The 57,671-nt window shown below is 62.0% G+C and carries 46 protein-coding genes and 3 pseudogenes (2 of these 49 only partly in view); 26 read left to right on the forward strand and 23 right to left on the reverse strand.

Annotated elements, in window-relative coordinates; all coding sequences use genetic code 11:
• The 4 genes from OIU19_RS07990 to OIU19_RS08005 form a co-directional block, all read right to left on the reverse strand.
• Positions 1-1,943: the 5' portion of a xanthine dehydrogenase family protein molybdopterin-binding subunit gene (locus tag OIU19_RS07990; protein ID WP_264234566.1), read on the reverse strand. It extends 256 nt beyond the left edge of the window; only the first 1,943 of its 2,199 coding nucleotides appear in the window; it begins with the start codon at positions 1,941-1,943; its stop codon lies beyond the left edge, outside the window.
• Entirely contained in the window at positions 1,940-2,941 is a 1,002-nt protein-coding gene (locus tag OIU19_RS07995) for a xanthine dehydrogenase family protein subunit M (RefSeq protein WP_264234567.1), read from the reverse strand. The genes OIU19_RS07990 and OIU19_RS07995 overlap by 4 nt, the downstream gene beginning before the upstream one ends.
• A complete protein-coding gene (locus OIU19_RS08000) occupies positions 2,938-3,465 on the reverse strand; it encodes a (2Fe-2S)-binding protein (protein ID WP_186553321.1) in 528 nt (175 codons plus the stop codon). Before OIU19_RS08000 ends, OIU19_RS07995 begins: the two co-directional genes overlap by 4 nt.
• A 98-nt stretch (positions 3,466-3,563) precedes the next feature.
• A complete protein-coding gene (locus OIU19_RS08005; protein WP_264234568.1) occupies positions 3,564-5,351 on the reverse strand; it encodes a thiamine pyrophosphate-requiring protein in 1,788 nt (595 codons plus the stop codon).
• A gap of 197 nt (positions 5,352-5,548) precedes the next feature.
• Between OIU19_RS08005 and OIU19_RS08010 the strand changes: the two genes are divergently transcribed.
• Complete coding sequence (locus OIU19_RS08010; RefSeq protein ID WP_264234569.1) at positions 5,549-6,175, forward strand: VOC family protein; 627 nt, start codon at positions 5,549-5,551, stop codon at positions 6,173-6,175.
• Between the two features lie 410 nt (positions 6,176-6,585).
• Here the strand turns inward: OIU19_RS08010 and OIU19_RS08015 are convergent, their stop codons facing one another.
• A complete protein-coding gene (locus tag OIU19_RS08015; RefSeq protein ID WP_186553318.1) occupies positions 6,586-6,990 on the reverse strand; it encodes a MerR family transcriptional regulator in 405 nt (134 codons plus the stop codon).
• 72 nt (positions 6,991-7,062) lie between these two features.
• On the opposite strand from OIU19_RS08015, the gene OIU19_RS08020 reads away from it, so the two are divergent.
• On the forward strand, positions 7,063-8,127 hold the full coding sequence (locus OIU19_RS08020) for an SDR family oxidoreductase (RefSeq protein WP_264234570.1): 1,065 nt from the start codon (positions 7,063-7,065) through the stop codon (positions 8,125-8,127).
• Positions 8,128-8,377: 250 nt separating this feature from the next.
• The gene (locus tag OIU19_RS08025) at positions 8,378-9,370 is read left to right on the forward strand and encodes a hypothetical protein (protein ID WP_264234571.1); all 993 of its coding nucleotides are present in this window, start codon (positions 8,378-8,380) and stop codon (positions 9,368-9,370) included.
• A gap of 144 nt (positions 9,371-9,514) precedes the next feature.
• Here the strand turns inward: OIU19_RS08025 and OIU19_RS08030 are convergent, their stop codons facing one another.
• A complete protein-coding gene (locus OIU19_RS08030) occupies positions 9,515-10,309 on the reverse strand; it encodes a substrate-binding domain-containing protein (RefSeq protein ID WP_264234572.1) in 795 nt (264 codons plus the stop codon).
• A gap of 401 nt (positions 10,310-10,710) precedes the next feature.
• Between OIU19_RS08030 and OIU19_RS08035 the strand changes: the two genes are divergently transcribed.
• The 6 genes from OIU19_RS08035 (at position 10,711) to OIU19_RS08060 (ending at position 18,949) form a co-directional block, all read left to right on the forward strand.
• Complete coding sequence (locus OIU19_RS08035; RefSeq protein WP_264234649.1) at positions 10,711-11,325, forward strand: TetR/AcrR family transcriptional regulator; 615 nt, start codon at positions 10,711-10,713, stop codon at positions 11,323-11,325.
• An 80-nt stretch (positions 11,326-11,405) separates the two neighbouring features.
• On the forward strand, positions 11,406-12,512 hold the full coding sequence (locus OIU19_RS08040) for an efflux RND transporter periplasmic adaptor subunit (RefSeq protein ID WP_264234573.1): 1,107 nt from the start codon (positions 11,406-11,408) through the stop codon (positions 12,510-12,512).
• Positions 12,509-15,601 carry an efflux RND transporter permease subunit gene (locus tag OIU19_RS08045; RefSeq protein ID WP_264234574.1) on the forward strand — a complete coding sequence of 1,031 codons (3,093 nt, stop codon included), beginning with the start codon at positions 12,509-12,511 and terminating at the stop codon, positions 15,599-15,601. Before OIU19_RS08040 ends, OIU19_RS08045 begins: the two co-directional genes overlap by 4 nt.
• A gap of 65 nt (positions 15,602-15,666) precedes the next feature.
• Positions 15,667-16,959, forward strand: coding sequence for a beta-ketoacyl-ACP synthase II (gene fabF, locus OIU19_RS08050; RefSeq protein ID WP_264234575.1), 1,293 nt, complete (start codon positions 15,667-15,669; stop codon positions 16,957-16,959).
• 32 nt (positions 16,960-16,991) lie between these two features.
• A complete protein-coding gene (locus OIU19_RS08055; RefSeq protein WP_264234650.1) occupies positions 16,992-18,197 on the forward strand; it encodes a Bcr/CflA family efflux MFS transporter in 1,206 nt (401 codons plus the stop codon).
• A gap of 230 nt (positions 18,198-18,427) precedes the next feature.
• On the forward strand, positions 18,428-18,949 hold the full coding sequence (locus OIU19_RS08060) for an AAA family ATPase (protein ID WP_264234576.1): 522 nt from the start codon (positions 18,428-18,430) through the stop codon (positions 18,947-18,949).
• Positions 18,950-19,081: 132 nt separating this feature from the next.
• Here OIU19_RS08060 and OIU19_RS08065 read toward each other — a convergent pair whose 3' ends face one another.
• Positions 19,082-19,855, reverse strand: a complete 774-nt coding sequence (locus OIU19_RS08065; protein WP_264234577.1) for an SDR family oxidoreductase — start codon at positions 19,853-19,855, stop codon at positions 19,082-19,084.
• On the reverse strand, positions 19,852-20,181 hold the full coding sequence (locus tag OIU19_RS08070; protein ID WP_264234578.1) for a nuclear transport factor 2 family protein: 330 nt from the start codon (positions 20,179-20,181) through the stop codon (positions 19,852-19,854). The genes OIU19_RS08065 and OIU19_RS08070 overlap by 4 nt, the downstream gene beginning before the upstream one ends.
• A gap of 117 nt (positions 20,182-20,298) precedes the next feature.
• Here OIU19_RS08070 and OIU19_RS08075 point away from each other — a divergent pair, with 117 nt between their 5' ends.
• Positions 20,299-21,213, forward strand: a complete 915-nt coding sequence (locus OIU19_RS08075) for a LysR family transcriptional regulator (RefSeq protein WP_264234579.1) — start codon at positions 20,299-20,301, stop codon at positions 21,211-21,213.
• 31 nt (positions 21,214-21,244) lie between these two features.
• Here the strand turns inward: OIU19_RS08075 and OIU19_RS08080 are convergent, their stop codons facing one another.
• Positions 21,245-22,684 carry an HD domain-containing phosphohydrolase gene (locus OIU19_RS08080; RefSeq protein WP_264234580.1) on the reverse strand — a complete coding sequence of 480 codons (1,440 nt, stop codon included), beginning with the start codon at positions 22,682-22,684 and terminating at the stop codon, positions 21,245-21,247.
• A gap of 89 nt (positions 22,685-22,773) precedes the next feature.
• On the opposite strand from OIU19_RS08080, the gene OIU19_RS08085 reads away from it, so the two are divergent.
• Positions 22,774-23,547, forward strand: a complete 774-nt coding sequence (locus OIU19_RS08085; RefSeq protein WP_264234581.1) for an alpha/beta hydrolase — start codon at positions 22,774-22,776, stop codon at positions 23,545-23,547.
• A gap of 68 nt (positions 23,548-23,615) precedes the next feature.
• Here the strand turns inward: OIU19_RS08085 and OIU19_RS08090 are convergent.
• Positions 23,616-23,894 (reverse strand): annotated as a pseudogene (locus OIU19_RS08090) (NAD(P)H-dependent oxidoreductase); the annotation flags it as partial.
• A gap of 510 nt (positions 23,895-24,404) precedes the next feature.
• On the opposite strand from OIU19_RS08090, the pseudogene OIU19_RS08095 reads away from it, so the two are divergent.
• Positions 24,405-25,325: pseudogene (locus tag OIU19_RS08095) on the forward strand (phospholipase D-like domain-containing protein); the annotation flags it as partial.
• A gap of 345 nt (positions 25,326-25,670) precedes the next feature.
• Here OIU19_RS08095 and OIU19_RS08100 read toward each other — a convergent pair.
• Positions 25,671-26,144, reverse strand: coding sequence for an OsmC family protein (locus OIU19_RS08100; protein WP_264234582.1), 474 nt, complete (start codon positions 26,142-26,144; stop codon positions 25,671-25,673).
• Positions 26,145-26,526: 382 nt separating this feature from the next.
• On the opposite strand from OIU19_RS08100, the gene OIU19_RS08105 reads away from it, so the two are divergent.
• Positions 26,527-27,660 (forward strand): aminotransferase class V-fold PLP-dependent enzyme, encoded by a 1,134-nt coding sequence (locus tag OIU19_RS08105; RefSeq protein ID WP_264234583.1) that lies wholly within the window; start codon positions 26,527-26,529, stop codon positions 27,658-27,660.
• Between the two features lie 22 nt (positions 27,661-27,682).
• Positions 27,683-28,234: a YdeI/OmpD-associated family protein gene (locus OIU19_RS08110; RefSeq protein WP_264234584.1), complete on the forward strand. Its 552-nt coding sequence runs from the start codon at positions 27,683-27,685 to the stop codon at positions 28,232-28,234.
• A gap of 111 nt (positions 28,235-28,345) precedes the next feature.
• On the opposite strand, the gene OIU19_RS08115 is transcribed toward OIU19_RS08110, so the two are convergent.
• A complete protein-coding gene (locus OIU19_RS08115) occupies positions 28,346-29,260 on the reverse strand; it encodes a LysR family transcriptional regulator (RefSeq protein ID WP_225915595.1) in 915 nt (304 codons plus the stop codon).
• A 214-nt stretch (positions 29,261-29,474) separates the two neighbouring features.
• Between OIU19_RS08115 and OIU19_RS08120 the strand changes: the two genes are divergently transcribed.
• A complete protein-coding gene (locus OIU19_RS08120; protein WP_264234585.1) occupies positions 29,475-30,497 on the forward strand; it encodes a zinc-dependent alcohol dehydrogenase family protein in 1,023 nt (340 codons plus the stop codon).
• A gap of 406 nt (positions 30,498-30,903) precedes the next feature.
• On the opposite strand, the gene OIU19_RS08125 is transcribed toward OIU19_RS08120, so the two are convergent.
• From OIU19_RS08125 to OIU19_RS08140, 4 genes are all read right to left on the reverse strand, one after another.
• Complete coding sequence (locus OIU19_RS08125; protein WP_186553309.1) at positions 30,904-32,319, reverse strand: efflux transporter outer membrane subunit; 1,416 nt, start codon at positions 32,317-32,319, stop codon at positions 30,904-30,906.
• The gene (locus OIU19_RS08130; protein WP_264234586.1) at positions 32,316-35,495 is read right to left on the reverse strand and encodes an efflux RND transporter permease subunit; all 3,180 of its coding nucleotides are present in this window, start codon (positions 35,493-35,495) and stop codon (positions 32,316-32,318) included. Before OIU19_RS08130 ends, OIU19_RS08125 begins: the two co-directional genes overlap by 4 nt.
• Before the next feature lie 12 nt (positions 35,496-35,507).
• The gene (gene mexE / locus OIU19_RS08135) at positions 35,508-36,749 is read right to left on the reverse strand and encodes a multidrug efflux RND transporter periplasmic adaptor subunit MexE (protein WP_186553307.1); all 1,242 of its coding nucleotides are present in this window, start codon (positions 36,747-36,749) and stop codon (positions 35,508-35,510) included.
• A gap of 181 nt (positions 36,750-36,930) precedes the next feature.
• The gene (locus OIU19_RS08140) at positions 36,931-37,128 is read right to left on the reverse strand and encodes a hypothetical protein (RefSeq protein WP_264234587.1); all 198 of its coding nucleotides are present in this window, start codon (positions 37,126-37,128) and stop codon (positions 36,931-36,933) included.
• On the opposite strand from OIU19_RS08140, the pseudogene OIU19_RS08145 reads away from it, so the two are divergent.
• The 3 genes and pseudogenes from OIU19_RS08145 to OIU19_RS08155 all read left to right on the forward strand — a co-directional run.
• Positions 37,105-37,485, forward strand: a pseudogene (locus tag OIU19_RS08145) (LysR substrate-binding domain-containing protein); the annotation flags it as partial. The gene OIU19_RS08140 and the pseudogene OIU19_RS08145 sit on opposite strands and share 24 nt — an antisense overlap.
• 11 nt (positions 37,486-37,496) lie before the next feature.
• The gene (locus OIU19_RS08150) at positions 37,497-38,711 is read left to right on the forward strand and encodes an MFS transporter (RefSeq protein WP_264234588.1); all 1,215 of its coding nucleotides are present in this window, start codon (positions 37,497-37,499) and stop codon (positions 38,709-38,711) included.
• Positions 38,712-38,950: 239 nt separating this feature from the next.
• Positions 38,951-39,856: a LysR family transcriptional regulator gene (locus OIU19_RS08155; RefSeq protein WP_264234589.1), complete on the forward strand. Its 906-nt coding sequence runs from the start codon at positions 38,951-38,953 to the stop codon at positions 39,854-39,856.
• Positions 39,857-40,017: 161 nt separating this feature from the next.
• Here the strand turns inward: OIU19_RS08155 and OIU19_RS08160 are convergent, their stop codons facing one another.
• Together OIU19_RS08160 and OIU19_RS08165 are read right to left on the reverse strand one after the other, a co-directional pair.
• Complete coding sequence (locus OIU19_RS08160; protein WP_186553300.1) at positions 40,018-40,434, reverse strand: RidA family protein; 417 nt, start codon at positions 40,432-40,434, stop codon at positions 40,018-40,020.
• Entirely contained in the window at positions 40,434-41,753 is a 1,320-nt protein-coding gene (locus OIU19_RS08165; RefSeq protein WP_264234590.1) for an NAD(P)/FAD-dependent oxidoreductase, read from the reverse strand. The genes OIU19_RS08160 and OIU19_RS08165 overlap by 1 nt, the downstream gene beginning before the upstream one ends.
• Before the next feature lie 335 nt (positions 41,754-42,088).
• On the opposite strand from OIU19_RS08165, the gene OIU19_RS08170 reads away from it, so the two are divergent.
• Together OIU19_RS08170 and argE are read left to right on the forward strand one after the other, a co-directional pair.
• Positions 42,089-42,766, forward strand: coding sequence for a DUF1028 domain-containing protein (locus OIU19_RS08170; RefSeq protein ID WP_264234591.1), 678 nt, complete (start codon positions 42,089-42,091; stop codon positions 42,764-42,766).
• On the forward strand, positions 42,759-43,913 hold the full coding sequence (argE, locus tag OIU19_RS08175) for an acetylornithine deacetylase (protein ID WP_264234592.1): 1,155 nt from the start codon (positions 42,759-42,761) through the stop codon (positions 43,911-43,913). The genes OIU19_RS08170 and argE overlap by 8 nt, the downstream gene beginning before the upstream one ends.
• Before the next feature lie 81 nt (positions 43,914-43,994).
• Here argE and OIU19_RS08180 read toward each other — a convergent pair whose 3' ends face one another.
• The 3 genes from OIU19_RS08180 to OIU19_RS08190 form a co-directional block, all read right to left on the reverse strand.
• Positions 43,995-45,275, reverse strand: coding sequence for a carbohydrate porin (locus tag OIU19_RS08180; protein ID WP_264234593.1), 1,281 nt, complete (start codon positions 45,273-45,275; stop codon positions 43,995-43,997).
• Between the two features lie 113 nt (positions 45,276-45,388).
• Positions 45,389-47,806 (reverse strand): glucose/quinate/shikimate family membrane-bound PQQ-dependent dehydrogenase, encoded by a 2,418-nt coding sequence (locus OIU19_RS08185; protein WP_264234594.1) that lies wholly within the window; start codon positions 47,804-47,806, stop codon positions 45,389-45,391.
• 270 nt (positions 47,807-48,076) lie between these two features.
• Positions 48,077-48,418 (reverse strand): cupin domain-containing protein, encoded by a 342-nt coding sequence (locus tag OIU19_RS08190; RefSeq protein ID WP_264234595.1) that lies wholly within the window; start codon positions 48,416-48,418, stop codon positions 48,077-48,079.
• A gap of 74 nt (positions 48,419-48,492) precedes the next feature.
• Here OIU19_RS08190 and OIU19_RS08195 point away from each other — a divergent pair, with 74 nt between their 5' ends.
• Both OIU19_RS08195 and OIU19_RS08200 read left to right on the forward strand, forming a co-directional pair.
• On the forward strand, positions 48,493-49,392 hold the full coding sequence (locus OIU19_RS08195) for a LysR family transcriptional regulator (protein ID WP_264234596.1): 900 nt from the start codon (positions 48,493-48,495) through the stop codon (positions 49,390-49,392).
• Between the two features lie 113 nt (positions 49,393-49,505).
• Positions 49,506-50,708, forward strand: a complete 1,203-nt coding sequence (locus OIU19_RS08200; protein WP_264234597.1) for an MFS transporter — start codon at positions 49,506-49,508, stop codon at positions 50,706-50,708.
• Between the two features lie 98 nt (positions 50,709-50,806).
• On the opposite strand, the gene OIU19_RS08205 is transcribed toward OIU19_RS08200, so the two are convergent.
• On the reverse strand, positions 50,807-51,418 hold the full coding sequence (locus OIU19_RS08205; RefSeq protein WP_264234598.1) for a LysE family translocator: 612 nt from the start codon (positions 51,416-51,418) through the stop codon (positions 50,807-50,809).
• A gap of 99 nt (positions 51,419-51,517) precedes the next feature.
• On the opposite strand from OIU19_RS08205, the gene OIU19_RS08210 reads away from it, so the two are divergent.
• The gene (locus OIU19_RS08210) at positions 51,518-52,474 is read left to right on the forward strand and encodes a GlxA family transcriptional regulator (RefSeq protein WP_264234599.1); all 957 of its coding nucleotides are present in this window, start codon (positions 51,518-51,520) and stop codon (positions 52,472-52,474) included.
• A 91-nt stretch (positions 52,475-52,565) separates the two neighbouring features.
• Here OIU19_RS08210 and OIU19_RS08215 read toward each other — a convergent pair whose 3' ends face one another.
• On the reverse strand, positions 52,566-53,426 hold the full coding sequence (locus OIU19_RS08215) for a CAP domain-containing protein (RefSeq protein ID WP_264234600.1): 861 nt from the start codon (positions 53,424-53,426) through the stop codon (positions 52,566-52,568).
• Between the two features lie 259 nt (positions 53,427-53,685).
• Between OIU19_RS08215 and OIU19_RS08220 the strand changes: the two genes are divergently transcribed.
• From OIU19_RS08220 to OIU19_RS08230, 3 genes are all read left to right on the forward strand, one after another.
• Positions 53,686-55,851 (forward strand): TonB-dependent siderophore receptor, encoded by a 2,166-nt coding sequence (locus OIU19_RS08220; protein WP_264234601.1) that lies wholly within the window; start codon positions 53,686-53,688, stop codon positions 55,849-55,851.
• Positions 55,852-56,067: 216 nt separating this feature from the next.
• Positions 56,068-57,660, forward strand: coding sequence for an ABC transporter substrate-binding protein (locus tag OIU19_RS08225; protein WP_264234652.1), 1,593 nt, complete (start codon positions 56,068-56,070; stop codon positions 57,658-57,660).
• Positions 57,657-57,671, forward strand: the 5' end (the start) of a protein-coding gene (locus OIU19_RS08230) for an ABC transporter permease (RefSeq protein WP_225915596.1). 975 nt of this gene lie beyond the right edge of the window; the window shows 15 of its 990 coding nt (coding positions 1-15); its start codon is at positions 57,657-57,659; its stop codon lies off the right edge, out of view. The genes OIU19_RS08225 and OIU19_RS08230 overlap by 4 nt, the downstream gene beginning before the upstream one ends.

Genomic DNA, 57,671 nt, shown 5'->3' on the forward strand with positions numbered 1-57,671 from the left:
TCTTCGTGCAAGGCCATGCCCAGCCCCCACACCACGCCGCCAAGGATCTGGCTACGTGCGGTCTTTGGATTGACCACACGTCCTGCCGCGATAGCGCTGACCACCCGGGTGACCTTGATCGAACCAAGCTCTTCATCAACCTGAACTTCGACGAACACCGCTGAATGTGTGGCAGTGGCGAACGGCTTGCGCTTGGCGCCTGGCTCGGCATCGACCTGTACTTCGAAAACACCATTGGGGGCGTTGGCGACGATGTCCGCCAGGGCAAAGCGATGATTGCCTGCGTGTAGGTAGCCGTCTGCGAACACGACCTGCTCCAGGGCTGTGCTGGCAACTGCGGGATAGGTCCTGCGCGCGTGTTCCAGCACTTTGCTCCGTAGCTCAAGGCAAGCTTGGCGCACTGCCGAACCGACCGACGACACGGTGAAAGAACCACCCTGAAGCGGCGCTGGAGGCAGCGAAGAGTCACCTAGTACGAACGTGACGTCCTGTGGTCGGGCGCCGGCTGCGTCGGCTGCGATCTGGGTCATGACGGTGTAGGTGCCAGTACCGATGTCGGTGGTGGCGCTACTGACGGTCAGGTGCCCCTGGGCATCGATGCGCGCCTTGGCGCTGGCTTTCATCTGCATCGCTTCCCAGACGCCGCCGGCCATGCCCCAGCCGACCAACTGCGTGCCTTTGCGCATGCTCCTCGGTGCGGCGCTGCGTCGCTCCCAGCCGAAACGCTCGGCGCCTTGGGTATAGCACGCCAGCAGTTGCTTGCTGGAGTAGGGTTTGCCTTCGTTGCCATTGCTGGCGGCAAAATTGCGTCGGCGTAGCTCGACCGGGTCGATCCGGGCGGCCCAGGCGAGTTCATCCAGGGCGCACTCCAGGGCGATCATCCCGGAAGCGGCACCGGGTGCGCGCATGTCCAGCGGGGTGTACACATCGAGCGGAGCCAGGCGATAGCTCAGGGCAACGTTGTCACACTGATAGAGCATGCCGCTCCACTCGACCAGATGCTCGGTAAAGTCCTCGAAGCGTGATGTTTGGCCAAGTGCATCGTGGGCGATTGCCAACAGCCGGCCGTCCGCGTCTGCACCTAGGCGCAGACGCTGCTCGGTGCGGGGCCGGTAGCCGAAGCTGAACATCTGCTGGCGGGTCAGGGTGACGCGCACCGAACGCTGCAAGTGCAACGCCGCCATTACTGCCAATGGCAGCTGGTACTGCGGGCGCAAGCCTGAGCCGAACGCGCCGCCGACGAAGGCTGCCAGAACCCTGATGTGCTCCTTGGGCAGACCGAAGACCTTGTGCAGGTAGTCCTGGCAATTCTGCGTACCTTGGGTCTTGTCGTGAATGTGCAAGGTGCCGTCGGGGTTGTAGAACACCGTCGATGCATGCGGCTCCATCGGGTTGTGATGCTCGCTGGCCGTCAGGTAGGTGGCATCGATCTGCACTGGCGCGCTGGCGAACTGCCCGGCAAAGTCGCCACGCGGTTCAGGTGTTTCGGCGGGTGCCTGATGGGCTTGGTTGCGTACATTGAGCAAATCCGTCTCGTGGGCCTGTTCGACGTAGTGGATGTCGATCAACGACCCCGCGTACCTTGCCAACTCGAGGCTTTGCGCGACCACCAGTGCCAAGGGTTGCCCGCTGTACAGCACCTGATCGTTGAACAAGGGCCGAAATGGCGAACCTTCGGCCGAGTCGGCGTCACTGTAATCGTCGTCGTAACTGGAAATGTGCGGACGATGACTATGGTCGAGCACTACGATCACCCCAGGCACGCGCAGGGCCCGGGAACTGTCGATCCGCAGTACCCGGCCCCGGGCGATGGTACTGGATACCACGCTGCCATGAAGCAGGTCGGCCTCGGGGTACTCGCCCGCATAGCGCGCCTGCCCGGTTACCTTGGCTACGCCATCCACGCGGTCCAGAGGTGTTCCGACTAGCACTTTGGTGTTCATGGGCGTGCCCCCCGCGCCGCGGCACCGAGCACAGCATCGCCCAGTGCCCGCACAATGGCCCGCTGCGCCAGGGTCACCTTGAAACCGTTGTGGCTCAACGGCGTTGCACCTTGCAGCATGGTTTGAGCCGCGCGGGTGAACAGCGCTTGTGAAGGGGGGTGGCCGATCAGCATCCGTTCCACAGCCGGGTCTCGCCACGGCTTGTGCGCCACGCCGCCCAGCGCCAAGCGGGCGAGCTGGATTACGTTGTTGTCCAGGCGTACGGCAGCGGCCACCGAAACCAGCGCGAAGGCATAGGACGCGCGGTCGCGAATTTTCAAATAACGGTAATGATCGGCGAAGGCCGGGGGCGGTAACTCAATGGCGACCACCAGTTCATCGTCTGCCAACTGATTGTCGCGCTGCGGTGTGTCCTGGGGCAGGCGGTGAAACTCGGCAAAGGCTATCTGGCGTTTACCGGACCGCCCCTCGACATGGACCACAGCCTCTAGCGCTGCCAGCGCCACACACATGTCCGATGGATGGGTGGCGACGCAGGTATCGCTAGCACCGAGGATGGCGTGGATACGGTTCAGCCCTGTTCGCGCCGGGCATCCGCTGCCGGGGTCGCGCTTGTTGCAAGGGGTGCCAGTGTCATAGAAGTAGTAACAGCGGGTGCGTTGCAACAGGTTGCCACCGGTACTGGCCATATTGCGCAGCTGCGGCGACGCCCCCGCCAGGATGGCTTCGGACAACAACGGGTAATGCTGTTCGATTGTCGAATCGGCGGCCAGCTCGGCATTGCTGACCAGCGCGCCTATCAGCACACCGCCGCTCGAGGTTCTCTCAATGCGGTTCAGCCCCAGATGGGTGATATCAATCAGTTGCTCGGGGCGTACCACGTTCTCCTTCATCAAATCGACGAGGTTGGTACCCCCTGCAATGAATCGCGAAGAAGGATCTGCCAGGTTGACGGCTTCGCTGACCGATGCAGGCTTGTGATAGCTGAAAGGCGTCATGGCTGCTGGTCTCCTTGCGCTTGTGGCGCAGCGCGCATCAGCGGCAGCGCTTCTTGCACGGCGGCGACGATATTGCTGTAGGCGCCACAACGGCAGAGATTGCCGCTCATTTGCTCGCGGATGACATCTGGCGTAGCGGCATGGCCTTCACGGGCCAGACCCACCGCGGAGCAAATCTGGCCTGGCGTGCAGTACCCGCATTGGAAGGCATCATGCGTGATGAAGGCGCGCTGCATGGGATGCAGTTGGTCGCCGCTGGCCAGGCCCTCGATGGTCACCAGGTCGGCCCCATCGCACATTATGGCCAAGGTCAGGCAGGCATTGATGCGCTTGCCATCGCGCAACACCGTGCAGGCCCCGCACTGGCCATGGTCGCAACCTTTCTTGGTGCCTATCAGGTCCAGCTGTTCACGCAGCAGGTCGAGCAGGGTGGTCCAGGGATGGACCTGCAGCGATCGGGCTTGAGCGTTTATGGTCAGGTCGATGGGGTGCTGTTGGCCGCCTTCGGGAAAGATCTCGCTCATGGTAGGTTCTCACGGTCAGGGTTGGCACAGTCGGCTGCGTCTCTGTGGTGCGACCGACCCGACTGTGCAAACGTTCAGCCTGTGCGCCGAGGCGTGCATCACTTCTTGCCGGGTAACACCGAACTGAGGACTTGCTTGGCCGTCTGCACGATGACCCCGGCCTGGTCCGGGTCGCCCTTGAGCAAAGTGCCGGCAAATTTCTTCGCCTGCTCCAGCTTGATGTGGGGTGGCAGCGGTGGCACGTTGGGGTCGGTCTTGAACTCGATCAAGACCGGCCTATCGGCGCTCAAGGCGCGTTCCCAGGCCGCGGCGACGTCGTCTTCGCGGTCGACGAAAATGCCCTGCAGGCCGATGGAAATGGCGAACAAGTGGTAAGGCACGTCAGGAATCGTCTGCGACGCCTCGAACTTGGGATCGCCTTCCATCACGCGCTGCTCCCAGGTGACCTGGTTGAGGTCCTCGTTATTGAACACCGCACAGATCCATTGCGGGTTTTCCCATTGCTGCCAGTACTTGGCCACGGTGATCAGCTCGGCCAGGTTGTTCATCTGCATCGCGCCATCACCCACCAACGCGATCACTGCGCGCTGCGGATGGGCAAACTTGGCGGCGATGGCGTAGGGCACGGCAGCCCCCATGCAGGCCAGGCCCCCGGACAATGAGCAGTGCATGCCCCGGCGAATCTGCAGGTCGCGGGCAAACCAGTTGGCGCAGGAGCCGGAGTCGCTGGTCACGATACTGTTGTCGGGCAGGCGAGGGGAGAGCTCGTACACCACACGCTGTGGGTTGATGGGGTCGGCCTTGACCAGCGCACGTTTTGCCAGGGTTTTATCCCAACGTGCGCGCCAGCCTTCGACCTTTTTCCGCCAACGGCGGTCGGTCTTGGATTCGAGTAGAGGCAACAGCGCGCGCAAGGTCTCTGCGGCGTCACCGACCAGGTTTACCTCCATCGGGTAACGCAGGCTGAGCATGTCTGCTTGCAGATCGATCTGCACAGCGCGGGCCTGGCCTTCCTTGGGCAGGAACTCGGAGTAGGGAAAGCCCGAGCCGATCATCAGCAGGGTGTCGCATTCGCTCATCAGCTGATAGCTCGGTTCGGTGCCGAGCAAGCCTATGGCGCCGGTGACCCACGGCAGGTCATCGGGCATGGCGGCCTTGCCCAGTAGAGCCTTGGCCACGCCTGCGCCTAATGTGTCAGCGATGGCGATGACTTCATCGGTGGCCTGCAGGGCGCCGGCGCCTACCAGTATGGCGACTTTGCGCCCGGCATTGAGGACTTCGGCGGCGCGGCGCAGATCGCTGTCATAGGGCACCACCTTGGGCTTGCTGTAGCCAATGCCCGAATGCACCGTGCCGTGGGCGTGCACCGGTTGCTGGTAGGGCAAGTCCTGCAGGTCGTTGGGCAGAATCACTGTGGTCACCCGCCGCTCGCCGATGGCGGTGCGCACCGCGCGGTCAAGCAGGTGGCGCACCTGCGAGGGCGTGGATGCCTGCTGGACAAATGCCCCGGAGACATCCTTGAACATCGACAGCAGGTCCAGCTCCTGCTGGTAGTGCCCGCCCAGTGCGGCCCTGGCTTGCTGGCCGACGATGGCCAGCACTGGCATATGGTCCATACGGGCATCGTAGAGACCGGTGAGCAAGTGCGAAGCGCCAGGGCCGGAGGTCGCGATACAGACGCCCAGCTCACCGGTGAATTTGGCATGGGCACAGGCCATGAATGCAGCCATTTCTTCGTGGCGGGCCTGGATGAATTCAATCTTGCCCTTGGCCCGGCTCAGCGCACCGAATACACCGTTGATACCATCGCCGGGGTAGCCAAAGATGCGCCGTACCCCCCATTGATACAAGCGCTCTACCAGAAAATCGCCTACCGTGCCCGTCATTGCCTTCTCCCGTTGATTGGTCGATAGGGGTCTGGACTTGACGCGGTTTGGGAAAGTTTCAACTATCTGGGTCGGTGGCGGGCTTCACGTCGTCACCGTGTGAGCTTACCCAGTGTATGTGAGCTGTACTGCAATCGAGCATGTCGGGTGAAAAGGCGGCAACGCTTGGAGTTCTTTGATTAGGGAGATAGCAGGCTATGATGCGTTCCACCTTGGATCATCTGGTCATTGTGTCACCGACCCTGCCGTTGGGGGCCCAATTCGTCGAGCGTCAACTCGCAGTGCAGTTGCAGCCAGGTGGTAAGCACATGCGCATGAGCACTCACAATCTGCTCCTACGATTAGGAGAGTCGTTTTATCTTGAAGTCATTGCTCCTGACAGTGAGGCCCCTGTGCCTACGCGACCTAGGTGGTTCGGTCTGGATGAGCTAAGTGCGCAATCATCGCCCTATTTAGCCCACTGGGTGGCGCGTACGGAGCGTCTGGATAGCGCAGACGAGCGTCTCAGGCAGGTTTTTGGAGAGATCGAACCGATGAGCAGGGGAGGTCTGTCGTGGAAAATTTCGATTCAGCCTGACGGGCACCTGCCTCTGCAAGGGGCTGTCCCTAGCCTGATCGATTGGGGCGAGTCGGAGCATCCCGCCAAGAGACTCGATGACAAAGGCTGTCAACTGCAACGTCTGGAAATTGCTCATCCCGATCCCAGCGCAGTGGAACGCGAGCTGCAATCTATCGGCTTTACCGGGCCGGTCAGTGTATTAGGCAGTGAGCGATACGCATTGAAGGCCTACATCGCTACACCGCATGGCCTCAGGATTCTGTAGCTCACGCGGTGTGCGATCTGTACTGGGTGAATAGCCACTGACGCGTTAGCAGCCCGTCTTATCGTTTACACCGTCATAGCGCGACTCAGAACAGCCGCTGCACAGCAGGCCTTAGCTCAATGTTGCGGCGATGAGATTGCTTGGACGTTTCCTTGACTAATTTTTCACATCGCTTGGGAGACATTATCACCATCCCTACGTGTGATAGACCTTGCCCGCCTAGCAGCGGGCTTTCTTTTGCCCGCCATCTCACCCCGCCCGCATACCTTGGCCGTAGCTCGTTCACCTCTAGCAAATGCACTTGCACCTGAGTCCGCGGCTGATTGGCTTGGCCGTGCCGAGTAACGACCCTCAGTGCTTACCTCCCAAAAGAGGGAGTAAAACGCGTCGAGAGCAAAGGATGGACAGTGCTACGGCTTCGATGCATGCCCAGTGAGGGGAGGGTAAGAAATAGTCAGTCCCTGGGCAATGGCACTGGCTTCAAGCTTCACACGCTCTGCATCGAGAAAACCATACGTGGCTTGCAGATTGCTGATCTTCACTTGAATTTCAGCCATCTTGCTAGCGACCAAGGCAGCGCCTTGTGCGCAATCGATGGTATTACCCCGTTTGGCCGCGAGGATTTCCCCGATTGCCGAAAGGGAAAAACCCATGCTTTGGGCATTTTGAATAAACCCCAGGTCGACAACGGTCTGATCGCTGTAGCTGCGGTAGTTGTTGGCCTGCCGCTGGGCCACGATAAGCCCGAGTTTCTCGTAATAGCGCAATGCATGGCGGCCAATCCCACTTCGGCGCTCCAACTCTCCAATGTTCACAGTAAATTTCCTTGACTGTAGAGCAGACTCTACACCTTAGCCTGCACCCATCATCCAAACAAGGAGTCAGGCATGAGTGTGGAATGCTTCGTAACCGGCGGCACTGGGTTTGTGGGTCAACATCTGCTGGCCCGTCTCACTGCGACAGGGCACAAGACCTGGGTACTTATGCGCAGCCCTGAAAACATTGGGCGGCTTAGACGACAAGTGGAGCGACTGGGCGGTAACCCTACTTATGTTCATCCCGTTGAAGGCGACATTAGCAGGGAGGAGCTTGGGCTCAGCGAGGCAGACAAGCAGCGCGTGTCTTCGGCCGCAGTTGCCTTCCACCTCGCGGCGCAATTTACCTGGGGGCTAAGCATGGAGCACGCCCGCGCAGTCAATGTGCAGGGGGCGCTGAGGATCGCCAGGCTTGCGGCAAACCAGCGCATCCGATTACTGATGGTGGGCGGCTACATGCTGCAAAACCTTACCCACCTTGCCAGTATCGGGGTTGATCATGAGCGCCCTGAAAACACAAACTGGCCCGCAGTCTACGACCGTGTGGGTGGCTACGAAGGCAGCAAGCTTGAGTCCCATTTCGCAGTTATGCGCTACATGCAGGAAGCGGGCGCCGATTACACCATCGTTCATCCTGCTACGGTGTGTGGCCACAGTGAGAGTGGGCACATTCTGGAAGGTCAACCCCTGGCCGAACTCATTCGAAATCTGGCACAAGGCAGGTTCAAAGCTGTCCCCGGTTCCCCCGAGCACTGGTTGCCAGTGGTCAGTGTCGACTACCTGGTGGCGATGATAACCTGCGTGGCCTTCGACCCCTTGATGGCCAACCAGCAGGTGCTGGCACTCTATGAGCGCACACCAAATCTGCAGGAAATGCTTGGCCAGCTGGCAAACATGCTGGGGGTCAAGGCCCCCCGACGCCATGTAGCGATAGGTTTGCTTAGGTGGCTTTTGTCGATTCCTGGACTGGCGGCCCGATTCGCGATCAGCGCCGAGTCATTGAATTTCATTCAGACGCAGCGCTTCGATATGCGCCATAGCAAGCAACTGGAGCAGAGGTATCAGCTAACGCATCCCGACATGGCGCGAACCTTGGAAAACACAGTGCGATACGTCAAGGGTTACTTAATCAACTGAAAGCAATCAATCTTGCAATCTTCGATGAGGTAGCAGGATCTTATATTCGCTGAGGTCCAAACCTATCAGTAGCAATCATTTGCGGCGGGAGCTTTTGACCGAGCGAAAACGATGTTGCGATCAGCAGAATTCTTGTGAGCATGTCTTAGGGCATCATGCCGAGTGGTTTCCTTGAAAGCTCAGGGCTTGGGACAGCGCCGAGCTTGATTTATCCTGCGCCGTCTCCATCAGGGTGCACAAGGACGTTCCCATGATTCCTGTCTCCATGCCGGCCATGCTGCTCGGCTACATGATCTACCTCTTTTCCGAAGTCTTTCTCTGGTTGCTCATCGCCTGCCTGCTGGCACTGCTGGTCCCCCGCTGCCGGCGCTACATGCTGGCTAGGCGTTGGCGCTTCGGCATGCTCGTGGTGCTGCTGGCTGCAGGCAGCGGACTGTATGTCCAGTTCACCTACGAGCAATGGCAGGACTGGCGTGCGCACAATCCCCGCCTCGAGCACGAGGAAGTGCTTGGTGACCTGGTGCTTCCGGCCGGTACGCAGGTCCATTTGCGAAACCTGGAGCCTTTCAACGACCTGTCCGGCGATCCCGTGCCCTATGGCATGCAGAGTCTGGAGCAGGCTGATTTCGAGCGCACGCCAGGTCACATCTCAGGTATGCCCGTGCGTCGTCTGGAACTGGCGCAGGGGCACGGTTTCGCGACGGTCGAGACCCTGTCGGCCCAAGACCTGGCAGGATGGAAATGTGAGCCTGGGGAGGTCGAGTTCGGCTTTCCGTTCGGTGCTCACTTCACCTTTTCCGAATGGAAAATGCGCCGATGCACGCTGGCGCCAGGTACCCAGCTGGGCGGCATTGTCTGGCCTGGCCCGGTAAGGGTGTTCGCCAACACCACTAGCTGGCAGGCCAGGTCCGAGGAAAGCCCGGTCAGGGTACTGGGGATAGAACTGCGTTCACTGACCATGATCCTCGACCGGCCTTATGGGGAAGGTCGCTCGTGGGGAGGCTACTCGAACCAACCCTTCGCGTTCGGTCCTGTTCACTATCCTGCCGACATCCAGGTCAGCCATTATCAAGGCCAGATGCTGTTCAGCCTGCCACCGGACGCACACGCCCAGGATCGTCGTACTGGAACCCCCATCGAGGGCGGGCAGACGGTGGTGCAGAGCATGCAAGGGGAGGTGCTGGGGATACACAGCAACCGTTCAATGGGGGTTTATTTTCCTGACGAAATCATAGTGCGCTGAAATTCAATGAGCGGGAATAGACCGCAAGGCGGCCCCGGCATCTTTCAAGCTTCGTATGGCCGAGCAGCAGTTGAACCGCCCGCGGTTCCCCAACGGGCAGATGTCCACTTGCCGCATCCCCATTATCGCTGCTGGCGCTCGCAGTCAGCTTGCTGTATGAGGCAATGGTGTCAAGCCACTATCTTTGATCGCGGCGTCGGCTTTTGGCGATGCCAGATAGTCAAGGAGCGCCTGGGCTGCGGCATGATGCTGGCTCTTGCTGACGACAGCGCCCGAATACATGGTCATTTTCTGCGCTTGAGCCGGGATCAGGCCAACGATGTCGATACCCTTTACTGGTTTAAGCTCACTTAGCTGTTGGAACCCGATCTGTGCTTGGCCGCGAGCGATCACTGCGCCTACAGGCTCGGCAGGGATCATGTGAGCCTTGGCTACGAACTGGTCACCGAGTTGCATTCGAGGGAACAGGGTCTTGGAGAGATAAACGCCGCTTGCGCTGTCGGAGTAGGCGACAGACCTGCTGTTTTGCAGCACTGTGCGCAAGGACTGCATAGTGCCTATGTCCGGTTTCGGTTCGCCTTTGCGAACGGCCATGGCAATGAAAGACTTGCCGAGATCTATTCGGCTGGTTTTGTCGGCTAGACCGCTGGCGACCAGGTTGTCGAGCGCCGAACCTACCATCAGAACCACATCCGCCTGCTCACCGCGAGCGAGCCTGTTTGGTACGGCCTGCGGGGTCTCGCCCATTGAAGGCGCTGCGAGTACTTCCAGCTTCACGCCATATTTCTTCTCATAAGCTGGCGCCACTTCCCGGATAGCGCCCATGATTCCGCCGGAACTCAGCACGGTCAGCGTTTGCTCGCCCCCTTGTACAACGTCAGTAGCCGAGCAGGCGAATGAAATGGTCAAGAGGGCAGCACAGGACAGCATTCGAAGCATCGGAGCGTTCTCCACCTGTAAAAGCGCGAAATCTTACCGGGGCGTGGAGCAAGCTAATGGTTAATCAACTATTAAGAATGTTTTACATTTCTGTCCGCAGATGGCAGCGATGGGCTGAAAGCGGCAGCGCGCGACTCACCGCTTACGACGCTTTCTAGCCCTCACGGCGGGGTGGTAAGTCACTCCGAGCCATCACTGTTACTTTGCGCTGAGGGCTGCACGAACGTCGCCATGCCAAATGTCATTTCAACAGATCTATGGAGGGAAGCTAGGGTCCAGCACCGATACGGGTCTAGGCCGTGGACAAAGGCTCGCAACATAGAGCTGATTGACAGGTGGTGACCATATTATAGATTGGTCACTATCTGTCAATCAGCTCGCCACGGAGTTAAGCTTTGGACATGAATGAAGATATGAACACCTCGACCCAACGTGGCCCGCTGGATCATGAGATCCGCGACCAGATCATCAACGCGGCGACGCAGCATTTCGGCCATTACGGTTACGAAAAGACCACTGTCTCGGATCTCGCCAAGGCGATTGGTTTTTCCAAGGCCTATATCTATAAATTCTTCGATTCCAAGCAAGCCATCGGCGGGGTGATATGCAGCAATCGCCTGGCCATGATCATGCAGATCGTCGAAGCCGCCATTGCCGAGGCGCAGACCTCATCCGAGAAGCTAAGGCGGCTTTTCCGCTCGATTTCAAAGGCCGGCAGCGATCTGTTTTTTCACGATCGCAAGCTTTACGACATCGCTGCCGTCGCTTCGCGTGACGAGTGGCCATCGGTCAAGAATCATGAACTGCTTATCCGCCAACTCATCCAGCAGATTCTCCTCGAAGGCCGGCAGTCTGGGGAATTCGAGCGCAAGACGCCCCTGGATGAAGCTGTCAATGCGATTTTTCTAGTCCTGCGCCCTTACGTCAACGCGGCTCAGTTGCAGTACAACCTCGATACAGCGCCTGAAGCCGCAGTGCTTCTGCCAGCACTGATACTGCGCAGCCTGGCGCCCTAGCCAATTAGTTGTGACCATTGACAGATTTGGTCACAGGTCTAAGAATTGGGTTCCTATCTTGCTCTTGAGTAACGGAACCCATGCGCCTCAAGTCCGCCACCTTCGTCTTTTGCTTACTGCCTATCGTCCTGGTGGCGTGTGGCGAATCGTCAGTCAACAAAGACCCCCGCAACAAGCCGCCGCTGATCAGGGCGGCGGCGGTCCAGCAGTCCTCCGAGACGGGCCGTTCATTCACCGGCGTAGTGGTCGCACGTACCCAGAGTGACCTGGGCTTCCGGGTGTCGGGCAAGATTCTCGAGCGTTTGGTTGACACTGGTGAAACGGTCAAGCGCGGCCAGCCGTTGATGCGACTCGATCCCATCGACCTGCAACTGCAGGCGCGTGCGCAACAGCAGACGGTCGCTTCCGCTCGGGCGCTGGCCAAGCAGACGGCTGATGACGAGGCGCGTTATCGCGGGCTTGTAGCCGTCGGCGCGGTATCGGCGTCGCGCTATGATCAGATCAAGGCCGCCGCCGACTCCGCCAAGGCTCAGCTCAGCGCTGCCCAAGCTCAGGCTGATGTGGCGCGCAATGCCACGGGCTACGCGGTGTTGTTGGCTGACGCCAATGGGGTGGTGATGGACACTCTGGCTGAACCCGGCCAGGTGGTCAGTGCCGGCCAGGCGGTGGTGCGACTGGCGCGGGCGGGGCAGCGGGAAGCTGTCGTGCACCTTCCTGAAACCCTGCGCCCGACGCCGGGCTCCACAGCTCAAGCTACTTTGTATGGCAATAGCGGCGCGGCCGTGGCAGCCAAGCTGCGCTTGCTGTCGCAGGCCGCCGATGCTACCACCCGAACCTTCGAAGCCCGGTATGTGCTTGACGGCGCGTTGGCGAACGCGCCGCTGGGCTCCACCATTACCCTGAATATCGCAGAGGACAGGAGCGCCACTCAACTGCTGCAGGTACCTATCGCCGCGCTATACGATCCAGGCAATGGCACAGGGGTGTGGGTAATTGCCGGCGAGCCGGCGAAGGTCTCCTGGCGGCCCGTTCAGGTAATAGGTATCAGTGATGATACGGCGCGTGTCGCTGGCAAGCTCAAGGCTGGCGAGCACGTGGCTGCCCTAGGTGCCCACCTGCTGCATGATGGCCAGGAAGTACGACTTGCCCAAGCGGCTGTCACGCCCGTAGCCGTGAGTCAGCCATGAGCAAGGGGCGTTTCAACCTGTCCGCCCTCGCAGTTCGCGAGCGCTCTATCACACTGTTCTTGATTTTGCTGATCGCGGTGGCCGGAACGCTGGCGTTCTTTCAGTTGGGTCGTGCCGAGGATCCGCCGTTTACCGTCAAGCAGATGACCATTATCACTGCATGGCCAGGCGCTACCGCCCTGGAAATGCAGGATCAGGTCGCCGAGCCGTTAGAGAAGCGCATGCAGGAGCTGAAGTGGTACGACCGCAGCGAAACCTACACTCGCGCGGGCCTGGCATTCACTATGGTGTCGTTGCGCGACAGCACGCCGCCGTCGCAGGTGCAGGAAGAGTTCTACCAGGCCCGCAAGAAGCTGGGTGATGAAGCCAAAACGTTGCCTGCCGGCGTTATCGGGCCGATGATCAATGACGAGTTCTCCGATGTGACCTTCGCGGTGTATGCCCTGAAGGCAAAGGGTGAACCACAGCGCCAGCTGGTGCGTGACGCCGAATCGCTGCGTCAGCGGCTGCTGCATGTGCCAGGGGTCAAGAAGGTCAACATCATCGGCGAACAGGCCGAGCGCATCTTCGTGTCGTTCTCCCATGACCGGCTGGCAACCCTGGGTGTGACGCCGCAGGATCTTTTTGCTGCACTCAATAGCCAGAACGCCCTGACGCCCGCCGGTTCGGTGGATACCAACGGACCGCAGGTCGTCATGCGCCTGGATGGTGCCTTCGACAAACTGGCAAAGATCCGCGAGACACCGATTGCCGTACAGGGTCGAACGCTGAAGCTGTCCGACGTCGCAACTGTGGAGCGCGGCTACGAGGACCCGGCCACCTTCCTGGTACGCAACGATGGCGAGCCCGCTTTGCTGCTCGGTGTGATCATGCGCGAGGGCTGGAACGGGCTTGACCTCGGCAAGGCGCTAGAGGCAGAAACCGCGAGCATCAACCACGCCATGCCGCTGGGCATGACGCTCAGCAAAGTCACCGATCAGGCCGTCAATATCGCCTCGTCCGTTGACGAGTTCATGGTCAAGTTTTTCGTCGCGTTGCTGGTGGTCATGCTGGTCTGCTTTATTAGCATGGGCTGGCGCGTCGGCGTCGTGGTTGCCGCTGCCGTGCCGCTGACGCTGGCCATCGTCTTTGTGGTGATGGCCGCCACAGGCAAGAACTTCGACCGCATCACCCTGGGCTCGCTTATCCTCGCATTGGGCCTGCTGGTAGACGACGCGATCATCGCCATCGAAATGATGGTAGTGAAGATGGAAGAGGGCTACGACCGCTTCAAGGCGTCGGCCTATGCCTGGAGCCACACCGCCGCGCCGATGCTCTCCGGTACGCTGGTCACCGCCATTGGCTTCATGCCCAACGGCTTTGCCCAGTCCACTGCGGGTGAGTACACCAGCAACATGTTCTGGATTGTCGGCATTGCCCTGATCGCCTCATGGGTGGTGGCAGTGGCGATTACCCCCTACCTGGGCGTGAAGTTGTTGCCCGATATCAAGCAGGTCGAGGGCGGCCATGCGGCCATCTACAACACCCGCCACTACAACCGTTTCCGCGCGTTGCTGGCGCGAGTCATCGCCCTGAAATGGCTGGTGGCCGGGACGGTCATCAGCTTGTTCGTGGTTTCGGTACTGGGCATGGGGTTGGTAAAGAAGCAGTTCTTCCCGACGTCCGACCGCCCCGAAGTGCTGGTCGAAGTGCAAATGCCGTACGGCACCTCCATCGAGCAGACCAACGCCACGGCGGTCAAGGTTGAGTCATGGCTGCGCGAGCAGGAAGAAGCGAAGATCGTGACCTCCTATGTAGGGCAAGGCCCACCCCGTTTCTTCCTGGCCATGGCGCCGGAACTGCCCGATCCGTCGTTTGCCAAGATCGTGGTGCTGACCGATAGCCAGCAGGCCCGTGAGGCCCTCAAGCTGCGTATTCGAGAGGCCGCCTCCGAAGGGCTGGCGCCCGAGGCCAAGGTGCGCGTCACGCAACTGGTCTTCGGCCCGTATTCGCCTTACCCGGTGGCCTATCGGGTGATGGGGCCAGACCCGATGCAACTGCGCGAAATCGCCACCCGTGTGCAGCGCGTTATGCAAGCCAGCCCGATGATGAGAACCGTGAACAGCGACTGGGGCGCTCTGGTGCCAACGCTGCATTTCTCGCTAGATCAGGATCGCCTGCAGGCCGTTGGCCTGACCTCTAACGCAGTCGCCCAGCAGCTGCAATTCCTGCTCAACGGCGTACCGATCACCACGGTGCGCGAAGACATTCGTGCGGTGCAGGTGGTCGGCCGGGCAGCGGGGGATATCCGTCTCGATCCGTCGAAGATCGAGGGCTTCACACTGGTTGGCTCAGCCGGTCAGCGCATTCCGCTGTCGCAGATCGGCGAGGTCGATGTTCGTATGGAAGATCCGATTCTGCGCCGTCGCGACCGCACACCGACCATCACCGTACGGGGTGATGTTGCCGAAGAGCTGCAGCCGCCAGACGTCTCGGCAGCAGTGTGGAAAGACCTGCAGCCGATCATCGAAACCTTGCCAACTGGCTTTCGCATCGAAATGGCCGGCTCTATCGAGGAATCGGGTAAGGCCAGCCAGGCGATTCTGCCGCTACTGCCGATCATGATCGCCCTGACGCTGCTGATCATCATCCTGCAAGTACGCTCGATCTCGGCGATGGTCATGGTGTTTTTCACCTCGCCACTGGGTTTGATCGGCGTGGTGCCGGTGCTTCTCATGTTCCATCAACCGTTTGGCATCAACGCTCTGGTCGGGCTGATTGCACTGTCAGGGATCCTGATGCGCAACACGCTGATCCTGATCGGGCAGATCCATCACAACGAGAAAGAGGGCCTGGACCCATTCAATGCGGTGGTCGAAGCCACCGTACAGCGCGCCCGCCCCGTGTTGTTGACGGCACTGGCAGCGATTCTTGCCTTCATTCCACTGACGCACTCGGTGTTCTGGGGAACCCTGGCTTATACCCTTATCGGCGGCACCTTTGTCGGCACCATCATGACCCTGGTGTTTCTCCCGGCGATGTACTCCATCTGGTTCAAGATCCGCCCCAGCCGCCTCGGCGATGATTCGAGCGTCACGGCGAAAGCCTGACGCAGCTCCCGGGCCCGCGTTCTCCTGCGGCCAGGGAGAACGCCGACCGACAAAGAGAGGTTCCAATGAGTAACGTTCAGCAGCACAGACGCATTGTGGTAACCGGTACTGGCATCGTCGGGCCACTGGGCTGTGGTGTGAGTGAAGTGTGGCGCCGCCTGCTGGCCGGGCGCTCGGGCATTCGCACACTGCCCGCGCACATCACCGAAGGCACAGGCGTGACGGTGGGAGGACAAGTGCCCACGCTCGAAGAAGACGCGCTGGTGGGCTATCAACCCGAACAGATCATCGCGCCGAAAGAACGCAAGAAGATGGACCGCTTTATCGAGTTTGCGCTGATTGCCGCTCATGAAGCGCTGGAGCAGGCAGGCTGGCACCCGAGCAGCGAAGCCCAGAAGGCACGAACCGCAACCATCATCGCGTCCGGCGTGGGCGGGTTCGGAGCCATGGCAGAGGCCGTGCGTACGACCGACTCACGCGGGCCGCGCAGGCTGTCGCCGTTCACCGCCCCTTCATTCCTGGCCAACATGGCAGCGGGGCAGGTGTCCATTCGCAACGGCTTCAAAGGTCCGCTTGGCGCGCCGGTTACCGCCTGCGCCGCGGGTGTTCAGGCGATTGGCGATGCCGCTCGCCTCATCAGATGCGGTGAGGCCGATATCGCCATCTGCGGCGGTACGGAAGCGGCTATCGACCGCGTGACCCTAGGGTGCTTTGCGGCGGCGCGCGCGTTGTCTACTGGTTTCGCCGAGAACCCGCAGCAGGCCTCGCGCCCGTTTGATCGTGACCGTGACGGTTTCGTGATGGCCGAAGGTGCCGGGCTGCTGGTGATCGAATCACTGGAACACGCCCTCGCACGTGGCGCCACGCCGCTGGCCGAACTGGTGGGATACGGCACCAGCGCCGATGCCTATCACCTCACCGCCGGGCCCGAGGACGGCAGCGGTGCCCTGCGCGCCATGCAACAAGCGCTGCGACAGGCGGGCCTGAGCCCGGTCGATGTGCAGCACATCAACGCCCACGCCACCTCGACCCAGGTTGGCGACAACGGTGAGCTGACAGCTATTCAGGCGCTATTTGGCGCCGACGCAGGCGTGGCGATCAGCTCGACCAAATCCGCCACCGGCCACTTGCTTGGCGCTGCCGGCGGCATCGAAGCGATCTTCACGGTGCTGGCGCTGCGTGACCAGATTGTGCCGCCGACACTGAACCTGAACACTCCGGACGAAGCAGCGGTGGGTCTAGATCTGGTTGCGCTGAGTGCGCGCAAAATGCCGATCACCCATGCGCTCTCCAATGGTTTCGGTTTTGGCGGGGTAAATGCCAGTGTGTTGTTCCGCCGCTGGGAGGCAACGCCGTGAGCGGGCAGCACCAGGCCGCGGGCGACAGCGTGATGCCTACAGAGACCGGCACGCCGCTGACCGGTCAAGTTGTGGCTTTGCTGGCTGCGCTTTCGGCGATCAGCATTTTGTCCACCAACATCATCCTTCCTGCGTTTGCGGACATCGGCCGACAGCTAGGCGTATCGTCCCGCGAGCTGGGCCTGACGCTTTCCAGCTTCTTCATCACCTTTGCGCTCGCGCAATTGGTGGTTGGGCCGCTGGCGGATCATTTCGGCCGCATGCGGCTCGTGCTCGGCGGCCTCTGGCTTTTCGTAGCAGGCACATTGGTCGCAGGCCTTGCCGGCTCACTGGATATGCTGATCGCCGGGCGAGTCATCCAGGCGCTTGGCGTTTGCGCTGCCGCCGTGCTGGCCCGCGCCATTGCACGCGACCTGTTCGAAGGCCAAGCCCTGGCGCGAGCATTGTCGCTGACCATGATCGCCACCGCGACAGCCCCCGGTTTCTCACCGCTGCTCGGCAGCCTGCTGACAACAACGCTGGGTTGGCGAGCGATTTTCGTGATAGTTGGCGTTGCTGCTGTTGTCATCGCGTTTCTCTATGCGCGTGGACTTGGCGAAACGCTGCCGCCAGAACGCCGAACCACCCGATCGGTACCGCAGGTAGTGGGCGCCTACTGGCGGCTGATCGCTGATGAACGCTTCATCCTTCCGGGTACTGCAGTGAGCTTGCTTATGAGTGGGCTGTTCGCATCCTTCGCAGCCGCACCCGCGATCCTCATGAGCGGCATGGGCTTGTCGTCCTTGCAGGCAGGGTTGTACTTCGCTGTCACAGTCTTTGTGGTATTCGCTGCCGGCATGGCCGCGCCGCGTCTGGCACGTCGTTTTGGCAGCCGCACGGTCGCTATCCTGGGGCTGACCACCGCAATGCTAGCCGGCTGCCTTCTGCTGGTCGGGCCGAGCGATCCAGGCCTTGGTTGGTACTCGCTTTCGATGGCGAGTTTTCTCTGGGGTATGGGCCTGGCCAACCCTCTGGGTACGGCCATCACCATGGAGCCATTCGGCAAGCAGGCGGGGCTTGCGTCGGCATTGTTTGGCTTTATGACCATGGGCGCAGCAGCGATCACTACTTGGCTGGTATCGATTCTGGAGTACCCGCCTGTGTCCAGCTTAGGGGTTATCCAGACGTCGGTTTGCTTCGTGGCGCTGACATTGTTCGTTGCGAGTAACCAGATCGAAAGTCGGACGGCCAGATCTTAGAGACTCCGAATTAAGCTCCAGTTGCGTGCTGCAGACCGCTTCTGGGCCGACAGTCAACTTGGATCAGCGACAGCTATGGGTCGAAAGCGGCCGGTCACCACTGTCCGCTATCGACCCGAAGCGGACAGTCACGACAATCAACGTTTGGCTTGCTGGCTGTTGCCGGAGTAGGAGGTTGGCGTACAATCGCCCCCCCAAAAAAATGGCGCGCATGGCGAGAAGGAGCTTCGGTGCAGCGGGTGATGATTATTGGTCAACCTGGGTCGGGCAAAAGCACCTTGGCGCGTGAGCTTGGCCTGCGCACGGGCTTACCTGTCGTTCATATAGACACTATCCACTGGCAGCCAGGGTGGGTTGAACGAAGTCGGGAAGAGAAAACGCGACTTTGTTCCGAGGTCGAGGCTCGTGATCGCTGGATATTCGAAGGCGGCCATTCCGTTACTTGGGCGAATCGGATGGCGCGGGCAGATCTTTTGATATGGATTGATCGTTCGGCGCCGCTTCGATTTTGGCGCGTGCTGCTAAGAACGCTGCTCCAGCGCGGCCGTTCTCGGGCCGATTTGCCGGAGAACTGCCCCGAACTGCTGGCGAATCTGCCAGCGTTTTTAAGATTTATGTGGCGGACGAGAAAATCAGCACGAGTCAATATGCAAAAGCTGGTGGCGACGGCCCCCTCGACATGCCGCGTTGTTCGCCTGCGCTCTAATCGAGATACCTACCTGTTTCTTTCGGGGATTGGCCCACGAGATTGATCGACGAGCGGCTGCGCTATCGAAACAAGCGACGGCGATCGGCTAATAGGGGACGGCCAGCAGCAAATAAATCTGTCCCCTTTTCCATGTCCCCTTTCCGGTGGTTGACGCGTTTATGCTGAGCAACTACAGCTAGGCCGTTGGCACTGTCCCGCCGTCAATTACAAACTCGCTCCCCGTAATGGATGCCGCACGGGGCGATGCCAGGAAGGCAATCAGGTCAGCAACTTCTGACGGCGTGGAAGGGCGGCCGAGTGGAATACCACCGAGTGCATCCATGATGATGCGTTTGCCGCCTGCGTAGTCCGTACCGGCTTCCTGCGCCAGCCGCTCGGCCAAGGCGACCGACGCTTGGGTCTCGATCCAGCCCGGCGACACCCGTACAACTCGCACGCCTTGTGGCGAGACTTCTTTCGACAGGCTTTTGCTGTAGGTCGACAGCGCCGCCTTGGCCGCTGCGTAAGCCGTAGTGGCTTCGGGCAAGGGCAGGCAGTTCTGAATCGAGGTTACATGGATGATCACGCCGCTCTTGCGCTGCAGCATCGATGGGAGCAGGGCGCGATCCAGGCGCACGGCCGGCATCAGGTTCAGGTCGAGCTCGCGTTGCCACTGCGCGTCATCCAACACCGCGAAGCCGCCGCTAGGTGCCGACGAACCACCCAGGACGTGGACGATGATGTCTATGCTGCCCAGCCGTTGCTTAGCTGCGGCTACCAGTGTTTCGCAGCCTTCTGGGGTCGCGAGGTCAGCCTGCACGAACAGCTCAGCCGGCAGATCGCTGGTTGCCTGCCGAGCCGAGGTCAGCACCTTGGCGCCCTCTGCGAGGAACAGCTCGACGACCGCGCGGCCGACGCCTTTGGTACCGCCGGTGACCAGCACTTGCTTGCCGCCAAGATCAAGGTTCATGGCGCAATCTCCAGTGAGCGGATCTGGCCGTCGTGCAGCAGGAATAGATGATTCAGCTGTAGCGGGCTGCCAGGGAAGTTACCGACCAGACGCGCCGTTACGCTCAGCGAATCGTCATTCTGCGTCGCCGCCAGCGGCTCGACGCTGTAGGTGAATGCCTGGCGGGCCTCCTGTTGCCAGGCTTCGATGGCTGCAATGCCCTGGTGCGTGCGGTTTTCGTCGGTCACCCTAGCGTCCCCGCAGAAGCAGGCGGCAAGGCGCGAGATGTCGCCGCCATTGCTGACATCGAAGTAGGTTTGTACGGCGTCAGGCAGTTGCAGGTTCATGGCCTGATCTCCTCTCACAGTGGGTTGGGGTTTACGACTGTGATCTTGCCGCTCAGTTGATAGTTTGCTCAACTGGGATAGACATTAACGACCTATCCCGAATATGAGGACAATTACGTGGCAGATTCGCGCCTTGCTCTCAATGAGCTGGAAGCTGTACTGGCCGTGGCGCGGAGGGCGTCGTTTCGACAGGCAGCCATTGATCTGGATGTTTCGACCACGGCATTGAGCAACACCATTGCCAAGTTGGAGGCGAGCCTCGAAACGCGGCTGTTCAATCGCACCACCCGCAGCGTGTCTCTGACCGAGGCGGGGGCTATGTACCTGGAGCAGGTCGGTCCGGCTCTGCAGGAAGTGCGAGCGGCGCTGGAAGCGGTGCGTTCGCACAATGCCGGGCCGTCAGGCGTGTTGCGCATCAATGCCTTCGCCAGTGCCGCCCGCGCCGCGTTGCTGCCGCTGGTGCTGGAGTTTCTGCAGCGTTACCCGAAGGTGCACATCGATCTGGTGACCGAAGGCCGCCTGGTGGACATAGTCGCGGACGGTTTCGATCTGGGCGTACGTTCTGCGAATCTTGTGCCCAGCGATATGATCGTTATTCCCCTCGGCCAGCCGCAATGCTATGCCGTGGTCGGCTCCCCTGCCTACTTCGCCAAGCACGGCCGGCCGCGTAGCCCGGCGGACCTGCTCCAGCATCAGTGCATGCGCATCCGCCTACCCAATGGGGCGATCTACCCCTGGGATTTTGAACGCGCGGGGGAGGTGACCCGGCTTGATGTGACTGGCCAGCTCACCCTGGACGAGCCTAGTGTCGCCAAGGCGGTGGTGCAGGAAGGCGTGGGGCTGGGCTTTTTTATGCAGCAGGACGTTCAGGCTGAACTGGACGCCGGACAGTTCGAGCGGGTGCTGGAAGAGTGGACGCCGCCCAGAGACAGCCTGTGCCTGTACTACCCGAACCGGCGCAACCCCTCCGCTGCGCTCAAGGCATTCACTGCCCTGGCCCGCGACAATCTGCCGAGCAAAGACCAGCTATGATAATTCACCGACTGCCCCCAAGCGCCTGCTATCAGGCGATCAAGCCCAGGGTCAGCCCCTTCAAGGTGGCGGCCGCGCGGGTGGAGCAACCCAGCTTGCGGAAAATGCTTTCCATGTGGGTGCGTACGGTACTCGGGCTGATCTCCAGTCGCCGCGCCACTTCCTTGTTGCTGGCGCCACGGCTGATCTCCATGAGGATGGAGCACTCGCGGGTGGTGAGCAGCGTGCTTTTCGGCTGAGGCAGTCGGCGTTCGCCACGTGCGGCAGCGATTACCGCTGCGCAGATTTCAGCGTCAAACAGTCCGCGGCTGGCGTCCTGTTTGAGCAGCCGCGCCGCCTCCGATTCGCTATGCGCGGGTCGCCAGGGCCTGGCGCTTCTTAACGCTACCCAGGCGACAGCGCTGGCGAGCAAGCGATAGGCGGCGCACTGGGCATCGGCCGATGCACCGCGAAAGTAGCCGCTGCCGTCGAGCCGTTCGTAGGCATGGGCGGCAATTTCGCCAGGGATGGTCAGCTCAGTGATCTGCCGTGATGCCTTGTGCGTCCAGTAAGGGACGAGGTGGATACGTTCTGTGGCGCCGTAGGGTAGCGGCCCCGCGGTGTTCCACAATTGATTGGAGACGGCTGCCCGCCCCAGGCCATGGATCAACGCGGCTTTGCCAATCTCCGTCTGGTCGGGCTCTGGCAGTCCCCACAAGCGGGCGGCCTCGACGGCAATCTGCGCCACCTGCCGGGAGTAACCTGCCAGCCAGGGCAACTTCAGATCGATCACATCACCCACCAGCGTCAGTGACACGGGACGTCCGAGCCGGGTGTCGTCCAGCCCACCGGGCGTTGTTTCCAGTTCCGCTAACCATACCTTGGCATTGCGCACCAGCAAGGCGGCGAGGGCGGCGGGGTAGCGGCGGTCGGCCTGTTCGGTGATCCAGCTCAGCGCCGTGTCCAGGCCATGGGCGCGGCTGAGGATGTCCAGGTCTCCGGCCAGTACCACTTGGTAGGCCGCGTCCGGAATGTGCACATGGCTCACACCAAACGGCCTGCCGGTTCCGTCAAAGGTTTCGAATATCCGGCACAAGCCGGCTTCGACCGCTGCGCCAAGTTCGAGCGTTTTCGCGATCTGGCCAGACACCTCGCAGTGCACCACGGCGAGCGGTGCCGCTTGATGCACGGCGTTCATCTGTTCGGCGCCCAGGGTCTGGTCGAGCATCGCGCGGCGGCCATCGACATCATTGCCTAGCAGATGGGCGAAGCCATCGGCGTTGGCGGTGCAGCCGGACCAGCGCAGCAAGGCGACCTGCTGCGCTGTCACCAGATGCTCGCCTTCGCCGTGCATGGCGCGGGCTAGCATCTGCGCCAGGCGGGCAACACGTTGGGAGTGGCCAAGGGGCTGGCCCATGCTGAGGTCGCCGACCTGGGAGATAGCCCCCAGTGCGCCGCTCAATGAGATGTCGAATCGTAGCGCGCTATCCATGAAAAAAGCCTCAGGGTCGGATAAATGACCGATACCCGCCAAGCATGTGGGTCAGCAGAATTTGAACTCCCAACACAGGAGTTCAGCCCATGAAAGCATTCAAGTCGCAACTCGTCACCGTCGCCTTCGCCCTGACCAGCACCCTTATGGTGAGTGTCAGCCAGGCTGCCGAGGCAACGCCGTCGGTGGTCATCGTACACGGCGCCTTCGCCGACGGCTCTGACTGGGCCAAGGTAGTGCCGTATTTGCAGGCTGAAGGGGTGGCGGTGACGGTGGTGCAAAACCCGCTGACCTCGCTGGCCGACGACGTTGCCGCCACGCAGCGCGTGCTGAACAACCAGTCAGGCAAGGTGGTGCTGGTCGGCCACTCCTGGGGCGGCACCGTGATCAGCGAAGCCGGCGCCCATGAGAAAGTCAGCGCCCTGGTGTACGTCGCCGCCTTCGCACCTGATGCAGGCCAGTTCAGTGGCGAACAGGGCAAGGGCGCGCCTACCCCGCCTGGCATCAGCCAGATCAAGGCAGACGGCAACGGTTTCCTTTACCTGACGGCAGAAGGCATGGCCAAGGACTTCGCCCAGGATCTCCCGGCGGCACAAACCGCAGTGATGACCGCTACCCAAGGCCCGATCAAGGCATCGGCCTTCGATGATCGGACCACGGTCGCTGCCTGGAAGACCAAGCCGTCCTGGTACCTGCTCGCCACTGACGATCGCATGATCCACCCCGACGTCCAGCGCTCCAGTGCCAAGCGGATCGGCGCCACCCTGACCGAACTGCGCGCCAGCCATGTACCGCAGCAGTCACAGCCTGGCGAAGTGGCCAAGGTGATTCTCAAGGCGGTAAGCAGTGTTGGCGAGCGGTGATCGCGGCTGGCGCACCGCTATGAGCTGGCTGCCCTCAAGCAGCGCCTGTAACGCACCGTTGACGGTGTAATCAATGCAGGGATACCGCCCCACCAAATGGGGTAGATAAAGGCCAGGTGCTCGGCCCAGGTGATGTCGGCCTGGGCCCTGAGCAGATCGGGTTCCAGTGGCTGCGCTTGCCGGTAGCCGCTGCGTAGTACCGGGTCAAAGCTCAAAGCATCAAGCCGTAACACCCTTACATCATGGCCGGCACTTCTGGCCGCCTCGACATAACCCTCGGTCAGCGCTGCGCAGAAACTCTCGCTTGACGGGTGCCCCAGCACCACTAGTACTCGTTTGCTCATCATCACTTCATCCTGAACATGAAGCGTGCAGGGTAAAGCCTGACCATAACGGGAGAGTCAACTGCTCAGGCTGCTCTGGGGCCGTTGCAGTGCTGACGGCAGAATTCAGCTGGCTGACCCTACGTATTTTCAAACAGGCTGGTTGAGTCGAAGGCAATTCTCCGAAAACGCATTTGTTCTCGGATATCTACTGATCACTCGCCGCTTCCGACGCTTCATTGAAAGGCCTGATTTGATGAATGAAACCTCCTAAATCAAGTGGGTGCATGAAATAAGTCGCAGTGCGATTTGAGTAGACTTTGGCAGTGCTCTCGGAGTCCTCCCTAACGCTACCGGCGTCGTCTAGTTCGCATGGCCAAGACCGCAATCATCAGAGGATGAACTACGCTTTTAAAGCAACACCGCAGATCGAAGAAACATTGCACGCGACCGCTACGGCCAGGTGCTGGTGGTAAGGGAATGCCCATTCTTCGGGATCCGACACCCTCAGCGCCATCAGCCGGGGTACGCACCGTGAGAACTAAACAATCTCTGCTTGCCCTTTTGTTATTCACGTTCCTGTTTGATGGCTGCACCACCCCTAAGGTCTTTCACGAACCGAGTCAGGCCTTGCCTGCCGAAAACTCGGCGTTCGGTCGTTCTATTCAGGCCCAGGTTGCTCCTCATCAAGGCCAATCTGGCTTTCGCTTGTTCTCCGAGAGTGCTGAAGCGTTCGCAGCCCGCGCCGAGCTGATTCGCAATGCTCAAAGCAGCATCGACCTACAGTACTACATCGTCCACGACGGTATCAGCACTCGAATACTGCTGAGCGAGCTGCTCGTCGCTGCCGATCGAGGAGTGCGCGTGAGAATTTTGCTCGATGACACCAGCAGTGATGACTTGGAGGAAACCATCGCGACACTCGCCAGTCATCCGCGTATACAAATCCGTGTTTTCAATCCGCTGAAGTTGGGTCGTAGTACCGTCGTGACGCGTACGATGGGCCGCCTGTTCAACCTGTCGCAGCAGCACCGGCGTATGCATAACAAATTGTGGTTGGTAGACAATAGTGCGGCTATCGTCGGAGGACGTAATTTGGGCGATGAGCACTTCGATGCCAAGCCCAATAGAAATTTTACTGACATCGACATGCTCTGCGTCGGCCCGGTCGCAGAACAGTTGGGACATAGTTTTGACCAGTACTGGAACAGCGCCCTGAGCAAGCCAATCGAGCAGTTCATAGCGTTCAAGCCGACCAGCAGAGACTTGAAAGATCTTCGCAGTCGGCTGGAGAAATCCTTGGAAGAAACGCGTAAACAAAACCATCGACTCTATCAACAGTTGATGACCTATACCTCTCACCCACGCTTGAACAACTGGCGCCGGGAGTTGATTTGGGCCTGGAATAAAGCGATGTGGGATGCGCCAAGCAAGGTCTTGGCGGATGGCGAACCCGCTGCGTATTAGTAGTTCTATTGGACTGGAAAAGATGTTATAGCGTGGGAAACATAAATGATGCGGATGCGGACGAAAGACCCGAGTAGCGGTCAACTGGGTCGCCGTCGGCATCTTCTATGGCCTGCTGACGGCTTTCGCCAGTGAGGAATTCGAAAAGGGTTGAGAGCACCTGCGCAGTGAGTGAACAGCGCCATTGCAAACGGCTCAGCAGCCGATCAGCTCTACCAAGCCTTCCTGTTCTGGGCTTTGGCCGCGATAGTTGCCGTTCGCGGGTGGTTGCCATCGACCCCATGCAGACATGTAGATGTCCGGGCCGATACCGATGCTAGCGCCTTTGAGGGATTAGTTTCGATAGTTGATAACAGCCCTACATTTGATAGGGAAGTTGACCGAGTTGGCAATGAAACACTCGTGGTGAGCATCGTCATGCAAGCGCATTGCAAGATCTCTATCTGATTGCCTACTAATGACGACCTGAGGTCTCAGCTCTGCTTCCTTGAAATGGCCCTTGCGCTGGCCATCACCTTCGATCATACGGCCCACCGGGTGGTCGACGTATTCCAGCACGCACACGTTGTTAACGGCGCACAGATGAAGATACCAGAGCTTGTGGCAGGCCGAGATCGATGCCAGCAACATGTCTTCAGGGTTCCAGCATTCGGGATTACCCCGAAAAGCAGGGTCGGCGGATCCAGGGATAGGCGCTTTCCCTGGCGACTCGACAGTGAAGTCTCTCTGGTAAGCGGTATAGCTGGCAGTACCCTCGCCGGTGTTGCCTATCCAATTGATGGTGACAGCATAATTGTGTTCTCTCATCGTCACTCCTGTGTTGAAAGATGCCCAGAAGATGATCCGCTCTTCTCGCGTCAGCACTGTAATCTTGCGCGTTAAGTGTGGCTCCCAACCAGCTTCTCTTGTTTGCATTGACGCATGCGTTGGTTGTGCGAAAGCAATGAGCCCGGCCAGCGAGGTAGCCTTATGGCTGGCTGGACAGTGCTTGCTGGCGTGTCGGTTCCACGGCTTACCATTTGCGTGCTCAGGTGATGTAAAGGCCTCATCGCCGGCGTACCGGCTGAGTTATGTCGTCATCTGCATCCAGAGCCGACAGAAATCGCACCTCAACCCAAGTAATCTTGTCATTTGCAATCGCTTAGGGCAGGGTCGATACCACGGACATCTCTGCCAAAGGAGTCACACCATGTCAAAGATCTATCCCGATATTGATCCTGAGGGACTGGTCGAGTACTCGGTGGTTTACACCGACCGCTCGCTCAACCACATGTCGCAGTCGTTTCAAGGTGTGATGAAGAACATTTCCAGCACCCTGAAGCGGGTCTACAACGCCCAGGCGGTTGCGGTAGTCCCCGGCAGTGGCACATTCGGCATGGAAGCGGTGGCGCGCCAGTTCGCCAACGGCCAGCAATGTTTGGTGATACGCAACGGCTGGTTCAGTTACCGCTGGAGCCAGATCCTTGAGATGGGCAACATCCCGGCGGCCACTGCGGTGCTAAAAGCCCGACCGGTCGATACCGAGCGCCAGGCTGCCTACGCTCCGCCCCCTCTGGACGAAGTGCTGGCAGCCATTGAGGCGCACAAGCCGCAGATTGTCTTCGCCCCCCACGTTGAAACGTCATCAGGGATCATCCTGCCCGATGAGTACCTGCGGGCGGTAGGCGACGCGGTGCATGCGCAGGGTGGCCTGTTCGTGCTGGACTGCATCGCCTCAGGCGCGCTTTGGGTTGATATGCACAAATGCGCGGTCGACCTGCTGATCAGCGCACCGCAGAAGGGCTGGAGCGCCTCTCCTTGCTGCGCCCTGGTGATGCTCAGCGCTTTGGCCCTCGAGCGCATCGGGCAGACGCAAAGCAGCAGCTTCGCCTGCGACCTGAAAAAGTGGCTTCAGATCATGCAGGCTTATGAACAGGGTGGACATGCCTACCATGCGACCATGCCCAGCGATTCTCTCGCGCGCTTTAGCGAAGTGATGAAGGAGATGCAAACCTACGGTTTCGACAAGGTCCGCGACGAACAGCAGGCCCTGGGTGATCGGGTGCGCGCAATGATGGCCGGCAAAGGTATCAAGAGCGTGGCAGCAGTCGGCTTTCAGGCCCCTGGCGTAGTGGTGAGCTACACCGATGATGCCGATATCAAGAGCGGTAAGAAGTTTGCCGACCACAGCCTGCAGATCGCCGCCGGTGTGCCGTTGCAATGTGACGAGCCGGCCGACTTCCAGACCTTCCGCATCGGTCTGTTCGGGCTCGAAAAGCTGCACAACATCGATCGCACAGTCGACATCCTTGAGCAAGCACTGGACGAGGTGATGGTTAACTAGACGCGCAGTTGGAGGACTTGCAATGACGACGAACGCTGTGAAGTCCCGATTCAAAGCAAAGCTTCTTCGTCCGGCAAAGCCCGGTGATGATACGTCGTGGGCCTTCGCAGTCCTTCCAAGAGACGCGAGTGAACGGTTCCCGAGGCGTGGAAGGACGACAGCCGAAGGCACAATCAATGGGCACCCTTTCCGCGCAACCCTTGAGCCCGATGGCCAGCTGAGCCATTGGCTGAAGGTAGGTCGCGAGTTACTCGACGCCGCAGGTGTGGCCGTTGGAGATATCGTTACCCTCGAGTTAACCCCTGTGAAGAAGGAACCCGAGCCTGATATTCCGGCAGATTTTGAGCAAGCACTGGCAGCCTGGCCTGAGGCTCGCAGAGGTTGGAACAATACAACGACCATCGCGCGCGTAGACTGGATCCACTGGATTACTTCAGCGAAGCAACTCAAGACACGCGAAAAGCGAATGGGTGATGCCTGCGATATGCTTGCAACCGGCAAGAAGCAGGTTTGCTGTTTCGACCCGTCCGGCTATTACAGTAAAGCCTTCCGTGCGCCGGAGGCAGACAGTTAACCCAGCTGATCTCGTGGCACGTCAACCACGTGGTCGTCACCCTCAACAAGCTGGGGATCAACTGCGAAGAGAATGATCACTCAAGCCACATCGCTGATACGTTGTGCCGACTCAGAGACTGTCCGGGTCGCCAAAAAACATCTGAATCCTCGAACGCAACCAACGCTCCGCCGGATCATTATCCTGCGCCCCACGCCAGGCCATATGCAGCTCAAAGCTACGCACTTCAATCGGCAGATCCTCCGCCCGCAAACCGCCGCCAGCGGTGAGGGCTGCGGCGGTGTAGTCCGGTACCGTGGCGACGATATCGGTCCCGGCCAGCAGGCTGCCCAGGCCGTTGAACTGAGGCACTGCCAGCACCACATGGCGCTTGCGGCCGATCTCGTCCAGCGCTTCATCGATAAAACCGGACAAATCGCCAGCAAACGACACCAGCGCGTGCGGCCGGGCGCAGAAGTCGTCCAGGGTGATGCTGCCGGGCATGCTGTCGGCGCGCAGCAGTTTCGGCTTGCTGCGGCGCAGCACCTTGCGCTTAGCGTTGGCGGGCAGGTCGCTGGTGTAGCTGACGCCCACCGAGATCTCGCCTGAGGCGAGCAGGGTGGGCATCAGCAGGTAGTTGACCCGGCGCACCACCAGGACGATGCCGGGCGCTTCGGCGCGGATGCGTTTGAGCAACTGCGGCAGCAGGGCGAATTCGGCGTCATCCGACAGGCCGATGCGAAACACCGAGGTGCTGGTGGCGGGATCGAACTCGGCGGCGCGGCTGACGGCGGTGGAGATCGAGTCCAGCGCGGGCGACAGCAGGGCGAAGATTTCATGGGCGCGGGCCGAGGGCTCCATGCTGCGCCCAGTCCGCACGAACAGCGGGTCGTCGAACAGGTTGCGCAGGCGCGACAAGGCGGCGCTGATCGCCGGCTGGCCGAGAAACAGCTTCTCGGCGGCGCGGGTCACGCTGCGCTCGTGCATCAGGGTTTCGAACACGATCAGCAGGTTGAGGTCTACGCGACGCAGGTCGTTACGGTTCATCGATGCGCTTAGCCTATTCGCCAAAGGTGGGGCAGGGGTGAATCTTAAGGCCAAAGGCTGTTACCCTGCACCGATTTCCGGGGGCCAATGTGCGAAATTGCCAGGGGCCCAATCAATGACAAGCATGTCGACTATTAACGGCCACTGATGGTCTAACGCTCAAAGCCCGGATAAAGTCCATGGTAATACGAGGTTCACACAGGCGAGGTATGCGATGTCCCGCATGATCCGATTCCATACGTTCGGCGCGGCCGATGTGCTCCGTTGCGAGGAGCAGGGCGAGCCGTCGCCCGCCGCCGGCGAGCTGCAGATCCGCGTCGAGGCGATCGGCGTCAGCTGGTACGACGTGCTCTGGCGACAGAACCTGGCGCCGTCCAAGGCGCGCCTGCCGGCGGGCATCGGCCATGAGATGGCCGGTGTAGTGACGGCAGTCGGCGAAGGCGTCGACGATATTGCTGTCGGCGACCGGGTGGCTAGCTTCCCGGCCACCAGCGCCAATGATCACCCGGTGTACGGCGATGTCATCGTCTTGCCGCGCACGGCCATTACCCGTTACCCCGATAACCTGACGCCGATCGAGGCCAGCGTTCACTACACGCCGCTGCTGATCGCCTATTTCGCCTATGTCGACCTGGCCCGGGCCAAGGCCGGGCAGACAGCATTGGTGACCGATGCCAGCCACTGCGCAGGGCCGGCCTTCGTGCAGTTGGGCAAGGCCTTGGGGCTGAAGGTATTTGCAGCCACTAAAGAGCCGGAGCAGCGTGATTACCTGTTGAGCCTGGGTGCTGACAAGGTCATCGTCACCGAAGAGCAGGACCTGCTCATGCAGATCGGTAAATACACCGATGGGCGTGGCGTCGATATGGTCCTGGATGGCCTCGGTGGCCCGCAGATGTCGCTGCTTGGCGATGTCCTGGCGCCACGTGGCAGCCTGGTGCTGTACGGGCTGCAGGGCGGCAACCAGACGCCATTTCCGGCGTGCGCTGCGTTCCAGAAGAATATTCAGTTCTACGTGCACTGCATCGGCAATTTCACCGGTAAGCCCGAACTGGGCATCACCCAGGACCAGGTGGCGCTGCAACGGGCGCTGCGCGATATCAACCAGTTCACCGCCGACAAGCTGCTGACGCCGCAGATCATCAAGGTCTATCCGTTCGAGCAGGTGGTCGAGGCGCATCGTTACATGGACGAATGCCCATGCGGTGGTCGCGTGGTGTTGGACATGGGGCAAGCCTGAGCGCTGTCTATCTAGTTCAAACTAGGCCTTAACCCTCAAACGCCCGGTGCATTGCATCGGGCGTTTTGCTTTTCTGGGGCTATGAGGCCGATCTGAGGTGTTGATTCACCCTTGCCTTAGCAACCCTCAGCAGACCTGCTGACGACTCACAGGGCTGCTCAGCAGCCGCTTTACCCAAGGCATGTCCTGCACCCGCTGGACCTGCGTTCATTCAGCCGTGATCACCCTGCGTCAGGCAGCCTCTGCCTCCCAAGCGACCCACCGTAGTGACAACGTCGCTACATCAGCGGTTGCGGCTGACGAGCTGCGTTTTGCGGCCCATAAAAAAGCCCCGCAGACCAAGGCCAGCGGGGCAAACGGTTGGGGGAGGAGCCAACCAAAGGAGTCGTTAAATCAGTATCAAGAATCAGCGCACACTGGCCACCGTCTCAGGCTGCCAGCCACCGCCCAAGGCCTTGTAGATCGCGACGATGCCGCGATACAGCTCGACCTCGCCCTGGGCCTGGGCATCCTCGGCACTGAGCCGTTCGCGCTCGGCGTCCAGCAGTACCAGGTAATCCACCGTGCCTTCGCGGTAGCGCACCGAAGCCAGCTCTGCGGCCTTGCGGCTGGCATCGCTCTGGCGCATCAACGCCTGCAAGCGTTGCTGGGTCTTGCCGTAATCGCTGAAGGCATTGGACGATTCTTCCAGCGCCAGCAATACCTGCTGCTCATAGTTGGCCAGCGCGCCATCGGCATCGGCCTTGGCCCCGCGCAGGCGGGCACGCACGCTGCCTAGATCGAACGCTGCCCACGTGATGCTCGGGCCAAGCGCCCAGGCGTTGGCGGCGGACGAGCCGATCTGCGAGCCGCGGGCGGCGGTGAAGCCGAGAAATCCACTGAGGCTGACCCGAGGGAACAGGTCGGCGGTAGCCACGCCGACGTTCGCCGTGGCCGCTGCCAGTTGCCGTTCGGCGCTACGGATGTCTGGGCGACGACGCAGCAGCTCACCTGGATCACCCACTGGCAGCGCCTTGGCAATCGCCGGCAACTGCTTGGGCGACAGATCCACGCTCAGCGCGTCGGGCCGCTGCCCAAGCAGGGTGGCGATGCGGTTGCGGGCACGTACCTGCTCGGCCTGCAACTGCGGCACCGTGGCTTCGACTGCTGCCAGCCGGGCATCGGCGCGGACCACGTCCAGCTCGTTGCCCACGCCAGCATCGCGCAGGGTCTCGGTGATGCTGCGTGAGTCCTGCTGGGTCTTGAGGTTGGCCAGGGCGATTTTCTCGCGCAGTTGCGCACCGCGCAGTTGCCCATAAGCATCGACCAGCTCGGCGATCAGGCTGACCTGCAGTTGTTGCAGGTCGGCTTCGGCTGCCGCTTCCTGGGCTTCGCTGGCTTCGATCTGGCGGGCAATGCGGCCGAACAGGTCAAGCTCCCAGGCCATGTCCAGGCCCAGGTCATAGCGTTCGCTATTGACCCGGCGCTCGGTCTGGCCAGGAATCTGGCCCTTGCCCAGCTCGCTGCTGGCGCGGCTGCTGACCACCGGCAAATTGTCGTTCTCGGCATCTTCGCGAATCGCCCGGGCGGCCTTGAGGCGGGCAAACGCCACGCGCAGGTCACGGTTGCCTTGCAGCGAGGCCTGCACCAACTGGTTCAGCGCCGGGTCGTCGAATTGCTTCCACCACACGCTTTCAAAGCGGCTGCGGTCAAACGCCTTGGCCTGTACGTCAGTGTCCAGCCTTGCCGGTTCGGTGTTCGGCGCCTGGTAGTCCGGGCCCACTGCGCAGGCCGCCAAGGCCAACGCCAGCAGGCTCGGGGTCAGGGGTTTGAGCAGCTTCATGCATGGTTCTCCAGCGGCTTGGCGTGCGCAGCCTTGCGGGCCTGGCGACGCTCGACGAATCGGCGGATCAGGAAGAAGAACACCGGGGTCAGGAACAAGCCGAACAGCGTCACCCCAATCATCCCCGAGAACACTGCAACACCCATGGCATGGCGCATCTCGCTACCGGCACCGGAGGAGAACACCAGTGGCACCACACCCATGATGAAGGCAATCGAGGTCATCAGGATCGGGCGCAGGCGCAGACGGCAGGCTTCCAATACCGCTGCCAGCGGATCCAGGCCTTCGGCCTGTTTATCCTTGGCGAACTCGACGATCAGGATGGCGTTCTTGCACGCCAGGCCCACCAGTACGATCAAGCCGATCTGGGTGAAGATGTTGTTGTCGCCCCCGGAGATGATCACCCCGGTAATCGCCGACAAAAGGGTCATCGGTACGATCAGGATCACCGCCAGCGGCAGGCTCCAGCTTTCGTACTGGGCCGCCAGTACCAGGAAGGCCAGCAAGACGCAGAGCGGGAATACCAGCAGTGCAGTGTTGCCGGACAGGATCTGCTGGTAGGTCAGGTCGGTCCATTCGAAGGTCATGCCGTTGGGCAGTTCCTCTTTGATCAGTTTCTCGATGGCCGCCTCGGCCTGGCCGGAGCTGTAGCCGGGGGCCGCAGCACCGTTGATTTCGGCGGTAATGAAGCCGTTGTAATGCATCACCCGATCAGGCCCGGAGGTGTCGCTGACCTTGAGGAAGGTCGCCAGCGGGATCATCTCGCCGAGGTTGTTGCGCACCTTCAACTGGCCGATCTGCTCGGCGTCGAGGCGGAACTGCTGCTCGGCCTGGACGTTGACCTGGTAAGTGCGGCCAAAGCGGTTGAAGTCGTTGGTGTACAGCGAGCCCAGGTACACCTGCAGGGTGTCGAAGATGTCATTGATGGCCACGCCATGGGTCTTGGCCTTTTCCCGGTCGATGGCAGCATCGACCTGTGGCACGTTGACCTGATAGCTGGTGAACAGGCCCGCCAGCTCCGGCACGTTGTGGCTCTTGGCAATGATGTTCTGGGTTTCTTTGTACAGCGCCTCATAGCCCAGGTTGCCGCGGTCCTCGATCTGCAGGCGGAAGCCGCCAATGGTGCCCAGGCCCTGTACCGGCGGCGGTGGGAAGATCGCGATGTAGGCATCCTGGATATCAGCGAACTTGGCGTTCAGCGCGGCAGCGATGGCCGCCGCCGACTGGCTTGGGTCCTTGCGCTCATCGAACGGCTTGAGCGGGGTGAACACGATGCCGCTGTTGGGGCTGTTGGTGAAACCGTTGATCGACAGGCCCGGGAAGGCCACCGAATCGGCCACACCTGGCTGCTCCAGGGCGATCTCGCTCATGCGCTTGATCACAGCTTCCGTGCGATCCAGGCTGGCCGCATCCGGCAGCTGGGCGAACGCTACCAGGTACTGCTTGTCCTGGGCCGGGACGAAGCCGGTCGGTGTGGACGAGAAGCCGAGGTAGGTCAGGCCCATCAAGCCGGCGTAGACGAACAGGGCGATACCACTGGAACGGATGACCCGACCCACACCGCCGACATAGCGATTGCTGGCGCGGTCGAAGAAACGGTTGAACGGGGCGAACAGCCAGCCGCCTAACAGCCGCTCGAGCAGCCGCGAGAAGCGGTCCTTGGGTGCATGGTGCTCCTTGAGCAGCACCGCAGCCAGGGCCGGTGACAGGGTCAGCGAGTTGAACGCCGAGATAACCGTGGAGATGGCGATGGTCAGGGCGAACTGCTTGTAGAACTGCCCGGTAAGGCCGGAGATGAACGCCGCCGGGACGAACACGGCGCACAGCACCAGCGCCGTGGCGATGATCGGCCCGGTCACTTCGCCCATGGCTTTTTGCGTGGCTTCGAGCGGTTTCAGGCCAAGGCCGATGTTACGTTCAACGTTTTCCACGACGACGATGGCGTCGTCCACCACGATACCGATCGCCAGTACCAAGCCAAACAAGGACAAGGCGTTGAGCGAGAAGCCGAACAGGTGCATCACGGCAAAGGTACCGATCAGCGACACCGGCACGGCCAGCAGCGGGATGATCGATGCGCGCCAGGTTTGCAGGAACAGGATCACCACCAGCACGACCAGGATCAGCGCTTCGAACAGGGTGTGCACCACCGCTTCGATCGAGCCACGGACGAACACGGTCGGGTCATAGACGATGCTGTAGTCCATCCCTTCAGGGAAGTCCTTCTTCAGCTCGGCCATCTTCGCCCGCACTTCGTCGGAGATCTCGATGGCGTTCGAGCCTGGGCGCTGGAAGATCGGCAGCGCCACCGCCGGCTGGTTGTTCAGCAGCGAGCGCAGGGCGTACTGGCTGGAGCCGAGCTCAACCCGGGCGATGTCCTTGAGGCGAGTGATCTCGCCATCGGCGCCGGCGCGGATGATGATGTTCTCGAACTCTTCTTCATTGACCAGACGGCCCTGGGTGTTGACCGACAGCTGAAAGCTGGTCGAACCTGGCGCGGGCGGCGCGCCGAGCTGGCCGGCAGCGACCTGGCGGTTCTGCTCGCGAATCGCCGCCACCACATCACTGGCCGTCAGGTTGCGCGAAGCGGTCTTGTTCGGGTCGAGCCAGACCCGCAGGGAGTAGTCGCCCATGCCGAACAGCTGCACGTCACCGACACCGCCCAGGCGCGCCAGCTCATCCTTGATGTTGAGGATGGCGTAGTTGGACAGGTAGAGCATGTCGTAGCGCTGGTCCGGCGAGGTCAGGTGCACGACCATGGTCAGGTCGGGCGAGGCCTTGTCGACGGTGATACCAATGCGCGTGACTTCTTCCGGCAGCTTGGGCTGGGTGCGGGTGACACGGTTTTGCACCTGCACCTGGGCGTTGTCCAGGTCAGTGCCCAGGGCGAAGGTGATGGTCAGGGTCAGCTTGCCGTCGGCGGTCGACTGGGAGGACATATAGAGCATGTTCTCCACCCCGGTGATGGCCTGCTCCAACGGTGCGGCGACGGTTTCGCCGATCACCTTGGGGTTGGCGCCGGGGAAGTTGGCACGCACCACCACGGTGGGCGGGACCACTTCCGGGTATTCGCTGATCGGCAGCTGGAACAGCGCGATCGAGCCTGCAATCAGCAGGATCAGCGAGAGCACGGCGGCAAAGATCGGCCGTGTGATGAAGAATTTCGAGAAGTTCATCGGTGTTGTCCCTTAACCGCGCGGTGCCTGGGCACTGGCGACTTTCTCACTGGAGCCGGCCACGCGCGGCGCCGGGTTGCTGGCTTCGAGCGCCTGGCGCTGACGGGCCAGGGTGGCGAGGGTCTGCTCACTGGCCATGGCGATTTCTTCCGGGGTCACCGGCGAGCCCGGGCGTACCCGTTGCAGGCCCTTGACCACGATGCGGTCGTCCTTGCCCAGGCCGCTCCGCACGATGCGCAGGCCTTCAAGCTTGGGTCCCAGCTCCACCGCGCGGTAGGCGGCCTTGTTGTCCTTGTCCATGACCAGCACGAACTTCTTGCCAAGGTCGGTGCCGACCGCTTCGTCGTTGATCAGCACGGCGTCGTACTTGGCGCTGCCGACCAGCTTGAGACGGGCGTACAGCCCCGGGGTGAACTGACCGTCGCGGTTGTCGAACACGGCACGGCCACGGATGGTGCCGGTGCGCGGGTTGACCTGGTTGTCGACGAAGTTCATCTGGCCCAGGTGCGGGTTGCCAGCTTCGTTGGTCAGGCCCAGGTAGACCGGGGTGCTCTGGCCGCGCTGGCCTTCGCGCGCCAGCTGGGTGTACTTGAGGTACACGCGCTCGTCGGCGTCGAAGTAGGCGTACACCTTGTCGGTGGAAACCACCGAGGTCAGCGGGGTGACGTCGGCAGTGACGATGTTGCCGGCAGTGAACTCGGCGCGGCTGACCCGGCCGCTGATCGGCGCGGTGACGCGGGTGAAGCTCAGGTTCAGGCGGGCCAGGTCCAGCTGGGCCTGGATTGCAGCGACACCGGCACGCGCTTCGGCAGCAGCGCTGGTGCGCGATTCGGCAAGCTCGGCAGAGATCGCGTTGCTGTCGCGCAGGCGCTCGCCACGACGCGCTTCGTTTTCGCTGCGCACGGCGGTGGCGCGGGCTTGTTGCAGCTGTGCTTCGAGGCGGCGGACTTCGGCCTGGAACGGGCGCGGGTCGATCTGGAACAGCAGGTCGCCTTTTTTCACTTGGGCGCCTTCGGTGAAGCCCACCAGGTCGATCTGGCCCGAGACCCGCGGCCGCACCTCGACGGTTTCCGGGGCTTCCAGGCGCCCGGTGAACTCGTCCCACTCGTTGATCGGCTGCTCGATCACCTTCGCCACACTGACCTTGGGCGCAGCGGGGGCCTGCACGGCGTCGGGGGTTCGACCGCAAGCGCTGATCACCAGCACTGCCAGGGCAGCGAGGGGATAGCGCAGGGGTTTGAGTGATGGTTCCATGGAGAACTCCGCCAATTATTGGATAGTGGGCGGATTCTGCGGCTCGTGCGCGCAGGGAACGAATCGAACGCGGCGAAGGTTATTATCACGCAGAATGATATGTCGCGATATTTCATCGATGGCGGGCATGATGCTTGGCGTCAATCAACTCAGGGACTGATGAGGCCGCTCAGGCTTGGAGCTAAGGGCTAGTGAGAATCCTCAGGCACACACGTAGCGCCCACGCCTGGATGCTCGCTTCGTCCAGTCCACTGCTGCGAAGATCCGCCGCAGCGTTGACGACCGCCAGTATGCCCGCCACCGCTGTGCGCCGGTCCATCACCCGAAAGCGCCCGCTGCGCTGTCCCTGCTCGATGCCTTCGACAGCTTGGCCGGACATCAGCTTGTGCTGCCTAGCGCCCGGCATGGTTTGCGCAAGATCATGGATGAATGTGCCCAGGCGCGAGGGTTGAAGTTGACTACCAGTGTCGAGGCGGATTCGTTCGGCGCGATGATCGACCTGGTGCGCCATGGCTTCGGCCTGACCGCGCTGCCATTGGCATCGGTACATGCCCAGCTGGAAAACGGCACGCTTTGCGCCGCACCTTTGGTCGAGCCGACGCCGATGCGCAAGTTGGTGCTGGTGTATCCGGCTGATCGGCGGGTCAGTCCGGCGGCGCGCTATGTGGGCGATACCTTTGTCGAGATCGCTGCTGACCTGGTCGGACGCGGGATCTGGGCAGGGCATATGTTGTGAATGAGCGTATTGTGAAAGTTGATCCCCTTAACCCCAGCACGCAAACCATCATCGGTCTGGGCGTACTGCAGATCCTGGTCTGGGGCGGTTCGTTCTTCATCCTGGCGGTGATGGCCGAGCCGATCATGCGCGAGACCGGTTGGGCCAGCCAATGGGTGTACGGCGCGCTGTCGCTGAGCCTGATGGTCGCGGCCCTGTTGGCGCCGCTGTCCAGCCGACTGGTGGCGCGCTACGGCGGGCGCTCGCAGCTGGCTGGCAGCGGCGCGGTGGTCGCACTGGGGCTGCTGATCATGGCCGCCAGTCACAGCCTGGCGTTGTTTCTGCTGGCCTGGGCAGTGATCGGCGTGGGCATGGCGATGGGCTTGTACGAAGCGCTGTTTTCCACCCTCGGTGCGTTGTACGCCGAGGGCGCCGGGCGGGCGATCACCGGCATCACCCTGATCTCAGGCTTTGCCTCGACCTTGTCGTGGCCGGCCGTGGCCTTGCTCATCGAGCAGTTCGGTTGGCGTGTGGCTTGCGTGGCCTACGCGCTGGTCTTGCTGCTAGTGGTGGCGCCGCTGTACATGATGGTGCTGCCCAAGGGCGGCCAGGGCGAACAGGCCAAGCTCGCCACAGCGGGCGAGAGCGCCGTGGTGGACCGGCGCCTGTACCTGTTGCTGACGGCGATCTTTGCCCTGGGCGCAATCATCATGACTGCAGTCGCCGTGCAATTGGTGGCGGTGTTGCAGGGCTTGGGGCACTCCCTGCCAGCGGCCATCGGCCTGGCGGCGATGCTGGGGCCGAGCCAGGTGGCGTCGCGGGTTCTGCAGATCCTTGCCGGCAAGCGTCATCCGATCTGGACCGCGCTGTTTTGCGTGTCGCTGGTAGCGTTGGGGCTGTTGCTGGTGGCCTTTGCGCCAGGTATGACCGCGCTGGGGCTGTTGATCTTCGGGTGTGGCAACGGCCTGCGGGCCATCGTTCGCGGGCTGTTGCCGCTGGCACTGATGCCACCTGCGCACTATGTGTTGCTGATGGGGCGTATGTCGCGGCCATCGTTGATTGGCCAGGCATTGACGCCGTTGCTGGGTGGCTACCTGTTCGAGCACTTTGGCGCGATGGGGGTGTTAGGCACGTTGTGTGGGTTGGCGTTGGTCAACGTGCTGCTGGTGTTGTGGGTGATGCGGTGGATGCATAAGCCGCCAAGGGGGCTGCCTAGCAGCCCCGGTCACTCTACAGCCAGGCTTTGATCTGGCGGGCTACCGCTTCAGTCGATACCCCGTAGCGATCATGCTGACGCCCTATCGCCGGGCAACCGCAGAACTGTGTGCGAGCGGGCTTGCCCCGCGATGAGGCCGGCCCAAGCCCCACAAAACTATCGTCAGGTCATAGGTAAATCCTTCCCCACCCGCACGCCCGCTGAGCAAGCGCTAAGGTAAGGTGACAGGAATGATTCGAGCGCGCCGTCCACGGCGCCAGAGAGGTGCCTGTGGCTTCCTATACCTTGCGACAACTTAAGTATTTCGTCACCACGGTGGAGGCGGGCAGCGTGGCCGAGGCCTCACGCCAGCTGTACATCGCCCAGCCGTCGATATCCACGGCCATCAAGAGCCTGGAAGAAAGCTTCGGCGTGCAGTTGTTCATCCGCCACCATGCCCAGGGCGTCTCACTGACCCCCAGCGGCAAGCGCTTCTACGCCAAGACCAAGTCACTGCTGCAGATGGCCCACGAGTTCGAGCAGAACGCCCTGGCCGACAACGACACCGTGGCCGGACAGATCGACATCGGTTGCTTTGAGACAGTGGCACCGCTGTACCTGCCGCGGCTGATCGCAGGTTTTCGCCAGCGTTACCCGGGCGTGGATATCCGCCTGCGCGATGGCGAGCAGCAGGACCTGATCCAGGGTTTGACCGCTGGTACCTTCGATTTGGCGTTTCTCTACGATCACGACCTCGATGGCACCATCGAAGCCGAACCCTTGATGCCGCCGCAAAAACCTTATGTGCTGTTGCCGGAAAAACACCGCTTTGCCGGGCAAGCCCAGGTGTCGCTGCGCGACCTCTGCCCAGAGCCGATGATCCTACTGGATGTGGCGCCGAGCCGAACCTACTTCGTCAGCCTGTTCAACGAGCTGGGGCTGACGCCGAACATCGTCTTCAGTTCGCCGTCGATCGAGATGGTGCGGGGGATGGTGGGGCAGGGCTTTGGTTTTTCCCTGCTGGTGACCCGGCCGCATTCGCCGTGCACCTATGACGGCCAGCGGCTGGTGACAGTGGATATCGCCGAGCCGGTGCCCCTGTCGGGGTTGGCGGCGGCGCGGTTGAAGCGGGTGCAGTGGACCAAGCCTGCGCAGTTGTTCGTCGAGTTTTGCCGCGAAGAGTTGGCCAGGATGTGAACACCATCGCGGGGCAAGCCCGCTCCCACGTGTGCGCACAATCGGCTGTGGCACGTGGGAGCGAGCTTGCCCCGCGATAGCGATCTCGCCTCATCCCACTTCAGAGATGATTGTATGCACACGTGGGAGCGGGCTTGCCCCGCGATAGCGATCTCAGCTCATCACACTTGATCCGGTACCACCGCAATCACGTCAATCTCCATCAACCACTCCGCCTGAGCCAACCCCGCCACCACCAGCCCGGTAGAAATCGGGAATACCCCTTTGAGCCACTTGCCAACTTCCTGATAAACCGGCTCGCGAAAACGCGGATCGGTGATGTAGGTAGTGGTCTTGACGATATGCGACATGTCCGAGCCAGCTTCTTCAAGCAGCTGCTTGACGTTCTTCATCGCCTGCTCTGCCTGAGCACGCGGATCGCCCAAACCCACCAGGCGCCCTTCGAAGTCGGTTCCCACCTGGCCCCGTACATACACCGTGTTGCCGGCGCGCACGGCCTGGCAAAGGTCGTTGTCCAGCGACTGATTAGGGTAGGTGGCCTTGGTGTTGAACATGCGAACGCGAGTATGAGTCGGCATCAGTGGGCTCCGAGGGTGCTCAGGGTAGTGATCGAGGTTTGGCCTTGCTCATCGGCGTCGCGCTGCAGGCGATCGCGGTAAGCCAGGTAGGTGCGTTGGGTGGCGATATGGCCGGCAACGTGCTTGGCGTCGTGCCACACGCCCCAGATGAACGACGAACCGCGCCGCGACAACCACGGCAGGCCGAGGAAGTACACGCCAGGCTCTTTCGCGACGCCGCGCTGGTGTAGCGGCTTGCCATTGCTGTCGAAGGTGTCGACCTGCAGCCAGCTGAAATCCACCCCGTAACCAGTTGCCCAGATGATGCTGGTGACGCCAGCCTGGAGCAGGTCGAGTTCGAGAATCGGTGCACTGATGCACTGCGGGTCGGCCAGGCGTTGGCGCGCTTGAGGTTCTTCAGGCAGGTCCAGGCCATTGCGCTCGACATAGGCATCGGCGGCATCGAGCAGGGCCAGGTAGTTGTCGTCGCCGCGCTGGATGTTTTCGGCCAGGTTGTCCTGAAAGCGTGCCACACCGTTGGCGAACGACTGGGTCAGGCCGACCAGGGTCATGCCTTGGTGGGCGAGGGCGCGGAAGTCCACGGTGTGGCCGCCACGCGCGCCGCTGACGGCGATGGTTACGTGCTCGCGGCCGGGCTTGGCGATTTCCGCATCCCATTCGCCGAGCACGCCCAGCCACCAGCAGAAGTCGCGGTTGCGATAGCTGCGCGGCGGGCGGTCATGGGCGCCCACCGACAGGTACACCTGACGGCCTGCGCGCATCAGCTCCTCAGCGATCTGCACCCCAGAGGAGCCCGCGCCCACCACCAGAACCGCGCCTTCAGGCAACTGCTCGGGGTTGAAGTAGGCGGCCGAGTGGATCTGGTGCAGACGCTCATCCTGCGGCGCGATGGCTGGGATGACCGGGCGCTGGAACGGACCGGTGGCGGCGACCACGCGGTTGGCGAGAATGGTGCCGTGGTTGGTCTCGATGGTGAAACCAGGGCGGTCGGCGTTGCGCACCACCTTTTTCACCTCGACCCCGGTGCGTACCGGCAGGTTGTATTTGCGCACATAGCGCTCGAAGTAGTCGGCGACCTGCTCCTTGCCGGCGAAGGCATCGGCATCGAGGTCGAATTCCAGCCCGGGGAAGCGGTCGTGCCAGACCGGGCCGTTGGCCACCAGCGAATCCCAGCGGCCAGTGCGCCAGGCCTCGGCGATGCGGTTGCGCTCCAGCACCAGGTGCGGCACGCCGAGCTTGCTCAGGTGTTCGCTCATGGCAACCCCGGCCTGGCCGGCGCCGACCACGAGGGTATCGATTTCAATTGTGTTCAAGTTCATCTCTGAGCCCTTCTTGGAAGGCGGTTTTAATCAGGTCGGTGGGTGAACCGCCTTTGCCTGGAATCAGCCTAGGGATGTGCCTTGGATCGCGAAAATAGTATTTAGCTAGTGCTTGCCTATAGTTTGGCGAAGGCCTTGATAAATAAGGGCTGCAGCGCTGTCGTGGGGTTATTTGAAGAGGGTTTGAGGCGCGCGTTTACAGACTTAGTTTTTTCCTTTTCAAGGCCAAGGAAAAAGGTCGTTTCGTGGCCCGTGGGCTTCTGTTCAGAATGCGTTCAACATCGAGTGGAAGTTGCTTTTCGCTGGATTAGCCAATAAACGACAGGAGCTGCACCATGACCTTCTCCATCATTGGCCGCTGCCAGGAAACCGGCCAAGTCGGCATTGCCATCAGCTCTTCGAGCATTGCCGTGGGAGCCCGTTGCCCATGGGTGCGCGCAGGCGTCGGTGCGGTGGCGACCCAGAACATCACCTTGCCGGCGCTTGGTCCGCAGATCCTCGACGCCCTGGAGCAGGGGGACTTGCCCGCGGCAGCGGCACTGGACCGGGTGCTCAGTACCAACGGCTGGAGCGAGTACCGCCAGGTGACGGTGATCGACAGCCACGGGCAGGTTGCGCTGTTTACCGGTAAAGAGGCCTTGGGCGTGCACAACGCAGTAGCCGGCGAGCAATGCGCCGCAGCCGGCAACCTGTTGTCGTCGATCCAGGTGATCGAGGCGATGGTCGCCGCCTTCGAACAGGCCAGCGGGCATCTGGCTGATCGCCTGCTGGCAGCGATGCATGCGGCAGTGGTCGCAGGGGGCGAGGCCGGGCCGATTCATTCGGCGGCGCTGAAGATTGCCGGTGAGCTGACCTGGCCGCTGGTGGACCTGCGTGTTGACTGGGCGGATGAAGACCCGATCGCTCAGCTCGATGGCCTCTGGCAAGCCTACCGCCCGCAGATGCAGGACTACGTGACCCGCGCGCTGAACCCGACCAGCGCACCGAGCTACGGAGTACCGGGGGATGAATGAGCAAAGCAGCCGCGACCTGCTGGCGCGGCTGATCGGATTTGCCACGGTCAGCCGTGACTCGAACCTTGAGTTGATCGGCTTTATCCGCGACTACCTGACCGGCCTGGGGGTGGACAGCGAGCTGTTTCACAACCGTGAAGGCACCAAGGCTAATCTGTTCGCGACCATTGGCCCCTTGGATAAGGGCGGCGTGGTGCTCTCCGGGCATACCGATGTGGTACCCGTGGATGGCCAGGCCTGGACAGTCGAGCCGTTTTGCCTGAGCGAACGTGACGGGCGCCTGTACGGTCGCGGCGCGGCTGACATGAAAGGCTTCATTGCCTCGGTACTGGCCGCAGTGCCAGCGTTTCTCGCTCAGCCGTTGAAAACCCCGGTGCACCTGGCCTTCTCCTATGACGAGGAAGTCGGTTGCCTGGGCGTGCGCTCGATGCTCGCAGCCCTCCAGGAGCGGGCGCACAAGCCACGCTTGTGCCTGATCGGCGAACCCACCGAGCTCAAGCCGGTGCTCGGCCACAAGGGCAAGTTGGCCATGCGCTGTCAGGTGCAGGGCGCGGCCTGTCATTCGGCTTATGCGCCGTATGGGGTCAATGCGATCGAGTATGCCGCACGCTTGATTGGCAAGCTGGGCGAGATAGGCGAGGTTCTGGCGCAAGACCAGGACGCGCGCTTCGATCCGCCGTTCTCCACCGTGCAGACTGGCCTGATCAAGGGCGGCAGGGCGCTGAACATCGTGCCTGAAGAGTGCGAGTTCGACTTCGAGGTACGCGCGTTGCCAGGCTTCGAGGCGCAGGCTGTGGCCGATCAGTTGCAAAGCTATGCCCAGGCTCAACTGCTACCGCGCATGCGTGCGGTCAATCCGGCTAGCGACATTCGCCTGCAACCGTTGAGCGCGTATCCGGGCTTGGCCACGCCTGCTCAGAGCGAAGCGGCGCAGTGGGTTGCGCTGCTCAGTGGCTCGACAGAGTTCGGCACCGTGGCTTTTGGGACTGAAGGTGGGCTGTTCGATCAGGCCGGCATCCCCACTGTGGTGTGCGGGCCGGGCAGCATGGAGCAGGGGCACAAGCCCGACGAGTTTGTCAGTGTCGAGCAGTTGGCGGGGTGCGATGCGATGTTGCGGCGCTTGGTGGATTACCTCCAGGCGCATTGACGGGGTGGCCTCATCGCGGTACACGCCCGCTCCTGCAAGACACGTGCAGGAGCGGGCGTGTGCCGCTATGCGGGCAGATGATCAGAAGGTTGCCTTGACCTGCAATCCAACCACCAGGGCATTATCGATGTTGGTCCCGGAGAAGGCCCCCGGCTCGATGATGTACTGCACATCCGGACGCAGGTTAAGCCAAGGCGTGGCCTGGTAGCCGTAGCTCAGCTCGATCAACTGCTCGGCGCTGTCGATGTCGGGGAAGTCCTGGCCACTTTGCAGCGCTGCGTCTTCAAGCACATCGCGGCTGCGCGGGTTAGGCACGGCGCGGCCATAGCCCAAGGCCACGGTATCGCGCGGGCGCCCTTCGAACGGTTTGTACAGCACCACGCCTGCGCCATACCATTTGGTGAATGGCGAAGCGGCCTTGCTCGACGCCGAGTACTGGCCAAAGGCATGCAGGCTGCGCCCCGGCAGGCTTTGATCGTTCCACACGGCCTGGTCGATCAACAGGTAATGCCCGCCACGACCGGCCACTTCCTTGTCGCTGCCAATGCGTTTGACGTTGGAGCTGTCGTAGTAGTACCCCAGCTTGTACTCACCCGGCAGTTCGCCCTGCCGCTTGTACACCAGCTCCACCGGCACCACGGTACCGGTGGTGTGCTTGGGCCCCAGGTGCCAGGCGCGGCTGGAGTTGCCGTTGCTCTCGGGATCGACGTTGAACGCCGCCACGCGCAACTGCCAGGACGAGGAGAAGTCGTATTTGACCCGGGCGCCCAAATGCGCGTTGGGGTAGTTGGTCCAGCCACTGCCCCCGGACATGTTCAGTGGGTGACCGCAGAAACCGGCGTTCATGAAGTTGCACAGGATGCCGGTGTCCAGGCCGCCGAGGTCGTTGCCCATGGCCATGTAGCCGAGCTTGACGTTGAGCGCGGGGGTGAAGTTGCGCTCGTAGCTGAGCTCGGTCAGGCGGGTGTACAGGCCACCGTAGTTTTCCTGGATGGGCAGACGGTTACCGACCAGATCCTCGGAGGCGCTGTTACCGCGACGGTCGTTGATGGTCAGTTGGACCTTGCCAGCGTTATCCAGACCGTACAGCTTGCTCAGGTCGAACTGCACGCCGAGCTTGAGGTTCTGCGAGTAGCGCGCCGAGCGGTGCAGGCCACCGTGGGCGTTATAGGCGGTCTCGCCGCTGTAGTCGCCGGTGAACTTGACGCCGTCGTCCTCGAGCTGGTGACGCAAGCCGCCCCAGTCGCCGGTCATGGTGCTGCGATTGAGCAAATCGGCTTCGGCCATGGCGCAGGTGCTGGCCAGGGCCAGCAGCAGGCCGGCGGTGATGCGGGTAGGGGTGAAGGGCAAAGCACAGAACATTGCGAGGCTTTCCTGGGGAATTGCGGGGCTCATCGCGGGGCAAGCCCGCTCCCACGCCGGGTTGGATCGTTGGCGTGGGAGCGGGCTTTTCCCGCTATGAAGTCAACAGCGGTTTACGGCAAGGCGTAAGCAATCACATAGTCGCCACGGTCGGTCGACTGACGGGCGCCGCCGGCAGTGATCACCACATACTGCTTACCGGTCTTGGGCGAAACATAGGTCATCGGGCCGCCCTGGCTGCCCACCGGCAGACGGGCTTTCCAGGCTTCTTCACCATTGGCGCTGTTGTAGGCGCGCAGGTAGAAGTCCTGGGTGCCGGCGATGAACACCAGGCCGCCTTGGGTGGACAGGGTACCGCCCAGGGTTGGCAGGCCGATCTTGATCGGCAGGTGCATGCGGATGCCGAGCGGGCCGGTGTCTTCCACGGTGCCGACCGGAACCTGCCAGGCCACCTGGCGGGTCTTCATGTCGATGGCGGTCAGGGTGCCGAAGGGCGGGGCCTGGCACGGAATACCGGCAACCGACAGGAAGCGGTTCTTGTTCACCGCATACGGCGTGCCCTTCAGAGGTACAGCGCCCATGCCGGTGTTCAGTGCTTCACCACCGCCGGCAGCCGCACCTTTGTTCTGCGACGGGATCATCTGAATCCACAGGCCCAGGCGCATGTCGTTGACGAAGATGAAGCCATGCACCGGGTCGGTAGAAATGCTGCCCCAGTTCATGCCGCCGAGCGAGCCTGGGAAGCTCAGCGACAGGTCAGTGCCGGGCGCGGTGTACAGGCCGTCGTAGCGCATCTTCTTGAAATCGATACGGCACAGCAGCTGGTCATACGGAGTAGCGCCCCACATGTCCGACTCGGTCAGGGTCTGCGCGCCGATCTGCGGCATGCCGACCGATTTTGGCTGGGTAGGCGAATACGGCTCGTTAGGGATGTTGCCCGGCTTGACCGGTACTTCGTCGACCTGGGTCAGCGGCTGGCCGGTGGCGCGGTCGAGCACGTAGATCTGCCCGGCCTTGGTGCCGATGACGACCGCAGGCACGGTCTGGCCGTCGTCCTTGGTGAAGTCGATCAGGCTTGGCTGCATGGGCAGGTCGAAGTCCCACAGATCGTTGTGCACGGTCTGGTAGACCCATTTCTGGTTGCCGGTGGTGGCGTCCAGGGCCAGCACCGAGGCGCCGTAGGTGTGGTCCAGCTTGCTGCGCTCGACACCATAGATGTCGGTGGAGGAGGAGCCCATCGGCAGGAACACGGTGTTCATTGCCGGGTCGTAGGACATCGGCGCCCAGCTGTTGGGCGTGCTGCGTACATAGCTGCTGCCGTCGGCTGGCGCGTTGCGATCTTCAGGGTTGCCCGGGTCGAAGGCCCAGCGCATTTGCCCGGTGATCACGTCGAAGCCACGGATCACGCCGCCTGGCATGTCGGTTTGGACGTTGTCGGCGACGCGCCCGCCAACCACCACGGTGGTGCCGGCCATCAGCGGCGCGGAGGACAGCTGGTAGTACGAATCCGGAACATCGCCCAGGCCGGCCATCAGGTTGACCTGGCCATTGTTGCCAAAGCCCTGGCAGAACTCGCCGGTGTCGGCATCGACGGCGATCAAGCGGCCGTCGATGGTATTGGTCAGCAGTCGACGCTGGCAGTTGGCGCCAGGCGCCACGCTGGCCACGGTGATAGGCGAGCTGTTCGGTTGGGTCGGCTGGGCCAGCGGCGCGCTAGCGTCGAAGTAGGCCATGCCACGGCAACGCTGCCAGACCTTGGACTGGGCATTGATGGCGTTCTTCCACAGCTCTTTACCGGTGTCGGCATCGAGGGCGATCAGGTTGTTGTGCGGGGTGCAGATGAACACCTTGTTGCCAACCTGCAGCGGCGTCAGCTGGTCCTCGGCGCCGTTACCGTCGCTGATGGCCACGTCACCGGTGTGATAGGTCCAGGCCACTTGCAGCTTGTCGACGTTGTCGCGGTTGATCTGATCGAGGGCAGCGAAGCGGCTGCCACCTTCGGTATTGCCGTAGTGAGCCCAATCTTTCTGGGCTTTCTCCGGCTCAACCGGGGTCATGCCCGGGCCATTGCCGGTAGGCGCTACGCTTGGGTGGGCGACGAACATGTTGCCGGCGGCGATCACCAGGCCAACGGCCATGACCGCTGCCAGACCATAAGCACCACGACCGGCGCTGCGGCCATTGGCGCGCGCCAGCATCGGGTAGACCAGGGCGACCACCATGCCGATGGCGGCAAACATGAACAGGCGCGAGAACAGCGGCCAGAACACCAGGCCGGTATCGGCCACGGCCCAGATGGCAGTGCCTACCAGAAACGCAGCGAACAGCCAGGCGCCAGCGGTTTTGCGCCGGGCGATGAGGATACCGGCGATGGCCATGGCCAGGCCGCCGATCAGGAAGTACCAGGAACCGCCCAGGCCGGCCAGCTTGACGCCGCCAGCAGCCAGGAGCAAGCCGAGCAGGGCGATGACAACGCCCAAGCCGACCAGGATGAATGTCGAGGCGCCAGAGGCGCGCGGTGTTTCGTTCATGCCAGGGATCTCGCAGGTGGAATGCGCGTAGTTTAAGCCCTTAGCAAGCTAATTAACAAGTTAGTACATTTCAATGTGAGGCTGATTGTCGCAGGCGTTTGCAAGCTAAGATGCACCGAAAAGAGTAGATCAGGTGGTGAATTTGTCACTAAACGGCGCGTTTTTTTACTTGTGAAAATTTTGCAATTACGACGTTGGTCGTAGCTGGCCTTGAGAGCCGCAGTGTGTACTCAGCGAGGGAAACGGATTGCCGTGCGATGGCTTGCGAATTCACCCAGTTGATCGATCACGATAGAACACCGCCAGCCACACGGTACTCACCCCAGCCTCGGTCCACTCCACCCGATGCCGGCAATGAGCGGTGATATCCAGATAATCCCCTACGCGCAACACCCGCTCCTGGGCCTCATGCTCAAGGCGCAATCCAGCGCTGCCGCTGAGCACGACCAGCCACTCACCCTCAGCCTGGTCGTACCAGAATCCCGGCGCACTGGCCTGGCCACTGGAAACGATGCGTTCGATGCGCAAGCCTGGTCGGGTCAACAGCTTCTCGAAGTGCTCGGCGGCATGCACGTCAGGCAAGGGCAGGGCAGCAAACAGATTGTCTGGCATGGGTGGCTCGCGCTGTGTTGATTCCGAACTCTGATTGTAGGAAGGTTCCAGGATTTGGCGGACAGAAACAGCCGATGGACAAGTTGCTGGCGATCAAGACGTTCATGGCCACGGTCGAGGCTCGCGGGTTTTCCGCCGCCGCGCGCAAGCTGGGCGTTGCCACCTCCTCGGTAACGCGCCTGGTCGACGCGCTGGAGAGCGAACTGGGGGCCACCTTGCTCAACCGCTCGACCCGTCAGGTCAGCTTGACCGAGGCCGGGGTCGGTTACTACCAGCGCTCGCGGGAGATCATTCAAGCCCTGGCCGAGGCCGACGCCAGTGTCGCCGATCGCGGCGAGGAGCCGGTTGGGGTGCTGCGCCTGTGTTTGCCGGTGGAGTTCGGTCGACGGGTGATCGCGCCGCACCTGGGGCGGTTCTTGGCCGCGCACCCGGGGTTGGAGTTGGACATCGACATGAGTGACCGCTTCGATGATCTGCTCGATGGTCGCTACGACGTGTCGATCCGCTTGGGCGAACCTGCGCCGAGCGACGAATTGGTCTGCAAGCGCCTGGGATGCTTTGAGCGCTGGTTGGTCGCCAGCCCCGCCTATCTTTGCTCTAGCGCAGCCTTGGTGCATCCGCAGCAGTTACTCGAGCAGGCCTGCCTGCGTTTTCGCTATGGTCAGTCCGGCCGGCCGTGGCGGCTGCGCCAGGGCGAACAAGCGCTGGAGCTGGACGTCAGCGGACCCCTGCGCAGCGCCAACGCCGACCTGCTGCGTGAAGCTGCGTTGGCCGGCAGCGGGATTGCCCTGCTGGCCGATTGGCTGGTGCGCGAAGATGTCCGGGCCGGGCGCTTGCAGCGGCTGTTCGCCGACTGGCAGATCAGCCCGGGGACTGCCAGCAGCGCCATCAACGCGCTGTACCTGCCCAACCATCGCGGCTCGCGGCGGGTACAGGTATTCGTCGATTTTTGCCAGGCACTGCTCAGTCGTTGAAACCCCAGCGTTGCGCCTGGCGCAAAAGCGCGTTGCGCAGGCGCTGGATTCTCCCGCTCCTCGCGCCTGGGTAAGGTGCGCGGCATATCCCGTCATTTGCCGAGGCACCTGCAATGAACCCTTCCATCGCTGTTCCCCAGTCGTCTGCCGGGGGCCTGAGCCGGGCCCTGGTGACCCTGCTGGCGTTCTGCTGCGGCGCGATTGTCGCCAACATCTACTATGCCCAACCCATCGTCGGCTTGATCGCGCCAGACTTGGGCCTGTCTGGCGAGCGGGCCAGCCTGATCGTCTCGCTGACCCAACTCGGCTACGCCTTGGGCCTGTTGTTATTGGTGCCGCTGGCCGACTTGGTGGAAAACCGCCGGTTGATGATCGCCACGGCGATATTGGCGTGCGTCAGCCTGCTGTTGGCCGGTAGCAGCGGCCATGGCCAAGGGGGGTTGTTCCTTGGTTATGCCTTGCTGATCGGCTTCAGCTCGGTGGCGGTGCAGATGCTGATCCCGCTGGCCGCGCACCTGGCGCCTGAGCAGCAGCGCGGGCGGGTGGTGGGCAACATCATGGGAGGCTTGCTGTTGGGCATTCTGCTGGCGCGGCCGCTGTCGAGCCTGGTGGCCGATCACTTTGGCTGGCGTGCGGTGTTCATCGGCGCGGCAGGGGTGATGTTGGCGATCATTGTGTTGCTGGCCCTCACCCTGCCGCGGCGGGTGCCGGATCACCAGGCCAGCTATGCCGGGCTGATGGCTTCGCTGGTCAGCCTGCTGCGTCGCTATCCGCTGTTGCGCCAACGCTCGCTGTACCAGGCGCTGATGTTCGCTGCGTTCAGCTTGTACTGGACCGCTGTGCCGATGGCGCTGGCGGGGCAGCATGGCTTGAGCCAAAGCCAAATTGCGCTGTTTGCCCTGGTCGGGGCGGTGGGGGCGATCGCCGCGCCCATCGCGGGCCGCCTGGCCGACGCCGGCCATGCTCGGCGCGCTTCACTGTTGGCCTTGTTGCTGGCGCCGCTGGCGTTGTTGCTGGGCTTGAGTACACCGGGCTTGAGCGTGATTGGCTTGGGCCTGACCGGGGTGCTGCTGGATTTTGCCGTGCAGATGAACATGGTGATCGGCCAGCGTGAAGTGTATGCGCTGGATCCGGCTAGCCGGGGGCGGCTCAATGCGCTGTATATGACCAGTATCTTCCTCGGCGGGGCGCTAGGGTCTGCCGTGGCCAGCCCGCTGTACACGCAGTTTGGCTGGCATGGCGTGGTGTTGGTGGGCGCGGGGTTGCCGCTGCTGGCGCTGGTGGTTTTCCTGTTGATTTCGCGGCGTGCCTCTTAGGGGGCGCTTCACGCCCCTTCGCGGGCAAGCCCGCTCCCACACGGATCGCGCTAGCATCAAGGGCAGTCTGTGACGAGCCCGGCGTTGCAAAGCCGGGCTCATCGGCCGAGTGGCAAGGCGATCCCGATCAACGCAAACAGGCTGCCACAGCAGCGGTTGAACCCCGTTCCGCCCTTGGCCAGCCAGGGCCGAACCCTAAACGCCAGGCGCGCCAACAGGTATTCGACAACAAACTCGACACTGGCAAAAGTCGCCGCCATGACCACGAACTGCACCAGCAAACCACGTTGCGGATCGATGAACTGCGGCAAGAAAGCCCCATAGAACAGCAGCACCTTGGGGTTGGCCATGGCCGCAAGCAAACCCTGGCGCATCATCCCCGCATTGCTCAAGCGCGTAGCCCCCTCGGTCAGCTCCAGGCGCATCGCCGGGCTGCGCCACAGCTGGATGCCAAGCCACACCAGATAAGCCCCACCCAGCCACTTGAGCACCTGCAGCACCGAGCCCGAGGTTTGCAGCAGCGCGCTCAGGCCGAACATGGTCAGGGCGATCAGCGCGCTGAAGCCCACCACCCCGCCGACGATGGTCAACAGCGTGCGCCGCGCGCCATACAACGCGCCGTGGGTCAGCACCAGCAGGCTGTTCGGACCTGGGGTCAGTGACAGGCCAATGCTGGCGAGCAGGTAGATAAGCCAGGTATCCAGTGCCATGGTGTTTGCCTTGCAGTGTCAGAGGGCGCCAGTCTAGGCCAAATGCGGCTAAACCCAGGGTATGATCTGGACATCTGAGGGTTATTTCTGGACGGCTTCATGACGCCTGATATCCGCTTGCTGATCCTGCCGCTGCCGGAGTTCGCCTTGCTGGCGTTTGGCGCGTTCCTCGACAAGCTGCGCTTCAGCGCCGATGACGAGGATTACAGCCAGCAGCGCTACTGCAGTTGGACGCTGCTGGGCCTGAGCGATCAACCGGTGCCCTCCAGCAGCGGGGCGGTGGTGCAAGTGGAGGTCACGCCGCAGGCGCTGGACTTCGCCGGCTACGACTATCTGGTGCTGTTCGGCGGTCGCAATGCCGCAGCTACTGCAGCCTTGGCACCTGACTACCGGGCGCTGCTCAAACGCGCGGCCAGGGCAGGGGTGAAGCTGGTGTGTGTCGACAACGCCGCCTTCCTGCTGGCTGCCTGCGGCCTGTTGGAGGGGCACAAGGTGGTGGTGCACTGGCGCCACGAAGCCGAGTTTCGGGCGTCTTTTCCGCATTTACAGCTACTGACCGGGCAGTTGTATTGCTTCGACGGTGCGCGCATTTCTTGCGCCGGCGGCAGTGCCGCGATCGACCTTGCGGTGGAGCTGTTGTCGCGCAACTGCGGCCGGGCGCGGGCGCTCAAGGGGTTGGCCGATATGCTGGTCGATGAAACCCGTGACAGTCGCCATGCCTTGCGTTCGTTGGAGGTTGGGGCAGGGCAGGTGCAGCGTGCGGCGGCATTGATGCGTCACCACTTGAGCGCGTCGATGACCGTCGAGCAACTGGCGGCGCAGTTGGGTATCAGTCGGCGCCAGCTGGATCGCCAGTTTCTCGCCAGTCATGGCATGAGCGCCAAGGCCTGGTGGCTGGAGATGCGCCTGCAGCAAGTGCGCTGGCGTTTGCTCAACTCAAGCCACGGCTTGGCGCAGATTGCCGATGAGGTGGGCTTGGGCGATGCGGGGTATCTGGGCAAGTGCGTGCGGCGGCGTTTTGGCTGTACCGCAATGGCTTTGCGTAAGGGCGTTTGACGCTATCGCGGGGCAAGCCCGCTCCCACGCAAAGTATGCAGGGGCCTGAGCCAGGTGCCTTGCGTGGGAGCGGGCTTGCCCCGCGATAGCGTTACTGCGGCGCGCCGAACAGCCCAGTCCAGTAAATGCCCGCATCGCTCTTGGGGTCGACCGCGTAAGCGGCGCCCAACTCGGTGAAATCTGGGTTCATCAGCGTCGCGCAATGCCCAGGGCTGGCCAACCAGCCATCGACCACCTTGCGCGGGGTATCACGCCCGGCGGCAATGTTCTCGCCAATCTGCCGGTACAGGTAGCCGGCCAGCTCGGCGCGATCGCCCGGGGTGCGGCCATCGCGGTCGATATGGTCGAAGAAGTTCTGGTTGGCCATGGCTCGGGTATGGTTGGCGGCAACGCCCGCCAAGGTCGTGCTCCAGGCCAGCGCCGGCGCTGCGGCGAACGGCTGGCCAGCGCATTGGCGCGGCAGCTTGCGCGCGGCATTGATCTCTTGCAGCAGTTTCTGCCCCTCGGCCTGCCAATCACCCAGCCGCCCACTGAGCAAGGGCCGGGCGAGCACGATACGCCAGTCGCGGCCTTCCTGGCTGACGCCGATGTCGACGAACTGCGGATCGAGTACCACCTGGCAGAAGCTTTCGGAAATGGCATGCATCGCCGCTTTCGCATCACGCGGGCCGGACAGGCTGATGGCCTGGACGTTGACCATTGGGTAGGCCGCGCGGGTCATCGCCTGTTGCAAGTCGCGGGTGCCCTCTGGCGACAGCGCCAGGCGGGTATCGCTATTGAGCGGTGGCAGCTCCAGCGAGCCTGCGTCGCCGCAGCGCTGGGCCTGGCTGCGGTAAGCGTTGATCGACTCGATCAGTTGCCCTTCTTCGCCAGTGAAGGCCTGGGCGCTGGTGGCGGCGAGCAGGCCCATCGACAGCATGGCAATGCAGGCAACGGATGGCAGGACGCGCATGTATATCTCCCTATCTGGCAGCGCCTTGGTTTGCGCTGCTCATCCTACACAAGCACGGGGCTTTTGGCCCTCTGCCGTGCAGTTCGAATAAACGGCCGGCTATGACGTAGAAGCGGCAAAAGAGGCAGTAGACCGCTGGTCGCGTCGAAAGTGCGATGATTTGGTAATAATTCGTAACCTCGTCTAGAAACAATACTCAATTGTTTTCAATTTCTCATCTGCCAGGAAGGCCTCCCTCTACCGCTTGCGGAGCTTTTCCATGGCGCGACCTTGCCCTGTTCGTCCGACCTTGCTGGCCCTGTGCTGTTCCCTCGCCGTCAACGCCCAGGCGGCCGACGGCCCTATCGAACTCGACGCCACCGCCGTCAACGCCGAGGCAGCCAAGCCATCCCCCAGCCAATTGCCCGAGGTATTTGCCGGCGGCCAAGTGGCGCGCGGTGGGCAGATGGGCATCCTGGGCAACCAGGACATGATGGACGTGCCCTTTACCATGACCAGCTACACCGCGCAGCTGATCGAGGATCAACAGGCCGAAGACATTGGCGACGTGTTGCTCAACGATCCCTCGGTGCGCCAGTCGTTCGGCTTTGGCAACCAGTCGCAGGTCTTCATCATTCGCGGCCTGCCGCTCAATGGCGATGACGTCGCCTTCGGCGGGCTGTACGGCGTACTGCCGCGGCAGATGATCTCGCCTGATGCCATCGAGCGTGTCGAGGTGTTCAAAGGCCCCAACGCCTTTCTCAATGGCGCCAGCCCCACCGGCACCGGCTTGGGCGGCAACGTCAACCTGCAACCCAAGCGCGCCGGCGACACGCCAACCCGTCGCTACACCCAGGACATCAGCAGCGATGGGCGCCTGGGCGAGCACCTGGACCTCGGTCAGCGATTTGGCGTGGACAACCGCTTCGGCGTGCGCCTGAACCTGTCTCAGCGCGAGGGTGAAACCGCGGTCGATGATCAGCACCAGCGCAGCAAGCTGTTCATGATCGGCCTGGATTACCGTGGCGACAACTTCAAGCTCTCGACCGACTTCGGCTATCAGAAACAGCGGGTCAACCACATGCGCAACTCGGTGCGCCTGGGCGCCGGGCTGACGGATATTCCACGCGCCCCCGACGCCGATCACAACTACGGCCAGGAGTGGGCCTGGACCGAAACCGAGGACACCTTCGGCATGGTCCGCGGTGACTATGACTTCAACGACAACTGGAGCGGCTACCTGGCCGGTGGCGCCAAGCACACCCACGAGAATGGCTTCTACGGTACGCCGATCCTTACCGACAGCAGCGGCGCGGCGACTATCGGTGGCTCCAAGATCCCCCACAACGAGGACAACACAACCTTCATGGGCGGCATCAACGGCCGCTTCCAGACCGGGCCGCTGAGCCATCAGCTGAATATCGGTGCGGCAAGTATCTGGACCCAGCAGGAGAACGCCTTCGTCTTCTATAACTCGCAAGACACCAACATCTACCACACCGACCCGCTGCCCAAACCGACCACGCCGACCTTCGTCGGCGGCAAGCTGGACGACCCGGGCGTGACCGGCAAAACCCGCAACCGCAGTATCGCCATCTCCGATACCGTGGGCCTGTTCGACGACACCCTGCTGCTCACCGCAGGGGTGCGCCGCCAGCAACTGCGGGTCGAGGGCTATGCCTATGACGGCGAGGGCGCGGATGCTGGGCGTAATGCCTTCTACGATGAAGCGGTCACCACGCCCGTGTATGGCATCGTCTACAAGCTCAATCCGTCGATCTCGCTGTACGCCAACCGCATCGAAGGCCTGGCCCAGGGCGCAACGGCTTCAGGGCAGGTGATCAATGCCGGCGAGGTATTTGCGCCCGCCGAGACCAAGCAGGTCGAAGCCGGGGTCAAGTTCGACTATCAGCACTTTGGCGCCAACCTCGCGGTTTATCGTATCGAGCGGCCCACTGATGGCTTTGTCCAGGGCAACGTGTTCGTCCAGGATGGTGAGCAGATCAACAAGGGCGTGGAGTTGAGCGTGTTCGGCGAACCGATTGCCGGCTTACGGCTGATGGCCGGCGGCACGCGCATCGACACCGAGTTGAAAAATACCCTGGATGGCAGCAATGACGGCAACCACGCCGTCGGCGTGCCGACCTTCCAGCTCAACGCCAGCGTCGACTGGGATGTGCCGGGGCTTGAGGGGCTGGCGCTGAATGCGCGCATGCTGCGCACCGGCGGGCAGTATGCCGACCCTGGCAACACCCTCAGCCTGCCGACCTGGAATCGCTTCGATGTCGGCGCGCGCTATCGCTTTAGCGTGCAGCGCAAGGACATCACCTTGCGGGTCAATGTGGAGAACCTCACCGACAAGAATTACTGGGCCTCGGCCAATGGTGGTTACCTGACCCAGGGCGATCCGCGGTTGGTGAAGTTCTCGGGCTCGATCGATTTTTAAGTGGCGTCGATTGGCGATGAGGCGGCAACTGTTGGCAGGCCAACAGCAGCCCTACACTTTGCCCGCCCTCATTCACTGCAAGCATCGCCAACCCCAATAAAATCAGGCCCTTGAACCCGGCACAACTCCTGCAACAGCCCCTTGACCATCCTTGGGCCTTGCGCAGGAGCGACCTTGAATCATCCAATCCTTCCCCTGATCCCGCTATGTGCCGCATTGGCCCTGGTCGGCTGCGAGCGCGCCGAGCAGCGCACGGTCCACAGCGACCAGCCGGTGCATGGCGGCACCCTGGTCTACGCAACCGACCGCGAGCCGACTTGCCTCGACCCGCACGTTGCCGGCGATATGCCGCAAGTGTTCGTCGCCCAGCAGTACCTCGACTCGCTGGTGTCGATGGACAGCGACGGACGTATCGGCCCGTGGCTGGCGACTGGCTGGGAGGTCTCCGCCGACGGCTTGCGCTATACCTTCCACCTGCGCCGCGACGTGCGCTTCACTGACGGCACGCCGTTCAATGCCGAGGCGGTCAAGGCCAACCTCGACCATATGGCCGACCCCAAGACCCAATCGAGCACGGCCGGCGGCTATATCCGCCAGTACCGCGGCACCGATGTGCTCGACGACTACACCGCCGTGGTGCGCCTGGCCACGCCCTACGCGGCGTTCCTCGAAGTCTTGGCTCAGGGCTTTCTGGGTATTCAGTCACCCACCGCGCTCAAGCGCAGCCGTGACCAGAACTGCGAAAGCCCCGTGGGCAGCGGCCCGTTCAAGGTGGTCCGTTGGGACCGGCAGAACCAGGTCGAGCTGGTCCGTAACCCGGACTACAACTGGGCGCCGCCTACCGCCAAGCATCAAGGCCCAGCGTATCTGGAGCGGATCGTCTGGAAGTTCATCCAGGAGCCTTCGGTGCGTTTTGCCTCGCTGCAGGCGGGCGAGGTGGATGTGATCGAAACCCTGCCGCCGGAATCCCACGAAGCCGCGCGGCGCAACCCGGACGTCGAGTTGATCGTCGCCCAGCGCCCCGGCAACCCCACCAACGGCACCTTCAACATGCGCCGTGCACCGTTCGACGATATCCGAGTACGCGAGGCGTTCGTGCGCAGCGCCGATGTCGAGGGCGCGCTCAAGAGTGTCTACTTTGGCGAGTTTCCCCGTGCTGCCGGGCCACTGAGCGTGGCCACGCCGTTCTACAGCGGCGATTTCGAAGGCAGCCAGAACTACCAGCCGGCCCGTGCGGCGAAGTTGCTCGATGAAGCTGGCTGGACCGGGCGTGACGCCGACGGCTACCGCACCAAGGATGGTAAGCGCCTGAGCGCCACCGTGCTGATCGGCGCGCGCACACCGCCCTCGGAGCTGACCTTGTGGGAGCAGGTCCAGGCCACCACCCGCCAGGTCGGCCTGGAACTGGTGCTGGACCAGATGAGCGACGCCCAGGTCACCGCGCGCCAGGCGGCCTGGGACTACGACATCCGCACCGGCTACTGGAATACCAATACCCCCGATGTGCTGCGGATCATCTTCAGCTCGGCGTTCGTCCAGCCTGCGGGCGTCGGTGGCTACCACCAGAACTCCTCGGGCTATGCCGACCCCGGCTTCGATGCCTTGCTCGAAAGCGCCCTGGCCACCCAGGACCCGGAGCAGCGCCGGGCCCTCTATTACCGGGCGCAACAGCAGGCGGCCGCGCAGTACCTGCAACTGAACACCTACCCGCAAAGCACGCGCCTGGGTATCTACAAGACTGCCCACGGGGTGCGCCTGGAGCCGTCGTTGGCGGTGACTTATCTGTATGACGCATGGGTGAGCAAATGAGCAGCGCAACT

Origin of the sequence: Pseudomonas sp. BT-42-2, assembly GCF_025847435.2 — a bacterium.
GTDB classification, from domain to species: domain Bacteria; phylum Pseudomonadota; class Gammaproteobacteria; order Pseudomonadales; family Pseudomonadaceae; genus Aquipseudomonas; species Aquipseudomonas urmiensis.

Coding starts and splice junctions, on each gene's coding strand:
- OIU19_RS08000 (WP_186553321.1), bottom strand. CDS start 3,465: ATGAGCGAGATCTTTCCCGAAGGCGGCCAACAGCACCCCATCGACCTG.
- OIU19_RS08100 (WP_264234582.1), bottom strand. CDS start 26,144: ATGAGAGAACACAATTATGCTGTCACCATCAATTGGATAGGCAACACC.
- OIU19_RS08020 (WP_264234570.1), top strand. CDS start 7,063: ATGAGTGTGGAATGCTTCGTAACCGGCGGCACTGGGTTTGTGGGTCAA.
- OIU19_RS08130 (WP_264234586.1), bottom strand. CDS start 35,495: ATGAACTTCTCGAAATTCTTCATCACACGGCCGATCTTTGCCGCCGTG.
- OIU19_RS08185 (WP_264234594.1), bottom strand. CDS start 47,806: ATGAACGAAACACCGCGCGCCTCTGGCGCCTCGACATTCATCCTGGTC.
- mexE (WP_186553307.1), bottom strand. CDS start 36,749: ATGGAACCATCACTCAAACCCCTGCGCTATCCCCTCGCTGCCCTGGCA.
- OIU19_RS08160 (WP_186553300.1), bottom strand. CDS start 40,434: ATGCCGACTCATACTCGCGTTCGCATGTTCAACACCAAGGCCACCTAC.
- OIU19_RS08180 (WP_264234593.1), bottom strand. CDS start 45,275: ATGTTCTGTGCTTTGCCCTTCACCCCTACCCGCATCACCGCCGGCCTG.
- OIU19_RS08215 (WP_264234600.1), bottom strand. CDS start 53,426: ATGCGCGTCCTGCCATCCGTTGCCTGCATTGCCATGCTGTCGATGGGC.
- OIU19_RS08200 (WP_264234597.1), top strand. CDS start 49,506: ATGAACCCTTCCATCGCTGTTCCCCAGTCGTCTGCCGGGGGCCTGAGC.
- OIU19_RS08025 (WP_264234571.1), top strand. CDS start 8,378: ATGATTCCTGTCTCCATGCCGGCCATGCTGCTCGGCTACATGATCTAC.
- OIU19_RS08030 (WP_264234572.1), bottom strand. CDS start 10,309: ATGCTTCGAATGCTGTCCTGTGCTGCCCTCTTGACCATTTCATTCGCC.
- OIU19_RS08055 (WP_264234650.1), top strand. CDS start 16,992: ATGCCTACAGAGACCGGCACGCCGCTGACCGGTCAAGTTGTGGCTTTG.
- OIU19_RS08115 (WP_225915595.1), bottom strand. CDS start 29,260: ATGAACCGTAACGACCTGCGTCGCGTAGACCTCAACCTGCTGATCGTG.
- OIU19_RS08080 (WP_264234580.1), bottom strand. CDS start 22,684: ATGGATAGCGCGCTACGATTCGACATCTCATTGAGCGGCGCACTGGGG.
- OIU19_RS08065 (WP_264234577.1), bottom strand. CDS start 19,855: ATGAACCTTGATCTTGGCGGCAAGCAAGTGCTGGTCACCGGCGGTACC.
- OIU19_RS08140 (WP_264234587.1), bottom strand. CDS start 37,128: ATGTCCGGCCAAGCTGTCGAAGGCATCGAGCAGGGACAGCGCAGCGGG.
- OIU19_RS08035 (WP_264234649.1), top strand. CDS start 10,711: ATGAATGAAGATATGAACACCTCGACCCAACGTGGCCCGCTGGATCAT.
- OIU19_RS08110 (WP_264234584.1), top strand. CDS start 27,683: ATGACGACGAACGCTGTGAAGTCCCGATTCAAAGCAAAGCTTCTTCGT.
- OIU19_RS08190 (WP_264234595.1), bottom strand. CDS start 48,418: ATGCCAGACAATCTGTTTGCTGCCCTGCCCTTGCCTGACGTGCATGCC.
- OIU19_RS08045 (WP_264234574.1), top strand. CDS start 12,509: ATGAGCAAGGGGCGTTTCAACCTGTCCGCCCTCGCAGTTCGCGAGCGC.
- OIU19_RS08195 (WP_264234596.1), top strand. CDS start 48,493: ATGGACAAGTTGCTGGCGATCAAGACGTTCATGGCCACGGTCGAGGCT.
- OIU19_RS08120 (WP_264234585.1), top strand. CDS start 29,475: ATGTCCCGCATGATCCGATTCCATACGTTCGGCGCGGCCGATGTGCTC.
- argE (WP_264234592.1), top strand. CDS start 42,759: ATGAATGAGCAAAGCAGCCGCGACCTGCTGGCGCGGCTGATCGGATTT.
- OIU19_RS08205 (WP_264234598.1), bottom strand. CDS start 51,418: ATGGCACTGGATACCTGGCTTATCTACCTGCTCGCCAGCATTGGCCTG.
- OIU19_RS08125 (WP_186553309.1), bottom strand. CDS start 32,319: ATGAAGCTGCTCAAACCCCTGACCCCGAGCCTGCTGGCGTTGGCCTTG.
- OIU19_RS08010 (WP_264234569.1), top strand. CDS start 5,549: ATGATGCGTTCCACCTTGGATCATCTGGTCATTGTGTCACCGACCCTG.
- OIU19_RS08165 (WP_264234590.1), bottom strand. CDS start 41,753: ATGAACTTGAACACAATTGAAATCGATACCCTCGTGGTCGGCGCCGGC.
- OIU19_RS07995 (WP_264234567.1), bottom strand. CDS start 2,941: ATGACGCCTTTCAGCTATCACAAGCCTGCATCGGTCAGCGAAGCCGTC.
- OIU19_RS08005 (WP_264234568.1), bottom strand. CDS start 5,351: ATGACGGGCACGGTAGGCGATTTTCTGGTAGAGCGCTTGTATCAATGG.
- OIU19_RS08070 (WP_264234578.1), bottom strand. CDS start 20,181: ATGAACCTGCAACTGCCTGACGCCGTACAAACCTACTTCGATGTCAGC.
- OIU19_RS08105 (WP_264234583.1), top strand. CDS start 26,527: ATGTCAAAGATCTATCCCGATATTGATCCTGAGGGACTGGTCGAGTAC.
- fabF (WP_264234575.1), top strand. CDS start 15,667: ATGAGTAACGTTCAGCAGCACAGACGCATTGTGGTAACCGGTACTGGC.
- OIU19_RS08170 (WP_264234591.1), top strand. CDS start 42,089: ATGACCTTCTCCATCATTGGCCGCTGCCAGGAAACCGGCCAAGTCGGC.
- OIU19_RS08085 (WP_264234581.1), top strand. CDS start 22,774: ATGAAAGCATTCAAGTCGCAACTCGTCACCGTCGCCTTCGCCCTGACC.
- OIU19_RS08210 (WP_264234599.1), top strand. CDS start 51,518: ATGACGCCTGATATCCGCTTGCTGATCCTGCCGCTGCCGGAGTTCGCC.
- OIU19_RS08220 (WP_264234601.1), top strand. CDS start 53,686: ATGGCGCGACCTTGCCCTGTTCGTCCGACCTTGCTGGCCCTGTGCTGT.
- OIU19_RS08040 (WP_264234573.1), top strand. CDS start 11,406: ATGCGCCTCAAGTCCGCCACCTTCGTCTTTTGCTTACTGCCTATCGTC.